The sequence below is a fragment of the Desulforamulus hydrothermalis Lam5 = DSM 18033 genome (genome assembly GCF_000315365.1).
Taxonomy (GTDB): domain Bacteria; phylum Bacillota; class Desulfotomaculia; order Desulfotomaculales; family Desulfotomaculaceae; genus Desulfotomaculum; species Desulfotomaculum hydrothermale.
Genome location: NZ_CAOS01000004.1, coordinates 57,672 through 115,342 on the forward strand (window position 1 = coordinate 57,672; position 57,671 = coordinate 115,342).

Consider the following 57,671-nt stretch of genomic DNA (forward strand, 5'->3'; position numbering starts at 1 on the left):
GCCAGCCTTTCACCCAGGTGGTTGTAGAAAAGATTGAAGCTTAGTTTATTCGGTCACCGATAGGGAGGTGAGACTTTATGGCTCATAAGAAAGGCGTCGGCAGTTCACGTAACGGTCGTGATTCAGAATCCAAACGGCTTGGGGTAAAAGAAGGCGACGGTAAATTTGTTACCGCCGGCAGCATTCTGGTCAGACAGCGGGGCACTAAAATTTACCCCGGTGCCAATGTCGGTCGTGGCGGCGACGACACCCTGTTTGCCAAAGTAGACGGCATTGTTAGATTTGAGCGTAAAGGTCGGGACAAAAAACAAGTCAGCATTGTGGTTCCCGAAGTTATTGCGCAGTAACTTTTAACCAGCCTGCAGAAACAGGCTGGTTTTTTAGTGTTTGTGCCAGGAGGGAAATAAAACCTGCTGTCGAATATTTTGGCAAACAGTCTTGAAAGGAAGTTGACCAATGGAACTCAAAGGTCTTTTAGAAGTTATCCAGGTGCAAAGGCATGATTTTTTAAACCATTTACAGGTGATTTCCGGTCTGCTCCAACTGAACAAAGGGGAACGAGTGAGGGACTATATCAAGCAGGTTTGCGGGGAATACGAGCGCCTGGCCCGGGTTACCCGCCTATCTTCCCCGGAAGTCAAGGCTGTTATTTTAATTGCCCAGAACGAAGCCGCCAAACACCAGGTGGATTTCGCCATAGATATTGACAGCAACTTAGCCTCCCTGGCCGTACCCGGCGAGGTGGCTGCTGCAGCACTTGATCGTTCTTTTAAACAAGCGCTGAAATTCCTGGCGCCGCCGCAAGTAACCGACCGTCGCCTCAAGCTGTCTGTCAGCGAAGGCGAACGCAAAATCACTTTTAAGCTGGGAGTGCCCGGCATGGCGGCGGAAGTAGCCAAGGAAGCCGGCGAGCAAATGGAGCTGGCACAATTTTTAGCACCCTACAACAGCACTGCCAAGCTGGCTGTGACAGATAAAGGGGCGGAAGTATACCTGGTCTTTCCGCGGAGTACTTCAGACAAGGTGAGTAAATAATATTAACAATGGCAAATCAGGCTTAAGAAGTAAAAGACGGTAAATAATACTACTGGGTGATGCAAAACAATGTTCTACGACAGAGCGAAGATATACGTTAAAGGCGGCGATGGCGGCAACGGCTGTATTGCCATGCGCCGTGAAAAATATGTGCCCTTTGGGGGTCCCTGGGGCGGCGATGGCGGCCGCGGCGGAGATGTTATTTTTATTGCGGATGAAGGCTTGAATACCCTGCAGGATTTTCGCTACAAGAAACACTTTAAGGCACAGCGGGGCGGCCACGGGATGGGAAAAAACATGAACGGGGCGGCCGGTGAAGACTTAATTGTCAAAGTGCCGGCGGGTACAGTGGTGCGGGAAGCTGAAACCGGCCGCCTGATTGCCGATCTGGTTGAGGGCGGCCAGCAGGTGGTGGTTGCCCGGGGCGGCAGGGGTGGCCGTGGCAATGTACACTTTGCTTCGGGAACCAACAAAGCTCCCAGAATCGCCGAAAAGGGCGAACCGGGCGAAGAACTCTGGGTGGAATTGGAATTAAAGCTGATTGCCGACGTGGGCCTCATCGGTTTTCCCAATGCCGGCAAATCAACCTTTATTTCTATGGTTTCTGCCGCCAAACCTAAAATTGCCGATTATCCTTTTACCACCCTGGTTCCCAACCTAGGTGTGGTTGATGCGGGAGATGAGCGCAGTTTTGTGTTGGCCGACATACCGGGCCTGATTGAAGGGGCTTCCCAGGGAGTGGGCCTGGGCCACGAATTTTTACGGCATACCGAACGCACCCGCCTGCTGATCCATGTGGTGGATACCGCCGGCACCGAAGGAAGGGATCCGGTGGAAGATATAAAAATTATCAACCGGGAGCTGGCTCTGTACGATCCCCAGCTGGCCCAGCGGCCACAAATCATTGCCGCCAACAAAATGGACATTATGCCCCAGGCGGCGGAGAATTTGGAGCGCATTAAAGAGGCCTTTGGCCGGCAATACGAAATTTTTCCTGTGTCGGCTGCCACCGGCCAGGGATTAACGGCAATTATCCACCGGGTGGCAGAACTTTTAGAGAAGCTGCCTAAAAAAGAAGCGGCCCAACCGGCAGAGGAGCGGCTGACGGTTTTCCAGCCGGCTGAGCGGTTTAAAATAAAGCGTGACATAGATGGCAACTGGCGGGTAACCGGCAAAGAAATTGAACGGCATGTAGCCATGACTTACCTGGAAGAGGAAGAATCGGTGGAACGCCTGCAGAGGATTATGAAACTGATGGGCCTTGAACAGGGGTTGCTGAATGCCGGAGTAAAGGAAGGCGACATAGTACGCATTGGCAACTGGGAATTTGAATGGACACAATAAAGCGGCCGAGAAGGCGGCAATTCTCTTGCCTGAACTGACGGAAGCGGTTTTCTTGAACAGAAAAAACCGCTTTGTCGGCAGGGTGGAAGTGGCGGGCCGGCCTTATGACGCCCATGTGCCAAGTTCCGGCAGAATGAAGGAGCTGCTTTTTCCCGGTAACCGGGTTTATGTGGCGGCCATGCCGCCGGGTAAAAAAACCGGCTACCGTATACACCTGGCTGCTTTTGGGGGAGTTTTGGTTTCGGTGGACTCCCTGCTGCCCAACCGGCTTATCAACCTGGCCCTGGCCGGCGGCATATTGGATCAGTTTGCCGGTTATCAAGAAATAAAGAAAGAAGTGGGCTACGGGGCAAGCCGCTTTGATTTTTATCTGAGCGGTGCTGCCGGCAGGTGCTTGATGGAAGTAAAATCTGTAACCCTGGTGGAAGAAGGGGTTGCCAAGTTTCCGGATGCCCCGTCCGAACGGGGCACCAAACACTTGCTGGAACTGGCCCGGGCGGCGGCTGCCGGTATACGGGCGGCAGTTATATTTGTGGTACAGCGGGAGGATGCTGCCGGCTTTTCTCCCAACCAGGCTGCCGACCCACCCTTTGCCCGGGCTCTGCGCCAGGCTGCCGCTGCCGGCGTGGAAATATCCGCCCTGTCTTGCCAAGTTACCAGAAGTACTGTCAGGCTGCAGCATTACTTGCCTGTCCAGTTATAGAGGAGGAGTGGAGCAAATGAAAGAAGACGTCAAGTACAACGACCATTTAAAGGAACTGCTGGAGCAACTGCCTAAAGGAGCCTTTCTAACCGTCAAAGATGGTGACAAACTAAACACTATGACCATCGGCTGGGGTACTGTGGGCTTCATCTGGCAAAAGCCGGTTTTTGTGGTGATGGTTCGGAAATCCAGGTATACCTACCATTTGTTAGAAAACGCCCAAGAATTTACGGTCAGCATCCCTGTCAAAAAAGATTTGAAAAAAGCTCTGGCTTTTTGCGGTACTAAATCAGGCCGCGAATTTGATAAATTTAAGGAATGCAAGCTCACCCCGGAACCCGGGAAAGTAGTCAACACGCCGGTTATCGGTGAATGTGATTTGCACTATGAGTGCAAGGTTATCTACCGGCAGTCCATGGAACCTGCTTTGGTGGCAGAAAACATTAAGAAACTGGCCTACGCCAAAGGCGACTACCACGTTATGTACTACGGTGAAATTGTAGCTTGTTACGTTAAGGAGTAGATTTAATAGCGGCACTGAAACAATACATATATATATATGTTGGAAGTTAATGCAAATGTAAGCCGGTCCGAGGACCGGTTTTTGTTTTATAAAAAATATGGAATATTCTGCATAATAAAGAGGAAAATTATAGAAAAAGGAGAATTGTAATTTAAATTTATTTCCCATTTACAAGGGGGCTATATATCTTGCTTGAGCGTTTCAAACTGGTCAAGTATGAAGTGGTGCTAAAGGCGGGAGCAGACGGGCTGGTTCTTCCACCTTACAAGGGGAGTACCCTGCGGGGGGGCTTTGGCAGTGCCTTTCAGCGTATTGCCTGTGCCCAGCGTAATAATATCTGCAAGAATTGTTTATTAAAAACATCATGTCCTTATGTTTACATTTTTGAAACCACCCCGGCACCCGGTGGGCAGGCCTTACGCAACTACGAATCTATTCCCAGACCATTTATCCTTGAACCGCCCCTTGATACCAAAACCCACTATGCAGCTGGGGAACAACTTACTTTTAACCTTATTCTTGTGGGTAAAGCCATTGAATACTTACCTTACTTTATAGTCAGTTTTAAAGAATTGGGCCGCTATGGCATGGGAAAAGGTCGCAAAGAATTTGCTTTACAAGAAATAAGAACAGTCAACCCATTAACCGGGCAAACGGAAGCAATTTACGCCGAGCCGGATTATCTGATTAAACCGCACAAGTTTGAAATTACCGGAGCAGATTTTAAGGCAACCGAATTTTCCAGGTCCGGTAAACTTACAATTAATTATAAAACCATGACCAGGCTTAAGTTTGCTGATGAATATGTTGAAAGAATTGAATTTCATATTTTGATCAGAAACCTGCTGCGCCGCATTTCGTCCCTGGCCTATTTTCACCACAATTGGGAAATAGAGGCGGACTTTGCCAGCCTTATCGAAAAGGCAAGCAAAGTAAAAATTATTCAGGATAATACTCGCTGGGTAGATTGGGAACGTTATTCCAGCCGGCAAGACAGCCGAATTAATTTGGGAGGAGTTGTGGGGGAAGTAACCTATCAGGGTGATATAGAAGAATTTTTACCGCTGATCTTGTTAGGTCAATACATCCATGTGGGTAAGGCTGCAGTATTTGGGATGGGTTGGTATGAGGTTCAAGGAGGTGAACTGTGATCGAAACTAAGATACAATACACCGGCCACTTTTTCGTTGATGCGGGAATTGCGGTGATGGAGCATTACCTTCAAAAAGAATGTCAATCTTTTAGCCAAGAAGACCTAGACAAAGCAGCCCAGTGGCTAACTGTTTTGTACCAAAGAAAAGATATAAAAGGTTATCTTACTATTCATTTTCCCAACTCTGGATGGTGTAATGCCACAATTTCTACAGAAAAAAAGGCAGAATACCAAGAAAAAGTTTTAAAATCATATTTATTAAAACCAATCGGAGAAAGGGAGTGTGTTTATTGCCACAGGCCGGCCCAGTTCCTGGCCGACCGGCAGCATATTCCACTTCTGACCGGCATGACTACCATCATTACTTCACCGGGAGGGGTTCCGGGACTGCCGGTATGTGGTTACTGTCTTATGGCTGTGCAATTTTATCCCCTGGCTACTCTAAAATGTCAGGGTAAGCCTCTTTTTTGGTGGACTCCGGAACCGCAACTGTTAAGCGAACTCACAGGCGAATATTTCCGGCAATTAATGCAGTTGCTGGCCGGAGGCAGTGAGAAGTTAGTAAATCTTGATTGGCCAAGAACCATGCTATTAAATACTGCTTCTAGGGTGTTAGATACTTACGGCGATGATAAGCCTTTGGCGGACTGTATCGGGTTACATGTAACCAACTATGGAGCAGGACCCGATTATCATCAGTATCGCATTCCGAAGGAGCTGCTGGAATTTTTGTCTGAAATTAAAGTCATGGAACAAGAAGTCAGGGATGCGCACCAGTATATCATTCAAAAGGCATGGGAAAAGGAGAAAAAAGCCGGCGACAAAATAAATTCTGAAAACAATAGTACCGGAATAACCAGGAATTTTTACTTTGAAGCTTTAGTTAAGGCATTTGAAGATGTAGATTGGCAAAAAAATATAAGAGGCATAGTTGGGGAATTTCACCTAAAAACTAAACCTGAAGAATTTCATTACAATAGCTTTAAATTAACCAGATTCTTTCTTGAAAAGGTGGGGGGCATGGAAAAACAAAGATTAGATATTATTAAAAAAATTGCTGACCAAATCGCAAATCATCTAATTATTGGCAATAATGAAAAGAAATGGCTGAATGATTTATATTTTCGAGAATCTAAACCATCTCACTTTACGGGGTATTTAATTAAGGCGCAAAAAAGTTTAGCGGAAAAAGGGCAATCATTTACCTTTGAAGATGTTTTAATAATGCTTGATATTTACTCCATTGATGATGCGGGAGTAAAAGACTTCTGGTTAGTGCGGGACCTGTTTTTAATTAGACTACTTGAGATAATTGGCAAGCATAAGCGAGATTTACTGGAAGATCTTCAGTTTGCGGATGAAGATGAAATAGAAGGATGTAATTAGGAGGTAATAATAATGAGTTTTCTTTCCGGGTTATTTCTGTTGGATTGTCCGGCATCTGCATTAAACAATGCCGGCAAAATTGAAGGGTCAAGAACTGATAACACAGTTGCAGTAAAGCAAATTAAAACAAGAGAAGGAATATATCCGTATGTTTCTGCACAAGCATTTCGTTATTGGTGGAGGGAAGCCCTTAAGGAAGTCCCTGGTTGGACATCCTCTCCCATTTTTCGAGAAGGTAAGATTGCTTATACCGATGCTAACCCTTTACTTTATGCAGAAGATGATTGTTTTGGTTATATGAGGGCTCCCTCCAAAAAAGCCGATGCTAAAAAGAGCAGAGAAGAAAATAATTTACTGGCAGAGGCAACTCCTGTAGAAAATAATGTGGTTTTAACCCGGCAGTCACCTTTAAAAGTTAGTACGCTTGTTTCTCTCGGACCTTTAAGAGAAGTTACCACAGATTTTGGAGTGATGTCACGACATGAGGGGGATGCAGTACCCTTTGAACACGAATTCTACAGAAGTACACTGCAGGGCTTGTTTTCACTTGATCTCAGGGCAGTGGGCCGCTTTTATCATATTGACAGGACAGGCTTCCGGCATATTGATCAACCCAGAATAAAGCAAGCACAAGAAATGGGTTTGCAGGAGTACGATAATGGCAAAGCATACCAACTTTCTTTAGACCAGAGATATGAAAGAATTAAACAACTATTACAGGGCTTTTCTAAAATTAACGGGGGTGCCAAACTGTCAATACATTACACTGATGTATCACCGAAATTTATTATTATAGCTGTTGCAAAAGGTGGTAATCATCTTTTCTCAACTTCTGTAGGGACAGACAGCAAAGGATTGCCCGAAATTAAAAATGAAGCTATAAAAGAAGCAGCCAGAGTATTCAAAGATGAAATAATTAGCGGTATTTATGTTGGCCTGCCATATGGTTATTTAGATGCCCAGAGAGAAAAATTAATTCAAACATTATCTGAAATTACTAAGTTGGATGATTATGGTTTCCGAAAAACATTTTTAGGGCATCCCAAAGAAGTTATAGACAAGTTTTTGAAAGATTTAGAGGAGAACAAGGAAGTATGGCTAGTCTAGAAAAAGTACTCAAAATAAAGATTAGTGCATTAACATCCTCATTCAGATACCCTTTTGTTATGATTGGACGCTTGCCAACGTATGTAATGCCACCACCGGCAACCATTTATGGTAATCTTTGTGGGGTTTTAGGAGAATGGTTTGACCCGTCCGGTTTAGAGTTTGCTTATACTTTTTCTCATCGGGGAATTGGTGAGGATGTCGAGTTGGCGCATGTTTTAGAAGTATCTACCGGTAAAAAAGACAAGAAACTTGGCAACTTACCTAAAAATGTTGAGGGTAGTCTTAACCCTCAAAAACGTCAGTTTTTGTTAAAACCTAACATGACCTTGTATCTTCGAGGTCCCCATCATTTATTGGAACACTTAAAAGCAGGTTTTTTGAGTCCTAGGTTTGCTTATTTATTGGGGCGCAGCCAGGATTTAGCAACTTGTCATTCTGTAGAATATATAGAATTATTTGAAAGCAACCGGGCTTTTTTCTCGCACACTTTACTTCCCTGGCGTTTAAGACAATACGTTCTGGTCGGAGAGCCGGTACATATGCCTATGGTTATTAATTACCATAAAATGAGGGAACCGGCTTTTGAAAGATATTTGCAGATTACTGATAAAGCATTGCGTATTTTTGGGGAAGGATTAGAGGAAGATATAATTTCCCGTTCAGAGTTTAACAATTTACTAATAGACAAAACAGAAAAAAAGACATTTTTGGGCCGAGAACTATATCGTGGCTTATGGTTTCACCCGATTAAAGGAATAGATCAAAATGTATAAAGCTGAGGTAAAACAAGCACTGGCGGATGTTTGGGCGAAAAGTAAAGATAGCTCCGGAGAAACCGGGCTATCTTTACTTCAACATACCGATAATGTTGTTAAGCAAATGGGACAGTTCTTAGTGCTTTACGAAAAAGAATTAAAGCAGTTATCTGAAATTAACTTACCAAGAATTCTGCTCTATGGAGCTTTAATGCACGACTTTGGCAAAATACATCCGGGGTTTCAAAATATGCTGATAACAGGGAAAAAATATGGCCACCGGCATGAAATTCTAAGCCTTGGTTTTCTGGAATTTTTAGATATCCCAGAGGAAGAAAAATCTTATTTAGCTGCTGCCATTGCTTTTCATCATAAAGGCTGGTTAGATCTAACACAGCGTTCACCCAGCTATTTTATGCCTAAAGTGCCATTTGAAAAAATTAATACCATACAAGAATTGCTTGAGGGGCTACAATTACACCATATACAAGGTTTATATTTACTTTTGCAAAATGCCGAACAGTATTTTCTTGATCTGACGGGTATTAAAATATCACCATACACTGTTAAAAATAATAAACTTACACCGGAAGGAATTTATAAAAACCTATTTATTATTCATCAATTAATAAATTCTTTTATATCCGGCCAAGGATTTAGGCGAAAAATTAACCGATCTGTTTGTCACTATGCTACCATTACCAGAGGGTTTATCTTATCTGCGGACCACTTAGCCAGTGCCAAACCTATGAAATTAATTCCGGGGTTTGTATCAATAAATCAAGTACTTAAAGGATTGAAAAGAAATTATGAATTACTTTATCATCATCAAAAAGAACTGAGTACCTTAAACGGTAGTCAAATATTAATAGCACCTACCGGTTCCGGTAAAACTGAAGCAGCATTACTATGGGCAGGTTCTGTTCGGGAGAAGAAAAAAACTCGGGGTAGACTATTTTTTATACTACCATATAGAGCCAGCATTAATGCCATGGTAATAAGGTTGCAGAGGATTTTTGGAGAAAAATCAACTGCTGCTGTTCATGGGAAAACATTAGTACAATGCTATATGGAGTTGATGGAGAAAGGTTATACCCACAAGGAAGCACAAAAGGTAGCACGCTATCAGGAATCATTGAGCAGGTTAAATACTACGCCAATTAGGGTATGTACACCATACCAATTATTAAAAACCTTTTTTGCCCCGAAAGGTTACGAGGCTTTAATCTGTTCTTCTTTGGGAGCTCAACTGGTCTTTGATGAAATTCATGCCTATGATCCGGAAGTAACCGCTATGTCATTAGTAACAGCAAAATATATGAAAAACGTTATGGATGCTGAATGTTTATTTATGAGTGCCACTATGCCTGCCCACTTAAGAGAGGTGCTGTATAAGGAATTTTCATTAGTAAAGTCTGTAGTGCCGCCACTTGACTATTATAAAACGAGACACCGATTACGCCTAATTGATAACAGTATTATGGAAGAAAAAGCAATTGAACAGATTATAGAAGCTTCTAAACAGGGTTCAGTATTAGTTGTTGCCAACCGGGTATCGAGGGCAATCATTATAGGTAAAAGATTATGTGAAGCGGGTTTGACCGATGTTAAGATAATTCATGGAAGATTTTGTCCAAAAGATAGAAGTAAAAAAGAGGAGGAACTGCAGCCCAGACCCGGTAAAGTGTTGATATCCACTCAAGTGGTTGAAGTATCGCTTGATATTGACTATGATACTGTTTTTACCGAGCTTGCACCTCTTGAATCTTTATTGCAGAGGTTTGGTCGAGTGAATAGAAAAGGTCAAAAAAAAATCCCCAGCATTGTTAACGTATTTACCAATTTTGATAATAACATTAACCCTTTTAGTCCTTATCAAAAAGAGCATTTACATCAGGTCCTAACTGTATTGCGTGAATATATAGCAAATAATCCTTCTGGGGAGATTAAAGAGTCAGAGATTCAAGAACTGTTGGATAAAAGTTACCCACAATATTTAAAAGGTGAACTTTTTTTTCAAATAACTCAAAAGATGGAGGAATTTGACCGTTATTTTATTAAGGAAATGTTACCTTTAGGAGTAATGGAAAACGATAAAATAAAAAAATTAACACAAGCATGGGATGATCTTTTTGATGGTAAGGAAGTACTTCCATATGTATTCCTTGATGAAGCCAGACAAGCCGCTACCCCTTTGGATATTAATAATTTATTGGTTACTATTTCAAATAAACAACTTGCCAAACTAAAAAAAGAAGAAAAGGTCTGGTGGGATGAAAAATTAAAGCAATATATTACAAATTGCGAATACAATTATGAATATGGGCTAATAATTTAGTATGTTGTGAATAGAGTTAATAATAAAAGGCAATCCTATAGCCAAAACTTACCAGCGGTGATATTGTTGGAACATCCCAGTGAAGTATATGTATATAACTACGGATCATTTTTAGGTAAAAAATCAGAACGGTTGGTAGTAAAAGAAAAAGGCCAGGTAGTGCTGGAAGTACCCTTTTACGAATTGCAAAACATCATTATTGAAACATCCGGCGCCAGTATATCTACAGACTGTATCCAAGAGTGTATGCAAAGGGGTATTCCCATCAGCTTGTTGTCATCCACCGGGAAGCCATATGCTACCATAATTTCGCCATATCTTACCGGCACCGTAATAACCCGCCGTGCCCAATATGAATCATATAAAGACAAGCGAGGCATTCAAATAGTAAAACTGTTTGTTGAGGGTAAACTGAAAAACCAGGCCAACACGTTAAAATATTTTGCTAAATACCGTAAGGGTGCGGATGGTCAACTGTTTAGTAATATTCAATACCTGATTGAAAAAATAAATGTAATAGCTAAAGAGCTTAACAGCGTTTCCGGCAAATGTATCGATGATGTCAGGGGGCACATAATGTCTATTGAAGGCCGGGTGGGGAATCTATACTGGCAGGGCATTAAATTGCTAACTGCCAGCAAAATTGATTTTCCAGGCCGGGAGCATGCCGGGGCAACTGACCCGATTAATTCTCTTTTGAATTACGGGTATGCCATTCTGGCTAGTAAAATTGAAAAAAGTTTGATACTGGCAGGTCTTGATCCCTATGCCGGATTTTTGCATGTAGACCGGGCAGGCAAAGAGTCCTTGGTTTATGACTTTATTGAAGAATTTCGCCAGCCGGTAGTGGATCGGGTTGTGGTAGCCATGGTCAATAAAGGTAGCTCGGTTGAAATGGAAGAAGGACAGCTATCGCTTAAAACCAGGCGTGATCTGGCCGAGAGAATAAAGGAACGGTTGGAAACGACTGAGAGGTTTCATGGGAAAAAGTACCGTTTACAAACAATCATTCAAATGCAGGCCCGAAGGATTGCTACTTTCCTTAGAGGTGAGGCTAAATACAAGCCCTATGTAAGCGGGTGGTAAACATAAAAACCTTTGTCATTTATGATATTGAGGAAGATAAAATCCGCAATAAAATATTAGAGGCCTGCCGGGATTATGGTCTTCAACATGTACAATACAGCACTTTTTTTGGGGAGCTAAACCATAACCGGAGGGAAGAACTTAAACTCAGGCTAAAGAAAACTTTAGGGTGCAAAAACGGGAAAATATTGGTTTTTCCTATCTGCGACAAAGATTTAAGACTGCTTGAAAACATATGTAACATGCCGGAGCTGCCAACCAATGATTAAATTACGGGTAACAGATATTAAGCAATATGTGTATTGTCCAAGGATTATATATTTTACCTATGTATGCCCTGTGGACAAGAAAAATACCCGCAAAATGGAATATGGTAAAGAAGCCCATATCGAGTTGGACAGGTTAGAGAAAAGGCGGACATTTAAACGTTACAATTTTAGTAATGCTGAAAGAAAATATCACACCAAGCTGTACTCGGCAAGGTTGGGCCTGGAAGGACGGCTGGATATGCTCATATTAGCAGACGGAGAAATTTTTCCGGTTGAATTCAAATATACCCGGGGAGGCCCTTCGCTTAACCACAAATACCAGCTTATGGCATACGCTATGCTGCTGGAGGATACCTATAACAAACCGGTTCGCTACGGTTTTTTACACCTGCACCCAGAGGGAAATATTTTGCCGGTAGAAATAACCCCTAATGGCCGTTTGTTTATAAAGGATATAATGGAAAAAATACGAACCCTGGTTAGTCAAGAGCGTATGCCTTCACCAACATATGGCAGAGCCAGGTGTGTAGACTGCGAATACCGAAACTTTTGCAACGATGTGAGGTAGCATGTATTTTTTATCAGATGAAGAGAAAAAGCATTTATTAAAAGGTTATTTGCCACGTTCCCGGCAAACTTATATTGTTGATGAATTGCGGGGTTGGAATTGGCATCAACCACCGCTTTTACCTCCCTATGAGTTAAAACTGGGAGCATATGAAATAGCAAATGCCTACTGTCCTTCATACAGAGATTTATATTTAAGAAGGGTTCAAAAAGTTAGAAGCCAGCCCAATTTAGCTATGTTGCGCGGTGCTTTTTTACATGATATCTTAGTTAAGGAGATAATAGCAGCCAAAAAAATTATTTATAAAACCGGTATTGCAAGTTATAAAACAATTTTTAAACAACTAGAAAAACGGGAACCATATAAGGTGCCTGACAATTTTCAGCTTAATGATAAGGAGAAGGCTTGTTTAGAAAGAGAAGCTGAGATTATTGTAAAATTTGAAAGGCAGCGGCTGACTTCAAGAATTCACGATGTCTTAGTTAAGCAGCCCTACATAGGGGAAGATTCTCTGGTTAATATTGCTGTACCGCTGGTGGTTGAACAAAAACTGGATGGTTCTTTCCTTGGGATGAGTGCTCATCTAAGTATTGATGCTTATACTTTTTCTGAGCCGATGATTTTAGATTTAAAGTTTGGTGAAAAGAAAAGTTTTCACCGATTACAGACCACCGCTTATGCGCTTGCTATGGAGGCAATATACGAATTTCCTGTTAATTTGGGCTGTATAGTTTATGCCAAAATCAAAGATGATCGACTATTTATAGAAAAAGATATTCACATCATAGATGAGGAACTTCGCCAGTGGTTTATTGAGGAAAGAGATGAAAAAATGCGCCTGGTTGAGGAAGAAATTGACCCAGGCGTAAAAGATTGTTTAGATACTTGCCCTTATTATCAATTTTGCCATTAACCTATAAAGAAGGAGAATATGAATAGCAGTTATTTTAAAAGAACTTTCGCAAAAGAAGGGGTTTTTTATGCAAGATATATATTTTCGAGAAAAAACTATTATTTTAAATTATTTTGATTGCTGCAAAGCCAGTAAAACCAAGGCCTGATAGCCATTTTCCAAAGTCGGTTACAACCATTGCCCGATAAACAAGGGGACTGAAATAATTCTAGTTCGTTAAAAAGGCAAATACCATTTTGCGTTACAACCATTGCCCGATAAACAAGGGGACTGAAATTTTATTGAAAAGAAAGTAGATAAACAAAAAGAAAAACAAGTTACAACCATTGCCCGATAAACAAGGGGACTGAAATTGATTTAAAATTAACATATTATACACTCCTTTTTTAAGTTACAACCATTGCCCGATAAACAAGGGGACTGAAATACAATATTAATAACAACAATATATTTCAGTTTTTACTGTTACAACCATTGCCCGATAAACAAGGGGACTGAAATATGTATTTTTTTGTTGTTATTATCTAACCATTGCGTTACAACCATTGCCCGATAAACAAGGGGACTGAAATACATAGTGCCAGCGGGAGACGATTTTGCCGACCTTCTTGTTACAACCATTGCCCGATAAACAAGGGGACTGAAATGAAGAATTACAAGATAGAATTAATGATTATTCTTTAAGTTACAACCATTGCCCGATAAACAAGGGGACTGAAATAAGTCTGAACATACAACTTGATCTTGTTCTGCCCACTCGTGTTACAACCATTGCCCGATAAACAAGGGGACTGAAATCCAATAGCTTTTGCGTAGTTGTCTTGCCGCCCAGCTCGGTTACAACCATTGCCCGATAAACAAGGGGACTGAAATCCTTTTATATTAACATTTGCAAACTATTTGCATATTTGTTACAACCATTGCCCGATAAACAAGGGGACTGAAATGAAAAGAAAAGTAAATGTTCAAATAGTTCAAGTGGATTTGTTACAACCATTGCCCGATAAACAAGGGGACTGAAATGAAAAGAAAAGTAAATGTTCAAATAGTTCAAGTGGATTTGTTACAACCATTGCCCGATAAACAAGGGGACTGAAATTAGAAACAGTAAAAGTAACTGTGCCAATAGATAAGTTACAACCATTGCCCGATAAACAAGGGGACTGAAATAAAAAAGTATTTGATAAATTTTATGCAATCACGTGTGGGTTACAACCATTGCCCGATAAACAAGGGGACTGAAATAAATGTGGCAGAACAGAGGAACCAGGTTACACATACCCTGTTACAACCATTGCCCGATAAACAAGGGGACTGAAATAAAACATATTCAACTTCTATATTATGAAATCTATGATGTTACAACCATTGCCCGATAAACAAGGGGACTGAAATATAAAATCCTTTTTGTTTAGTTTTCATATATTTAACATGTTACAACCATTGCCCGATAAACAAGGGGACTGAAATGTGAGATAGACAAGCTGCTTGCAGACGAAACCATCAGTTACAACCATTGCCCGATAAACAAGGGGACTGAAATATCATTGTTTCCCCCTCCACATATAATACCTATATGCGTTACAACCATTGCCCGATAAACAAGGGGACTGAAATAATCTTGGGGTCGTAACCTGATCGGCAACTTCATGCGGTTACAACCATTGCCCGATAAACAAGGGGACTGAAATAAGGAGGTTAATGCTATGCAAGATATCATCTTTAATGTTACAACCATTGCCCGATAAACAAGGGGACTGAAATCTTCACAGCGTCCTTTAGGGCCTTGTGAAGAACGTTAGTTACAACCATTGCCCGATAAACAAGGGGACTGAAATCTGAGGGTAAAGTCGGGTTGCGAATTAGTCTCAATAAGTTACAACCATTGCCCGATAAACAAGGGGACTGAAATAAGTAGATATCAGAAGTTAAGACGCTGCGGACAGAAGTTACAACCATTGCCCGATAAACAAGGGGACTGAAATATACATACAACATCAAGAAGTCAGAAGTGCTTGGAAGCGTTACAACCATTGCCCGATAAACAAGGGGACTGAAATATGAAGGGTTTTAAGCCTTTCACATTTTCTGCGACCGTTACAACCATTGCCCGATAAACAAGGGGACTGAAATTGTAGACATCTGCGGTGAGTAAAGCTCGGTAGTATTCGTTACAACCATTGCCCGATAAACAAGGGGACTGAAATATACCGGCAGTGAAGTGGCTGCAGTCAAGAATATGAGGTTACAACCATTGCCCGATAAACAAGGGGACTGAAATTTTAAAGATTCAGCTCCACTAAGAAAAGCAGCTGTAATGTTACAACCATTGCCCGATAAACAAGGGGACTGAAATACCTAGGTTTCACCCTGCTGCACCGGAGGCTGTTGCGTTACAACCATTGCCCGATAAACAAGGGGACTGAAATTTGAGAGACCCCCTTTTTCGCCTAGTTATCTCCGATAGTTACAACCATTGCCCGATAAACAAGGGGACTGAAATATAATATACCTCTGCCATTTACAGCACCCCCTTCGCTAGGTTACAACCATTGCCCGATAAACAAGGGGACTGAAATAGAAAAGCTAGCACTTCTTGGCGAGCTATCATAGTAAGTTACAACCATTGCCCGATAAACAAGGGGACTGAAATAGTTAGCGACGACGTCGCGAAGAATCAAGCGATACCCGTTACAACCATTGCCCGATAAACAAGGGGACTGAAATTCGACGCAACATCAACAGCCCTTGAGCGTAAGGCGTTACAACCATTGCCCGATAAACAAGGGGACTGAAATAACTGGCAGTAATCCTCAATGAAGCAAGCGTTTACCGTTACAACCATTGCCCGATAAACAAGGGGACTGAAATGTGGAAGTCTGTTCCACTAATTTGCAGAGGGTATAATGTTACAACCATTGCCCGATAAACAAGGGGACTGAAATTATCGTTGAAGCGCTTAATGTAGGCTTCTTTGAATCGGTTACAACCATTGCCCGATAAACAAGGGGACTGAAATATGGCTAACGTATCTATTGACCGACTGGCCGCCGAGATCGTTACAACCATTGCCCGATAAACAAGGGGACTGAAATATATTAGTCGGTCCCCAAGGAATAGGTAAAAGTACCTGTTACAACCATTGCCCGATAAACAAGGGGACTGAAATGAAGTGCGCATGGCCGTTCACAAGATTGCGGATTTGGTTACAACCATTGCCCGATAAACAAGGGGACTGAAATAATTGGTCCTTGGAGCTATATCAACAAGCTAACAAGCGTTACAACCATTGCCCGATAAACAAGGGGACTGAAATAAAGAACTCTTTGCCGCCCAGGGATTCCCCAAGAGTTGTTACAACCATTGCCCGATAAACAAGGGGACTGAAATTTTCAAGAGACTGCTTGGCTGAAAGCATCATCAGGCGTTACAACCATTGCCCGATAAACAAGGGGACTGAAATTTTAAGAAATATTGTCGAAGTCTGACGCCTTCAACAGGGTTACAACCATTGCCCGATAAACAAGGGGACTGAAATCAACAAGGCTGAAAAGAGGTTTAACGATGGTGCTGAAGTTACAACCATTGCCCGATAAACAAGGGGACTGAAATTTCTGCCTGGCGTACTTCTGGACCATCCGGTTAAGCCGTTACAACCATTGCCCGATAAACAAGGGGACTGAAATAAACTGTAGCACGTTGCCTGCTCTGATAATCCGCGGGTTACAACCATTGCCCGATAAACAAGGGGACTGAAATGCCGCCGAGAATGCGGCCGATTTCATCGAGGCGAGTTACAACCATTGCCCGATAAACAAGGGGACTGAAATTAACAATCGTCCTGGCTGGGTTGCCGGACAAAAAATATGTTACAACCATTGCCCGATAAACAAGGGGACTGAAATCGAAAGGGCCGTCCACTTTCCCGTCGTTGGCTTTTACGTTACAACCATTGCCCGATAAACAAGGGGACTGAAATGCTCTAGGCGGTCCATTAGCTTGTCCTCCCCTCAAGCGGTTACAACCATTGCCCGATAAACAAGGGGACTGAAATTTCCGCGATATTCTTCCACTGCTTGCTGCATCCCCAGGGGTTACAACCATTGCCCGATAAACAAGGGGACTGAAATTCCTGTGTCTATGCCTTCCTGTTACAACCTCCTGTGTTACAACCATTGCCCGATAAACAAGGGGACTGAAATATGATGTCACCTCACACATATGTTTGGTTTATGGGGTTACAACCATTGCCCGATAAACAAGGGGACTGAAATACAAACTCTGCCAGAGGCCCTACGGCTGGCCGCTGAGTTACAACCATTGCCCGATAAACAAGGGGACTGAAATTTAGGTCCAACCAAAAGCCCGTGGCTGTGTCAATGTAGTTACAACCATTGCCCGATAAACAAGGGGACTGAAATCTGTATTGACTCTGCCCGGGTCTATGCCCATTATTGGTTACAACCATTGTCCGATAAACAAGGGGACTGAAATGTTTAATTAGTTGAATCTCTTTTGCAACTTCTGAGTTACAACCATTGCCCGATAAACAAGGGGACTGAAATTATATAGCAACCTTTCTCTTGCCCCGGCCTTAGTATTGTTACAACCATTGCCCGATAAACAAGGGGACTGAAATTTCTACCTCAGATTCGGGAATACGAATACGGCCGGATTGTTACAACCATTGCCCGATAAACAAGGGGACTGAAATGCGGTGGCTGTGTTCTGGTGTCATAAAGTTTAACGCCGTTACAACCATTGCCCGATAAACAAGGGGACTGAAAGAACAATTTTCTGTCTGTGGGAATAAATTTACTTGTTAATGATCTTGCTGATAAATTTTCGCCTTTTACAATCTGTGTAATATAATTGTTACTTCGTCAAAAAACGACAGAATATTTAAACAAAATATGGAGGATTTTTTAAATAAAAACTTGAATTTGTCAAGAAAAGTATTCGGGGGCGTAACATGAATAAAGAATACCAAACAATCCTATTAGCAGGGCTATTGCATGATATTGGTAAGTTTTTGCAAAAGGGCGATTTTGCCAAATCCCTTAAAGTATCAGGCAAGCATCCGGCGTTATCGGCTGGTTTTGTTAAAGCATGGTCCTTGGTATTCGAAAAAGTAACAGACGTACAATTATTAATTGAGCTGGTACAACGCCATCATGAATCACATATTTTTCCGTCTGAACTTTTGGTGCAACAGGCTGACCCTAAAATCAGACCACTGGCTTATTTGATTAGTACCGCAGATAATTACTCTTCCGCTGAGCGAGGAGAACAGTCGGGCGAATATAGGGATTATAAAACTGTTCCCTTGGCCTCAGTTTTTGCCCGTTTAAAGTTAAATCACTCTACCCCGGAAGTTTATCACTACAAGCTGCATACACTCAACCCTGTTAATGCTTTCCCTAAATCATTTAAAACGCTGGATCTACAACAAACAAATAAATATTTAAATGCCTTTGGCGAGGAATTTAAAACATTGGCCACCAGTATTAACTTGGCTGAATTTAACTGCCTGTTTACTCATCTGCTGGCCTTATTGCAACGCTATACTTGGTGTATTCCTTCAAACACACAGGAAACATTACCAGATATTTCATTATTTGATCATCTGCGTACTACCAGCGCTATAGCTGCTTGTCTGTACCGCTATCACGAAGAAAAAGATTCATTAAAAAATGAACAGGCAATAACTGATAAAAAAGAAAATAAATTTCGTATTATTGTTGGAGATATTTCAGGCATCCAGAATTATATTTTTGATATTGCCAATATAGGTGTAGGCGGAGTGGCTAAACGGTTAAGGGCAAGGTCATTTTTCCTTAACATGTTAAGCGAGATTATAAGTCACAGATTAATAGAAATTTTTGGTTTGCCAATAACCAATGTAGTTATGTCTTCAGGCGGTAAATTTTATGTTCTTGTTCCTAATATATCGGGTTCAGAACAAAAAATTGTTAAGTGGCAAAACGAACTTGATCAATGGTCAGTTAACGAATTCAATGGTGAAATTGTTATAAACTTAGCCCAAACAACTTTTAACGGTCAGGCTTTTTGTGATTTTGGAGGCATTTTGGCTGAGTTGTCGGAAGAATTAAACCATAGAAAACGCACACCACTCAAAGGTTACCTGGTTAATAACGGTACATGGGCCAGTGAACAATTTGTAATAAATTTGTCGCAGACAGCTACTGAATTGTGTCGAAGCTGTAATAAAAGAACTGTTTCTTATTCAGCAAGAAGCCATGACGATTTATGCTGGCATTGTCAGCGTGACCTGCATATGGGCAGTTTGTTGCCAAGTACCGAATATATTGCTTTCACCCGCAGCAATGTGCCTGCCCAATACAAGAGAAATACTTTTCATATTTACGAAAACTACAGTATTTCACTTTTTTCTCATGTACCGGCAAAGGATTACCCGGCTTATCTTGTTTACAAACTAACTGGTTCGGAGGTTGGGGAGATAGCAAACCACCCGGCTTTACCCAGATTTACGGCAAATTATATACCTCTCGCCCATGAGGATAACTGTAGTAATTGTCTTGGTTGCCAAGACGAACAGCCTTCTCCCGGTCAACCGTTATACTTTGATTGCTTGGCTAACCGGGCGAGGGGCCGTAAATTATTAGGCTATCTGAAGGCTGATGTAGATAACCTAGGGCAATTATTTGTTTTCGGCCTTCGCAATCAACAAGCCGACAGAAACAGCATTTCCAGGATTGCTACCATGAGCCGCATGCTTGATTTATTCTTTTCCGGCCGGGTAGAACAGTTATTGAACAATCAGTTTAATAACTGTTATACGGTTTTCTCCGGTGGCGATGACCTATTAATTGTTGGGCCTTGGGATGAGATCATAAAACTAGCCATAAAGGTGCAAAAAGAGTTTTCAGAATTTACCAATAACAATACAAACATAACCCTTTCTGCCGCAGTAAGCTTATTAAAACCGGGCATACCGGTGTCAAGAAGCGTGGTAGTAGCTGAAAATGCACTGGAACAATCCAAAGAAACCGTACTTAAAGGAGAAACTGAAGGAAGAAACCAGTTAACATTTTTGGGCAGGACATGCAAATGGAGTAAAGCAGAACAACTATTGAATAGTGCTGAACGGTTGGCAGGCTGGGTAAACAATGACACCTTATCTACAGGTTTCGTGAGAAAACTTCTCGGACTCTTTAAAATTTATAAACTTTACTACGATAATGGTGATGCCCGGGGGCTCAAATATTTACCACTGCTTACATATACAGTGGCAAGATACTTCCCCCCGGCCAATGAATTTACCAAAGATAAACTTAATGCAGATAAACTTAATGCGTTGCTGTGGACGCAAAACCTGAAAAACATTGACCACGAAGATTTAGTTTATTTAGATTTACTGGTCAAATATGCCCTATATGCAAAGGAGTGATTGTATGGGTAATTGCCGTATCTGCGGAAAGAAAACCTTGGGAGATTACCAGTACTGTATACAGTGTAATCCCCGAGAAACCCCCAAAAAGCAGCAGGGAGGAACGGTCGATCGTCATTACAGCCAAGTCAATGTTAACGCCAGACTAAAACCTGATTACTTAAAAGAAGGATATTATAACGATCAGGGGTATTTAAGGAAAGAAATATTCACAAAAGAAGCCGAGATGGTGGCAGGCGTGCTGGCAGCCGGCGGTATGACAAGCGCTTCCCTCAGACGATTTTATAACAAATTAAGAGATATATATACCAGATATAAAGATAATAAAAACTTTGATGAAATAAAACCAGATTTATACAAGTTTTACCCCAATGCTAATTACGCTGTCAGGAGAAAAACTGCAACTGTGCCAGAAGCATTTCTTATTTTTATAAATACTAATGTAGCATTGGCCGAGCAAAGCCCGAGGAACTTAATTGGGTTTGTTGAACATTTTCAGAGCGTGGTGGCCTACTTTAAAGATAATGAGGGTAGGAGGAACTAATCATGGAACTTATCAAATATGTAACGATTAAAGGAATCATATTGTGCGAGACCGGCCTACGGATTGGCGGTTCTAACGACGATATTGAAATCGGCGGCAATGATAATCCTATTATCCGTCATCCCCTAACTGGTTTGCCTTATATTCCCGGCTCGTCTTTAAAGGGGAAAATGCGTGCCTTGTTAGAGTTAAGACATTCTTCAAAAACTCAAGAAACCGGAGAACCATGCACCTGTGGCAACTGTCAGGTGTGCAGGATTTTTGGTACTCATAAAGCTAAAGAGAGCAAGTTGGGGCCGACCCGTATTATCGTAAGAGATGCTAACTTAACTGCCGAATGGATTGAAGAATTAAAGGTGGCCAACCGGGACAAAGGAATCTTTTTTTCTGAAGTGAAGTACGAAAATCTGGTTAACCGAAAAACTGGTAAAGCAAACCACCCTAGACCTAATGAACGGGTGCCTGCCGGGACGGAATTTAATTTTGAAATAGTGTTGAAAATTTTTAACCAAGATAGTGAAAAAGACATGCTAAATTTTGTTAAAGAGGGTTTAGGCTTGATTGAAAAGGATTATCTGGGTGCTTGCGGTTCCAGAGGGTATGGCAAGGTTCGTTTTATTAACCTTACCCTGGATAACGAACCACTTGAGTTATAAGAGGGGAAGAACTGTGGAAATTTACCGCATAAAAATACAACCCAAAGGCAGTTTTATCACACCATTTCAGGCAGATGCCATCTTTGGCGGTCTTTGTTGGGTGATCAGGTATTTTAAGGGAAATGAATATCTAAAAACCATGCTTGGCGATTTCTGTGCGGGTCGTCCCTGGTTTGTTCTTTCCAACGCTTTTCCAGGAGATTTATTACCAAAACCCATGGTAAAGATGAAAAGAGCTGCTCCCGCCAGTTTTAAAGAAGAACTGAACCAGGCCCGAGAGGGTAAACGGCTGAAAAAGATTTTGTATCTGACACCTGCAGAATTTAACCAATTGGCTGCCGGTTCATTTTGCTCCATAGAAACTAAAAAGGCGCCAATTATTTTATCGGCTAATTTATATAACCAAATTAACCGCATAACTGGCTCTACACGTGAGGGTGGCCAACTTTATGAGTTGGAAGAAAGTTATTTGCATCCAGATTATAATTATTTTTCCGTCTATATAAAAGTAAAAGAAGTAGGTTTATTAGAATTGCTTTTAAATGTTTTTGAACAGTTAGGTAGTATGGGATTTGGTAAGAGGAAATCAGTCGGCAAGGGTTGTTTCAATGTAATTGGAGTTGAGAAATATAATTTTAAAGCGGTAGAAAATGCCAATGCATTTATTAGCTTATCGAATTTCGTGCCGGCACCCAGCGATCCGGTAGAAGGTAATTACAGCATACTGGTTAAATATGGTAAGTTGGGCGAACACCTGGCGATGTCGGGAAACCCCTTTAAAAGCCCCCTGATCATGATAAAGGCAGGTTCTGTATTTCGAGCGAATGGACCGATCAAGCATTTCTACGGCCGGATGGTCGAGAATATTGCTCCCCAGCATGTACAGGTATTGCAATATGCCTTGGCCTTCAGTATTCCGGCCCGATGGGAGGATTAAAGTTGAAGGTATTGCTGTCATTTGTCGGGGAACAGGATCCCTATTCGGATAAGACAAGTGAAGAAGGTTCAATTGTTACTCTTTGCCGGCATCTCAAACCGGAAACAGTATACCTTTTTCCAACTGCAGCAGGATTTAACGTGAGAAGTGAAACCCAGTCCAGGGCGGTAGACACAGAAAATTGGATTAAAAGTGAGGTCAGCAACCAGATTAATGTATTTATAAGACCGTTACCATTTTCTGACCCTACTGATTATGCTGTTATTTTACCTTTAACCAGGAGAACAATAGAAGGGATTTTGCAAGAGACCAAACAAGTGGAATGTGAATTTCATATAAACTGTTCATCAGGAACACCTCAACTTAAAAGTACCTGGTTGATTCTGGCCAATGCCGGCATGTTAACAAATTGCCACTTATGGCAGGTGGCCAATCCACTGTATAATCAAGATAAGCGGATTAACCGTTTGGAAGTAACTTTTTTGGAAGAAGAAAACCTATTGGCTCGTATCAAACAATATGCCAGAGAGTTTTTGTTTCAAGGGATAGCACAGGAATGTGAAAGGCTTAAGGATATCACTTTATACTCTTACCGTAAAGAAAAGGCACAATTGCTGGCAAAAATATTCAAAGCATATCAAAGCTGGGATTTAATCCGCTATAATGATGCTTACCAACGACTTAATAGCGTATATGTCGAGTCCTGTAAGGCCAGGGATTTATCAGAACTGGTTAATGTTTTAGAACCTCAGGTGAAAGTACTGGCAGAACTAAAACAAAACCATGAGAGGGAAAATCAGTATAACCTGGTTGACCTGTATATGAATGCAAGACGTCGCTTGGTCAGGTCGGATTATACCGATGCTCTTTCCAGATTTTGGAGAATATATGAAGGTGTATTGTTCTACTATTTTAGAAAACATTATCAAATTGAACCAAAGGATTTGCAAAACAGTCAAAATCAGAACTGCGTGCAAGCTATTTGGCAATCAAAATATTTTATTCAAGGCATAAAACAAATATCAATTGCTAATTCTGTTAAAATTCTCAAAGAAGTATTACAGGATAAAACTTTTAACAAATTAAATAAGCAAACTATTATGGTCAAACGGGGACAAACGTTCCAGTCTTTGGGAATCTTTGAGCTGTTAGAAGAACTTCGCGGTAAAAGAAATGAATCAATTGTTGCTCATGGAATGAAACCGATCACTGAGGATGACGCTATAAACTGTATTACGGCTGCTGAAGCCATAATAAAAGGTTTTATTCCTGAAGCCAGTCAACTAATTACAAACTACCCCCTTGATCTTCTGCAAGTGTTAAAAGTAATTGAAGTTCTGGACAAAGCTTTTTCTTTATGACTTTAAACATATTTCTGTGAAGGTATGGTAAAAAGAGAATTCATTGCAGGAGATTATAAAGTTACCTCGATACTGGAGAAATTTAATATATCATCTTAAGCATACAAACGCCCGGGATATGGCTTAGTTGCCTGCCCGGGCGTTCTATGTTTGGCTAATCGGTGACAGATAACTTAAAGCGTAACCATGTCGGCAATTAAACAATGGGTATGTTGGGTTAATGCTTTAATATTTTTGCGAAAACGTTCGTAGCGGAAACAACAATATTCCAAAAAGTCGTCGCCGTTATAATGCCTGATTAAGGCCCATACTGTCCAAAGCAAATCCTGAGCTGCCATAAAGCCTTTTATTTTTGCTTCCTCTTCAGGGGTCAGCGGGCGGTTGAAATATTTTTCAATTAAAAAATCTATGGCTTCAGCAGGCAGTTTGGATTCAATGATGTAAGCTGCCACATCCCAGCAAGGGTCGTTCATGCCTGAATACTCCCAGTCAATAAGATATATCCTTCCTCTTTCATCAATAAGAAAGTTTTCAGGTACAGTATCGTTATGACAGGGGGCCAGTATAGTATTTTTAATATTTTGCCGGAAAAAATCAAACAATTGATTTTTCAGACCATGGTAATCAAAGAAAAAATCGCCGCGCTGCTTTTGAATAATTTGTTCATATTTAGCCAGCTCTGTTGGCCAATCGAAACGGTTTGGGAAATGCTTTGGCAAAGAATGAATTTTTTTCATTATATTAGCAACAGAAGATAAATTTTGCGGCAAACAGGGGTTGGCTTGAGCTATGTTCAGGCTGTTATCAATATAAACACTTATTTTAATACCGCTGACTTCATCAAAAAAAATACAATCAGAGTTTACACCAAACTCTGAGGCGATATTATTATTTATCCTTTCAATAGAACGATCAATGATCTGTTCTGTCATACCGCCCGGCTGCCTGATTACATATTCAGTACCCTTAATATTCATTATATAGTTGTAATTGGTAAGCCCGCCGGCAAAACAAGTTTTGTCAAACACAATGCTATCATCGTGAAAAACTTGGCGTAACTTTTCTTGAACTAAATCTTCAATCCTCATACATAACTCCAACTAAATGATTATGAAAGGTATATTGTTTATTTACTATAGCAGAAAAAGTTCACAAGATCAATGATTTGGACGGTGCTGGTTAAAAGTAAGTTTAATCGGTATATATTTGACACAAAACATTCATAATTTGGCATCTAATTACTGAATTTATCAAACCAGATTAAACCATAATTAAATTTTTGTCCGGATTTTTCAATTAAGTCGATTTAGTTCAATAACCGATTTTCACTAGACACAATAATGCTAATCATACATATTCATTATTCAAAAAATTTTCTCCTTCCTGCGCTATTATTAAATTGAAAATAATCAAACAAATTGTCCGACAATTTTGTTTGCAGGCCCAAAAGGTGGGCAACCCGGGAAGAAATTTGAGCAAGGGGAGTTGTATTAATGAAATACCATGGCGAAGAAGCGTTGGGGCTGATTGAAACAAGAGGCATGGTGCCGGCGATTCAAGCGGTTGATGTAATGTGCAAAACCGCGGATGTGGTGCTTGTTTCTTTTGAAAACATGGGTTCCGGGCTTGTCACGGTTATGGTTAAAGGTGATGTTGCTGCGGTGAGGTCGGCGGTAGAACAAGGGGCAGCCGCAGCTGCTGCCATAGGCGAGCTGACGGCGTATAACGTCATGCCGCGTCCCATTAGCCGGGTAGGTAAAATTGTTTCCAGACATGACATTGATGCGGAGTAAGAAATTAAAATTTGGAGGAGCAGCCGCATGAATAAAAATGAAGCTTTGGGATTTATTGAAACCTACAGTTTGGTTTCGGTGCTGGAAGCTGCGGATGCCATGTGCAAGGCGGCGGATGTAGAATTGGTCGGTTATGAAAACGTGGCTTCCGGTTTAATTTCTGTGGTGGTACGTGGTGACGTAGGAGCAGTCAAAACGGCGGTGGAGGCCGGCGTTAAGGCTGCTGAAAAGGTGGGCAAGGTCTACAGCTCCAACGTTATTGCCCGGCCGCATCAGGATGTAGAAAAGATTGTTGCCAGATACGTGATTGATTGGTAATAAGCCAGGTATGGGAGAGCGGAAAGGAGGGGAGAAGGATGCATCGAATTGACAACGACTTGCTTTCCGTCCAAGAGGCTCGCATTCTTGTAGAAAACGCTCGGGAAGCACAGAAGGTGCTGGCCGCCTTTCCCCAGGAGAGGTTGGATAAAATTGTCCGGCGTATGGCTGAAGAGGTATTAAAATACGCCAAGGAACTGGCTGTCATGTCCTGTGAAGAAACGGGTTTTGGCAGATGGCAAGACAAGTTTGTTAAAAATGTCTTTGTCAGTGATTTTCTCTACAAGAAAATCAGGGATATGAAAGTGGTTGGCATTATCGGCGAAGATAAAGTCAATCAAACCATGGATATCGGGGTGCCCGTCGGTGTAATTGTTGCTTTGCCGCCGTCAACCAATCCTGTGTCCACTACCATATACAAAACATTAATTGCTGTTAAATCCGGCAATGCCATTATTTTTTCACCGCATCCAAAGGCGAAAAGAACCATTGGCAAGGTGCTTGATATATTAATTCGGGCAGCGGAAGACAGCGGCCTGCCCAGCGGCGCTGTTGGCTATTTGCGGACACTGGCCCATGACGGAACCGTGGCTTTAATGAACCACCCGGACACCTCGCTTATTTTAATTACCGGGGTGCCCAAGCTGGTTCAGGCAGCCTATAAATCCGGCAAACCAACCATTTATGGTGGGCCGGGTAACGGTCCGGCCTTTATTGAGCGTTCCGCTGATATAAAAAAGGCGGTAGCGGATATTATTGCCAGCAGAACCTTTGATTACGGAGTTGTTTCGGCTTCCGAACAATCCATCGTGGCCGAAGAATGTATAGCCGATGAAGTAAGGCGGGAGCTGAAGCGAAACGGAGCTTACTTCATGTCCGCCCTGGAATCGGAAAGGCTCAGCAAATACTTTTACCGCCGTGACGGCAGCTTAAATCCCGAAATTGTCGGCAGGCCGGCCTATGAACTGGCACAGCGCATCGGCATTACCGTGCCGGAGGATACCACCGTATTAATATCAGAACAAAAATATGTGTCTCCCACTAACCCTTATTCCCGGGAAAAACTTTGTCCGGTGCTGGCCTTTTACGTAGAAAAAGACTGGCGCAATGCCTGTGAGAAATGTATAGAGTTGCTTATTAATGAGGGCTTGGGTCATACGCTGATTATTCATTCGCAAAACGAGCAAGTGATACGGGAATTTGCCCTTAAAAAGCCGGTCTCGAGGGTGCTGGTAAATACCCCTGCCACGCTGGGCGGCATAGGAGCAACTACCAATTTGTTTCCGGCCTTAACCCTGGGCACGGGGGCTGCGGGCGGCGGGTATACTTCTGACAACATTTCCCCCATGAACCTGGTTAATATCCGGAAAGTCGGCTATGGTGTACGGCAGTTGGCGGATGTAACTAACGTTGGCTGGGTTGGGGAAGTTTTAAATAACGGCAACCATAGCCCTGCCGGCGAAAGCGCGCATGATTTAAAAGAGTTGCTTGAAGAGTTAGTTAAGCGTCTTAGGCAGTGCGGGAACAATTGAGGTGACGACAGAATGAAACGTTTTACCATTATGCCCAAGATTTATTTTAATGAAGGATCCATGCAATTTCTCAAAGAAATCAAAGGGTCCTTTGCCTTTATTGTATCTGACGCAATTATGGAGAAGTTGGGGTATCTGCAAAAAGCCATAGATTACCTGGCTGAAGCAGGTTTAAAGACAGCGGTTTTTACCGATGTACGACCCGACCCGGATGTCAAAGTAATTGCGGCAGGCATGCAGAAGTACCTGGCTGCCCAGGCGGATGTTGTGGTTGCGCTGGGCGGCGGTTCTGTCATTGACGCGGCCAAAGGTATTTTATATTCCCTGTGGCAGTTTAAAAAAGCCGCCGGCGAGGAATTTAAAAAGCCCCTGTTTATTGCTATACCCTCCACCAGTGGCACCGGTTCTGAAGTGACCAACTTTTCGGTGATAACTGCTGACGGGCAAAAAGTAGTCATTGTGGACGAGTGGATGGCGCCGGACATCGCCATACTTGATTCTACCTGCATCCAGCATGTTCCCCAGCCGGTGGTGGCAGATACCGGTATGGATGCGCTGGTGCATGCTATTGAAGCATACGTTTCCACAGAGGCCACTCCTTGTACAGATGCCCTGGCAGAAAAGGCAGTTCAGTTAATTTTTGAAAATCTTAAAACATTGTATAACGATACGGGCAATGTAACTGCCCGGGAACGCATGCAAAATGCCTCGTGTATAGCCGGCATGGCCTTTACCAACGCAGGCTTGGGCATCAACCACAGCCTGGCGCACGCCCTGGGAGGAACTTTTCATATACCTCACGGACGGGCCAATGCTCTCTTGCTAAGTGCGGTGATCGAGTATAATGCTGATTTGAACAATCCCGACAGCCGGCACGTGGCCGAAAGATACGCCAGGTTAGCGAACGTAATAAACCTGCCTGCCCGTACATACCGGGAAGGGGTCGTGAACTTCCTGCAGGCCGTTAAAGACTTGAAGAAGTCACTGGGAATACCGGACGGCATAAGCCAATTAGGTATCGACAAAAACAAATTTGAGGATCAATTAGCCAATATGGCTCTAATTGCTCTCAATGACCGGTGTACCGCAACTAATCCCAAACAACCTTCTCAAGAAGACTTAAGGAAAATTCTATGTAAATCATTTTAAATGTTGCTAAATAAACAAAAAGGAGGACGGACGGTTGGATATTAAAGAATTCGCAAGTAAATTTGCGGATGCCACAAAACACCTATCCCCCGAAGAAACAGCCGCCATTATGAAGCTGTTTCAGGGAATTACCAAAGAACTATCCGCAAACAGTCCGGCAGCTAAGCAAACCGCCAAATCACCGGCGTTCGAAGGTGAAATCACAGGACTGACACCGCGCCTGGAACGATTGCGCGCGAATTACTTAAAGGCTAAGCCCAGTGTCAGCATCCATCGTGCCATTGCCTTTACCCAGGTAACCAAAGAAAACGAAGGACTGCCCAAAATTTTGTTGCGGGCCAAGTGTTTCAGAAGGGCTTGCGAAACAGCGCCCCTGCTGATTCAAAAGGACGAGCTGATTGTGGGGCACCCCTGCGGCAAACCGCGGGCCGGGGCAGTATCGCCGGATATTGCCTGGAGATGGATTCGTGATGAATTGGACACCATGTCCACCAGACCGCAGGACCCATATGAAATTAGCGAAGAGGACAAGCGTATACTGCGGGAAGAGATTTTCCCCTATTGGGAAGGCAAAAGTGTTGATGAGGTTTGCCAGAAACAATATGAGGAAGCCGGTCTGTGGTCTTTTTCTGGCGAAGCCTTCGTCAGCGATCTTTCTTATCACCAGATAAACGGCGGCGGCGATACCTGCCCGGGCTATGACGTAATCCTGGTTAAAAAGGGTATCAATGGTATTAAAAGGGAAGCCATGGAAAAGCTCAGTCAATTATCCATGGAAAACCCGGAAGATATCGACAAGATTTACTTTTATAAAGCAGCCATTGAAACTTGTGAAGGCGTCTTAGCCTATGCTAAGCGGCTTTCTGATTATGCCAGAGAACTGGCGGACAAAGAGCCTGACGCCACCCGCCAAGCCGAGTTGTATAAAATTGCCGATATCTTAACCAACGTACCGGCTAATCCGCCCCGCACCTTCCACGAGGCATTGCAATCTGTCTGGACTTTGCAATCGTTGTTTGTGGTGGAAGAAAACCAAACCGGTATCTCACTTGGCCGTTTAGACCAGTACATTTATCCCATGTTCAAAGCTGACCTGGAAGCCGGTCGCCTGAATAAACTGGAAGCCTTTGAATTGTTGAGCTGCTTCTTTATCAAATGTTCTGAAATTATGTGGCTGAACAGTGCTGCCGGTGCCAAGTATTTTGCCGGCTACCAGCCCTTTGTCAACTGCACGGTTGGCGGGCAAAAAAGAACCGGCGGCGATGCCACCAATGAGCTGACTTACCTGATTATGGATGCCATCCGCTTAACCAAGGTATATCAGCCCTCCCTGGCTTGCCGGATTCACAACAAATCACCGCAGAAGTATCTCAAGAAAATTGTTGATGTCATTAAAGCAGGGCTTGGTTTCCCGGCCTGCCACTTTGATGACACCCACATTAAAATGATGCTGGCCAAAGGCTTCTCCATTGAGGATGCCAGGGACTACTGCTTAATGGGTTGCGTTGAGCCGCAGAAATCAGGCCGGATTTATCAATGGACATCCACCGGTTACACCCAGTGGCCCATCGCCATCGAATTTGTTTTCACCCGCGGCGTCATGAGATGGTGCGGCAAAAAGGAAGGTCTTGATACCGGCGACCTGGACAACTTTAAGACCTATGAAGAATTTGACGCAGCCTGCAAAAAGCAAATTGAACACATTATTCGCTTATCTGCCATCGGCACGGTAATCAGCCAACGGGTGCACAGAGACCTTGCTCCCAAACCGCTGATGTCTATTCTGGTTGAAGGTTGCATGGAAAAAGGTAAAGATGTAACCAGCGGCGGTGCCCTGGTTAACTACGGCCCTGGCATTGTCTTCTCCGGTTTGGGAACTTATGCCGATTCCATGGCCGCAGTTAAAAAGCTGGTATTTGATGACAAGAAATATACCCTGAAACAAATTCGGGATGCCCTGGACGCAAACTTTGAAGGCTACGAAGCCGTTCGCACAGATTGTTTAAATGCGCCCAAATATGGTAATGATGATGACTATGCAGACTTCATTGCCGCCGATATTATTAACTGGACCGAGCGGGTTCTTAACACTTACAAAATGCTGTATTCCCGCTTCTCCTTAGGCACCTTGTCCATTTCCAACAACACACCCTTTGGCGAACTTACCGGTGCCACACCTAACGGGCGGCTTGCCTGGAGCCCCCTGTCAGACGGCATCAGTCCCACCCAGGGTGCGGATAAATATGGCCCCACAGCCATTATTAAATCGGTCAGCAAGCTGAGCAACGAGTCCATGAACATTGGCATGGTGCACAACTTCAAGCTCTTGCGGGGTATTTTGGAAACGCCGGAAGGAGAAAACGGACTGATTACCCTGCTGCGCACTGCATCTATTCTTGGCAACGGCCAAATGCAATTCAGTTATGTTGACAATGAAATCTTGAAAAAAGCCCAGGCCGAGCCGGATAAGTACCGCGACTTAATTATCCGGGTAGCCGGTTACAGCGCTTACTTCGTTGAACTGTGCAAGGAAGTTCAGGATGAAATTATCAGCAGAACGGTTTTGGATAAGTTTTAATTAGCTGTCTATCTGCGGAATATCTGAAGAAACTGACTTCTTCAGGTATTCCGCCCAATAAGGAGGGAGAGAAGTCCACATGTCGGCAAATCAAACAGCAATTGCGATGAAGGAAAAACTAAATGCCCAATTTGCCAGAAAAGGTATCTTTACCGGTCTCTTTAGCGGATGCACCTGGGGCATGAACAATGTGCTGCTGGGGCTTGCCCTGGGCCTCGTTCCGGCTCTGGGGGATGAATACGCCGTATATGCCATTCCGTTAGCCGCCGCTTGCATGAACGACTCTTTGGCAGGACTCTGGCTGCTTCTCTACAACGGAGGGGCGGGGCGCTTCCAGGAAATTATTCGCAGTCTTAAAACTTTTCCCGGTCTTATGGTTTGTGTAGCTGCTTTATTGGGCGGTCCGGTGGCAAACAGCGGCTATCTGTTGGGAATTTCCATGGCCGGTGCAGCCTATGCGTTAACCATTACTGCCTTATATCCCATTGTGGGTGCGATTCTCTCCCGGATTTTTCTTAAACAACAAATTGTTCCCCGTGTTTGGGTAGGTATGCTGCTTTCGGTTGTGGGCGCCATTGTTATATCTTATGTACCGCCGGAAGGCGGCAACAGCGAAAACTTCTACCTGGGCATTCTCTTTGCTTCTTTAGCTGCCCTGGGTTGGGGTTCTGAAGCAGTTTTGGCTGTATACGGCATGTCCATGATTGACCCCAAAATTGCCATTAACATTCGTGAGTTAACTTCCGGTCTGGTTCTGGCACTCTTTGTTCTACCCATCGTGGGCGGCTGGACGGTAATTTCCAAAGTCATAACTGTGCCTTCAGCCTTCGGAGCCTTCGCCATTGCCGCATTGGCAGCCGGGGTGTCTTACCTGGCGTGGTATAAGGCTAATACTACCATCGGGGTGGCCAAAGGTATGGCACTGAACGGCACTTACGTCATGTGGGGTGTGATTTTCTCGGTGCTCTTCTTAGACCAGCCCCTGACACAAAACCTGGCCATTGGCAGCGGCCTGGTGCTGGTTGGCGCTACCCTGGTGGCTATTAACCCGAAAGAATTCTTTACTAAATAAGGGGGGCAAAGTTATGGCCGGCATATTACCACTGCGCTTTAGAATATTGCATCACCTGTCAACCGTAGACAAAGCAAGTGTCGATGAGGTTATGAAGGCACTGGAGCCCGAATACGGTACGGAGAAACAATTTAAAAAAGAAGTTTTTCTTGATCACCTCTTAGATATGAAAGCTAACTTTATTATTGATGACAACGAAGCAGTCATTAACGACAAAGGCGAATTGGTAATTTATTACTCCATTAATGAAGAAGGCAGGACGCTTCTTAAAAAATATCTGCCCAAATGGTGGCAGAAGCATTAATTAATAATCGGTAGCAATTATAAGGGACGGGGACAAGATGAATACAGAAACAATAAGCATCTTAGAAAGAAAAGCGAGAATTTTCAATGTCCAGAAATATTCCATTTACGATGGACCCGGCGTAAGAACGCTAATATTTTTTAAAGGTTGTCCTTTGCGCTGCAAGTGGTGTTCTAACCCGGAGGGACTGGAAAGAAAATTCCAGGTAATGTTCAAAGAAGACTTATGCATTAATTGTGGCAGTTGTATTCCTGTTTGTCCCCTCCAAATTCATTACTTTACGGAAGACGGCAAGCAAGTAAAGCATCAGGTAAACAGGAGCGTTAACTGTGCAGGCTGCCGCAAATGCGAGAGTGTTTGCCCGAGACAGGCCTTGTCCATTGCCGGTTCAGATAAAACCGTCAGTGAAGTTCTGGCGATTATTCAACAAGACGCTCTCTTTTACCTGAGTTCGGGGGGCGGAGTCACGCTGGGGGGAGGCGAGGTAACAGCCCAGCCGGAATTTGCCGCCAACTTACTGACAGAATGCAAACGCCTGGGAATCCACACAGCCATCGAGACCTCCGGTTACGCTAAGCTGGCCTCACTGCTTAAGGTGGCTGAGTTTACTGATTTAATTCTGTTTGACCTTAAGCATATTGACCCGGAACGGCATTTTGAACTTACCGGCGTGCATAATGAACGAATTTTAGACAACCTGGCGGAATTAATCAGCCGGGGCTTTACGGTAAAGGTCAGGATGCCCATATTGAAGGGGCTGAACGACAGTGCAGAGACCATTCACAGAACCATGAATTTTTTACAGACCTTTAAATTTAACAAAAATTTTCTGGGTGTTGACCTGTTGCCTTATCATAAGCTAGGTATCAATAAATACAAACAACTGGGTCTGACATATCCCCTTACCGAAGATGTTAGCATCAGCAATGAAGAAATGCAGCAGATTGTAGAAATTATTAAAGGTTACGGCTTGCCGGTTGATGTTATCGGGCACTAGATAACCGGCTGATTAAGTAATTTGCAAGCAAAGCCAATAAGCAGCGGGTGGTGAGGTATGGTGAGCAAGGCGGACGATTTTGAGAAAAAACGAATCATACAGGAATATGTACCGGGCAAACAGGTTACCCTGGCTCACATTATTGCCTCGCCCGTACAGGATATTTATGAACGTCTGGGCATTGAAGAAAAAGGCGCCATTGGCATTGCCACCCTGACGCCCTGTGAAACAGCGATTATAGCGGCAGATATAGCAACCAAAACGTCGGAAGTAGAGATTGGTTTTTTAGATCGGTTTACCGGATCTCTGGTCATCTCAGGCGATGTCGCCAGTGTTGAGGAAGCTATGCAGGCCATCAATGAAACCTTGGAAAAATTGCTGGGCTTTACGCCTGCCAAGATTACACGAACATGAAAAAGAGAATTATGATTGTCGGTCCCACTCAATCGGGTAAGTCCACACTGGCTAATTTTTTAAATGATACTGACAGACCGCTTAAAAAAACACAGGATGTTATTTACGGGAAGTATACCATTGACACGCCGGGTTCCTATATTGAAACACCTTATATGTACAGGTATCTGATTGCTACGGCGCAAGGCGCTTCCTGTATACTTTTGCTGGTTGATCAAACAAAGCCTTTTGCAGCATACCCGCCGGCTTTTGCCAAAACCTTTACTTGTCCGGTTATCGGCGTAGTTACCCGGGTCGACCTGGCAGGGCAAAATGCCCGCCTGTGTATGCAGCAGTTGCAAAGAATAGGGGTAAAAGAACCTTTCTTCCGGGTTTCTGTAAAAGATGCCGCCAGCCTGCGGGCCTTAAAGGAATACTTGCTGGGAAAATACGAATCATAACTAAGGTTCTTAACATAACAGAACGACAAAGCAGCTTGATGAGTACACAAACGGCGCAGAAGTTAATTAAAAGGAATTATAGAAAGTTGGGCGAGGCATGAAATTTATTACCGAAATGGAATTGCGCGAGCTATACAAAAGAGAGCCCTTTACCACCTTTGCCTTGGAGCCAAACACCAGGATTACTCCGGGCGCCCGCCAGTTTCTGGTGGACAAGCGGGTTACCCTGGTACAAGCTCAGCAGAAGCAGACTGCTGCCAAGAAGAACAAGGCCGGCCGGGAGAAGCCGGTTACGGGCAGTACTAATTGGTGTACTGAAAAGCTGCGCAGAAAAATGGACTATGTTGAGTCTTTACTGCTTCTGGTGGGATTAGAAATTTGGCGCGCCGGTGATGCCGGCTTAGCCGAAGAAGTTATGGCCCTGCTGAAATATTTCCGTAGTGTGCGCAACGCGGAAAAAGAACAAAAAGCGCCTGACACTGTTCAGTTTTGGGGATGGACTGAAGACGAAATTAAAAAACGGGCCGATGATATGGAAAAACATGTTGATATTAATGAGTCGCATTACCGCTTGGCCAACGGCAAAGAGATTATTTTGTTAAACCATGTACGGGCTGCCCTGCGCGAGGTGGAACCGGCCCTTTTGGAAGTCTACTGGGACGATGACAAGCAAATTTGTGTACGGCAAGACCTGATTGATAAGGTTAATTTAATCATCAACATTCTCTGCATGATCATGTGGAAACGCCTGGGAGGGAATCATGGAAAAGACTAATGGGGCCTTTCAATACTGTGATCAACTGGTGCGCGAATTTGAAAAAGTTGTTAAAAAACCGATACTAAGCAAGTCCTCTGTATATTACACCGGCGTTGACCTGGGAACAGCCTATATTGTGCTGGCAGTTCTTGATGAGAATTACCAGCCGGTGGCCGGGGCCTACCGTTATGCCAGTGTTGTGCGGGACGGCATGGTGGTGGACTATATCGGGGCGGTCCGGATAGTCAAAGAATTAAAGCAAGAATTGGAACAGAAACTGGGTACAGAATTAATTTATGCCGCGGCGGCGCTGCCCCCGGGAACCTTTTCCCTTGACTCAGGCACGATCAAACATGTGGTGCAGGGGGCCGGTTTTGAAATTACCAACCTGCTGGATGAACCAACGGCAGCCAATGCCGTACTGAAGATAAAAGACGGCGCCATTGTTGATATTGGCGGCGGCACCACCGGGATTGCCATTGTTAAAGAAGGCAAAGTGGTTTATGTGGCGGATGAGGCTACCGGCGGCACCCATTTTTCGCTGGTGATTGCCGGTGCCTATAAGATGAGCTTTGAAGAAGCGGAACAATATAAGCGGGATTTTAAAAACCACAGGGAGCTGCTTCCGGTTTTAAGCCCGGTTATTGAAAAAGTTTCCTCCATTATCAGCCGCCATGTCAACGAATACCGGGTAAAAGAAATTTATCTGGTGGGGGGAACCTGCTGCCTGTCCGGTATTGAAGATATTATTGCCAAGCAGACCAAACTGCCAACTTATAAACCGCAAAACCCCATGTTTGTAACGCCTTTGGGCATCGCCCTTAACTGCACCCAGGAAATTCTTTAGACGGGAGCGTTTGCCACATGGAGTACCGCATAATTAAGTCCCCTTCCAAAGGGGCGCTGGATATTATCCTGCGGCGGAAGAGCTCAGCTTTAGAGATAAATGTTGAAAACTGTGATGCTGTAGGTTTGGTGCAAGGGCGTTTGATTGATATGGTTTGTGCGGCAGATATTGCCGAAAAAGCAGCCGGAGTGGTTGTGGCCGACATCAGGGGACAGTGCCCGCAGCATTTGATTATGATTGCCGTCTTCGGCGATACGGCAGCGGTGGAAACAGCCATACAGGAAATAAAATACAAGTTAAATGATGAAAAGGTGAAGCCTTATGCTCGCAGCCAAAGTAATTGACAATATCTGGTCAACCAGAAAAGCCGAGTCGCTCAGGGGGTTAAAATTTATGCTGGTGGAAGTCCTGGGCGGTATTGATGCCGGGCGCCTGGTCATTGCTGCCGACACCATCGGAGCCGGCATCGGTGAGCGAGTGCTTGTTTGCACCGGCAGTTCCGCCCGTAAAATGCTGGAGCGGGACGATGTGCCCATTGATGCGGTAATTGTCGGTATTATTGACGAAGATTGCATATTTTAACAAGTCCGGAGGTGGGATAACTTGGATCTGGTGCAACAAATTAAAGAAGCAGGGGTCATTGGGGCCGGTGGCGCCGGCTTTCCTACGCACGCAAAATTTACCGCCAAAGCAGAATATATCCTGCTGAACGGCGCAGAATGCGAACCCCTGTTAAGAGTAGACCAGCAGCTCATGGAGCGGTTTCCTGATGAAATAATTAACGGCTTGGCTGCCGCCGGCCGCTATATTGAGGCCCGTAAGGCGGTAATTGGCATAAAAGGCAAACATAAAGAAGTAATTGCCCTTCTGCGGGCAAGAATTGATGCCCTGGGACTTGCCGGTTATATGGAAGTGATGGAACTGCGGGATATGTATCCGGCCGGTGATGAACAAGTACTGGTGTATGAACTGACCAAAAGGGTCGTTCCGGAAACATCCATTCCGCTCAAGGTGGGCTGTGTAGTAATCAATGCGGAAACCGCCTTAAATATCTACAAGGCTATGGCCGGGCAACCGGTTACCGAAACCTATCTGACCATTGCCGGGGATATTCCTCGCCGCATGACAGTAAAAGTGCCGGTGGGCATGGCTATCCGCGACGTTCTTCAGCAATGCGGCATAACCAATCCGGATGATTACGCCGTGATAGACGGCGGGCCCATGATGGGATCAGTGCTCAGCGGCCTGGATGGGTTTGTCAGTAAAAAAAGTAAGGGCTATATTTTGCTGAAAAAAGATCATTTCTTAATTCGCAAAAAATCAGTCAGTGTTGAGCGGGCCAGAGTTATCAGTAAAACTGCCTGTGAGCAGTGCCGCATGTGTACCGATTTATGCCCCCGGTACCTGCTGGGGCACAACATGCAGCCTCACAAAATCATGCGGGCCTTAAGCTATCAGCTGGCTGATGTGAAAGAGCAGCAAATTGCGCAACTATGTTGTGAATGTAACCTTTGCGAATTGTTCTCCTGTCCGGCTAATCTGCACCCTAGGTCTGTGAACAAATTTTATAAGCAAAAGCTGGCCGAGCAGGGTCTCAGGTATCAGCCGGTTACCATAGAATACAAGCCCCGGGCGGCCAGAGATTACCGCCTGCTGCCCAGCAAAAGATTGGTAGCCAAAATCGGCTTAACCGCCTTTGATAAACCGGCTCCTATGACTGCGGTGGATTGGCGGCCCGAATACATTAGTATCGGTCTCAGGCAGCACATCGGGGCCCCGGCGATACCTGTGGTGGCAGTTGGCGATCAGGTGCAAGCCGGTCAGTTAATTGGCAAGATTCCGGATAACAGTCTCGGGGCGGCGGTGCACGCCAGCCTTAACGGAACCGTTACCGAGATTACGGACAACTCTATTGTGATAAAGGTGGGTTAGTATGAATAACGCAATAGGTATGATTGAGCTAACCAGTATAGCCAGGGGAATTTATGCCGCTGACCTGATGCTAAAAACGGCTTATGTCGAAGTAGTCAGTGCAACGCCTGTCTGTCCTGGAAAATATATTGCCATTGTCCATGGCGATGTGGCAGCTGTGGAAAGCTCTGTCAGTGTAGGTGTGGAAGCAGCGGGAGAATATCTGGTAGACAGCTTTATCCTCCCCAATGTCCACCCCGGCGTTTTCCCTGCTATTACAGCCACTACCATGCCGGAGGGCACCGGTGCCCTGGGAATTATGGAGTCCTTCTCCCTGGCCACCATGATTATTGCGGCCGATGCAGCGCTGAAAGCGGCCGATATCCAGGCCTTGGAACTGCGTTTGGGCAGCGGCATCGGCGGCAAATCTTATTTTACCTTTACCGGTGACGTTGCTGCCGTGGAAGCGGGTATTGAAGCCGGTACCGCTATTGCCCTTGAAAAAGGTTTGTTGGTGGATACCGAGGTAATAGCTTCGCCATCCGACAGATTATGGCCAACCTTGTACTAAGGTACCATGAAATGATTTAATGAGCTGATTTTGCGAAAGGGGGTGGAACTTTGAAAAAACTTGTGTGTGCAGATGAAGTAAAGGCCGTCGCAGAAAAAGGACTAAAGGTTTTCTGTGTAGAGCCCAATACCATCATCACACCGGCAGCCAGGGATCTTGCCAAAGAGCTGGGCGTGGAGTTTACCACAGCTGCGCCGGCAGGAAATCACACCTGTCAGACAAGCGTCCCGCAGCCGAAAGATGACCAACCCACAACAATTGACAGAGAATTGATTTATCACATTGTCAAAGCAGTGTTAGCTAACAGCCATCTGGCCGGAGTCCCCGGGCCGTCTTCCGGACCGCCTTTTATTACAGATGGTGACCCGCAAAGCGGATTTAAAATTGTGCGCGGCAGGACAGTTAAATACGAGCCCTTTGACACCGGTGATCCCAGCACAAACGTAGCTTATCGTGAAGTGATCAGTAAAGAAGATGCCAAAATGAGCGCGGGCTTTTTAACCATTGAGAAGTCCAGGTTTGAGTGGGAGCTGTGCTATGAAGAAATAGACATTGTTCTTGAGGGATGTCTGACTCTCACCATTAACGGTGAAACCTTTGAGGCATGCCAGGGAGATGTTATCTTCATTCCAAAAGGATCCAAGGTGACCTGGAGCACTACTGGGTATGTCAAACTTTTCTATGTAACCTACCCGGCAAACTGGCCTGAGCTGATGGCACAGCAATAGGGGGGTAAAGCATGCAGGCCCTTGGTTTAATTGAGACACGAGGACTCCTGCCGGCTATTGAATGTGCTGATGCGATGTTAAAGACGGCGCAAGTTGAACTTGTGGGGAGAACTTTTGTGGGGGGCGGTCTTGTAACAATCATCGTGACCGGTGACGTGGGGGCTGTCAAGGCTGCTGTAGAAGCAGGGAGTGCGGCGGTGGAAAAAATCGATCACACATCCCTGATTGCTCAACATGTTATACCCAGACCTCATCCGGATATCGAAGGCATGGTGTATGATAACCCCTTGCCAACGCAGCATCTGGCTATAGCATCAACAGAACAGGTTGCGGCCGGTACAGAAGGTACGACATCTGGGTCAGTCATGCTCAAGAATTTGCACAAAGAAGGACTTGATGCTTTGGTTGAGGAGTTCGGCCTGGCAGAGAGCATTAACGCCTTAAAATTGCTCTCTGTAGCTAAACTACGCAAGCTGGCCAGAGAGTATAAAGAACTGGGCATCTCAGGCAGGGCCATCTCCAAAGCAAACAAAGACTTGCTTATTAAAAAGCTGGCGGAATATTACCGTCAGAGTAATAAGTAATCTTTGCCCAAGGCCATATGTGTAAGTGGAATGCCTGTATCATCAGGTAATTGACGGTAGGAAGAGGGAGAGTAAATTGGAAACCTTTGATTATGATCTGCAATCTGTGCAAGAGGCCAGAAATCTTGCCCGCCAAGCCAAACTGGCACAAACTCAGCTGGCAAAATTTAATAGTGAGCAAATAGATAAAATTATTCAAAATATGGTTCGAGTGGCAGAAGAAAATGCGGTAGCTCTGGCACAAATGGCAGTGGAAGAAACCGGTTTTGGCAAAGTGGAAGATAAAACCATGAAAAACAAGTTGGCTTCCACAGAATTGTATAAGTTTATTAAGCCTATGCAAACCGTAGGTGTTATCAAAGACGATCAAGTTAACAAAGTTGTGGAAATTGCCGAGCCGGTGGGATTACTGCTGGGTATCGTTCCTTCCACCAACCCGACATCCACTACCATTTATAAATCCATTATTGCCATTAAAGCCCGTAACGGTATTGTCTTCTCGCCCCACCCCTCGGCTTTAAAATGCACGCTGCAAGCAGCCAAACTGATGCACGATGCAGCCGTAGCTGCCGGCGCTCCGGCCAACATCATCGGTTGTGTTTCAAAACCCACCATGAATGCAACCAATGAGTTGATGAAATGCAATGAAGTAGACATGATTATTGCTACGGGCGGCACAGCCATGGTTAAGGCGGCTTACAGTGCCGGCAAACCGGCTCTGGGGGTAGGACCGGGTAACGTTCCGGCGTATATTGAAAGAACTGCCAATATTGCCAAAGCAGTGAAAAACATTTTAACCAGTAAAACCTTTGACAACGGCACCATTTGTGCTTCTGAGCAGGCCGTCATTGTTGAAGAATGCATTCGTGATCAAGTTGTGGAAGAATTTAAGCGTCAGGGCGCTTACTTCATGACCCCTGAGGAAACAGAAAAAGTTGCGCAAAAATTGTTTGTGCGCGGCCATGCCATGAATGCTAAGCTGGTGGGACGGTCTGCCGATGTGGTGGCAGCCAGCGCCGGCATTACCATTCCGCCGGGAACCAAGGTATTAATCGGTGAGCAAAAGGGTGTTGGCGAAGGCTATCCCCTGTCCTACGAAAAGCTGACCACCGTGCTGGCCTTTTATACCGTAAAAGATTGGCAGGAAGCCTGCGAGGTGTGTATTAAGCTGTTAAATAACGGCGGTGTGGGACACAGCCTGGCCATTCATACTGAAAACCCGGAAATGGCTATGAAATTTGCTGAAAAACCTGTATTCCGCATTCTTGTCAACACTCCTTCTACCCATGGCGGGGTAGGTATCAGTACGGCCCTTGCACCTGCCTTTACACTGGGTTGCGGCACCTGGGGCGGCAGTGCCACCTCGGATAATGTGACCCCCATGCACTTAATTAATATTAAGCGTGTTGCTTATGGTATTAAAGAATGCGCCGAAAGCACCGCTGCCGCTTGTTCAGATTGTGAGACCCGCCCTGGCAGCCCCAGTGCCATCAGCGAAGATCAGATCATGAGCCTGGTGGATGAAGTTCTCACACTGCTGAAGAAACGAGGTGGCTACTAAAAAATGGGTAAGTATGACGCTTTAGCAGAACTCCTGCTAGAAGTGCTCAAAGAAGGGGGGTATTTCAAAAAGGACGACAACTCCATACCTGTGGGAATATCTAACCGTCATATTCATCTTTCCCAGGCAGATTTGGAAACCCTGTTTGGTGCAGGATACCAATTGACAAAAATCAAAGACCTGTCTCAACCCGGGCAGTATGCCTGCAAAGAAACCCTCACCATCTGCGGGCCTAAGGGCGCCATAGAAAATGTGCGTGTGCTGGGTCCGGTGAGAAAAGAAACCCAGGTGGAGATATTGAGGTCAGATTGCTTTAAGCTTGGTATTATTGCGCCGGTACGCATGTCCGGCGATCTGCAGGGTACTCCGGGAGTTACTGTTATTGGTCCCAAGGGAAGCGTCATTCTGCCGCAAGGTGTAATTGTTGCGCAAAGGCATATCCACATGACCCTGGAAGATGCCAAACGCTTAGGCGTAACTGACGGAGAGCAGGTAACCATTCAAGTAGGTGGCTCCCGCGGCGGCACTTTCTCAAACGTTGTCATTCGAGCCAACAACGAATCAGCCCTTGAATTTCACGTTGATACGGAAGAAGCAAATGCCATGCTTCTTGAACCTAACTCTAAAATAACTATATTAAAATAATAAATTAGGAGGAAACAATAATGAGCAGATCTGAAGCATTAGGATTAATTGAAACCAGAGGTTTGGTAGGTGCCATTGAAGCAGCCGATGCCATGGTAAAAGCAGCTAACGTTCATCTGATTGGTTATGAAAAAGTTGGCGGCGCTCTGGTAACTGTTATGGTTAGAGGAGATGTAGGCGCTGTCAAAGCAGCTACCGATGCCGGTGCTGCTGCTGCCCAGCGGGTTGGCGAGCTGATTTCGGTGCACGTTATTCCCCGCCCGCACTCTGATGTAGAAATGATTCTCCCCTCCAGAAAAGAAGCATAATTAATTTGCAACGCAGGGGCTGCCTCAAGTTCAAGAGGCAGCCCTGTATTATGCCGGCAATGTCCGTCTATTTACATTTAAAAAAGGTTATTGTATGATAAATATAAATTAGCATTTTTACGACATTTTTTGCACCACAATGCAATAATAAAAGGAAATTTGGCGAAAAGTATGAATAAAAGTGATAAATTGTTAAAAGACTTAATTGATGCCAATTTATATTCCCGTTACAGCGGACTTTTATCCCTGTCTAACATATCTTTACAGTTAGTTGATACCTGCGGCCGGATCCTTTTAGAGTTTAACCCGTCTCCTGATTTTTGCAAACGCATCTGCCAGGATGATGAAACTAAGGTTTGTGCCGACTGTTTTTCCAGATTTAAGAACGGTAGGGCAGAACGGTTTACCTGCCGGTACGGATTGGTTAACATAATTTTACCGTTAGAAATCAATCAGCAAACTGTCGGATTTGTTATTGGAGCACAGGTTTATTTGCCGGACAGTGAATACCAAAAGTATTTAATTGATATAACCTCGCTGGCAAAAGAAAAAAACCTTAAGCCGGAATACATTGCTAAATCAATTGCCGCCGTCAAAACTGTTGAACCAAACAAAGTTGAAATACATGAGCAGCTTTGCAACCATATTGCCAAAAATATTGCCTATGAATTTTCGCACAGCCTAAATAACACCGAAAAGGCTATTGCCAGGCTTTCTATTGAAAAAGAGATGCTGGAAAGAAAAATAATTGACCTGGAAGCAAAAAACATGTCCTTAGTAATCAATCCGCATTTTCTGTTTAATACGTTAAATACCATTGCGCGTATTGCTTATTTCGAGAAATCGCATACCACCGAAGAACTTATCTACTGTCTTTCTGATTTGTTGCGGTATAACCTGAAACAAGACGATGAATTGCACACCATCGGCAATGAGGTGGACAATATAGAGAAATATCTCTATATTCAAAAAGTTAGATTTAAAAATCGTTTGGAATATGAAATTGATATGCCTGATCATATAAAACCTTATCGAATACCTAACATGACCATCCAGCCCATTGTTGAAAATGCTTTGATCCACGGCATTTCCCCGAAAAGAGATGGCGGGATTATTAAAATATATGCAGAAAAGTATAAGGATGACATTAACATATATGTTATGGATAACGGCAACGGTTTTCCCAAAGAAGTGTTGGATAACTTGCATCAAACCGAAAGCAAGCTTGGTATCGGCCTGCGCAGCACAGACAAGCGTTTAAAGCAATATTTTGGCGAGCAATACGGGTTAAAAATAGTAAAGTCTGACTACAGCGGCAGTACTGTCACCATTTCGATTCCCACTAAACCCAACGTGAGGCGATAGTATGAGGGTAGTTTTAATAGTGGAAGATGAATTACTGGAACTGGAATTTCTTAGATCGGTTGTCTCAGATGAACTTTTGGCGGAAGATAAAGTAATTACCTGCCAGAGCGGGGCTGAGGCAGTTAAACTGGCCAAACAGTATCGCCCGGATATTATTTTCATGGATATTCGCATTCCGGAAATGGATGGCCTGCAAGCCATTGAGGAAATAAGAAAATTCCTGCCGCAGGCCTGCATTGTGATACTTTCTGCCTATTCAGACTTTTCCTATGCCCAAAAAGCCATTCGTCACCAGGTGCAGGAATATTTGCTGAAACCTATTAAACCGGCTGTATTTAAACAAACTTTTCGCAATCTGCTGGCAAATATTGCGAAAAGCAAAGAACCTACCGGCCAAGAAGTTGATCAGCCCAAATCCCAGATATATTTTATTGAAAAATCCATTAAGTATATTCATGATAATTTTAAACAGAAATTAACCCTGCAAATGGTTTCCGCCCACGTGTTTATGAATCCCCAATATTTTAGCCGTATTTTTAAAAAAGAGGTTGGGGTGACCTATACAGATTATGTAAATAAATTAAAGATTGAATATGCCTGTAAACTGTTAAAAACCACTAATTACCCTGTGTATCGTATTTCCAGCGAGTGTGGTTTTACCGATCCTTCTTATTTTAATCGCGTGTTTGTACAACTGATGAATATGACTCCCAAGGCATACAGAAGAAAGCATCTGTGCGAGAGCACGGAAATAAGCCGGCAATAGCCGGAGATATAAATAAATCAGGCTGATTTTGTCCTGTTTGTAAGAAACGGGGAAAGTTTGATATAATAAAACCGGATTAACTAAAAAGATGATTGCCAATGACGGTTTGTTCAACTGTCATTGGCGTTGTTTCTTTTGGCAATTTTATTGCAGGAGCAAGCTCCTGTATGGCGCGAGCAGCGTCAAATTATTTCTTTTAAGGTGGGCAGAATAATGACTGACATTAAAGTTAACGGCTTAAATGAACCGGGGCTGACCTTTCACGAGCTTGAACAGGGCTTTACCATTAAAGAAGCAATTACGGAGGCCGGGCGTTGCTTGAACTGTGCCAAGCCCCTCTGCCGCACAGGATGTCCCATAGACAACGATATTCCTGGTTTTATTTATGCTTTGTCCAGAGGAAACATCGGCGAAGCCAGGGAAATTATTGCCGAGCGGAGCAATTTGCCGGCTGTTTGCGGACGTGTTTGCCCCCACGAAAAACAATGTGAAGGGCATTGTGTTTTAGCGAAAAAACAGCAGGGCATTAAAATTGGCAAATTAGAACGTTTTATCGCTGATTTTGATGCTGCCATGCACCTTTCCAGAGATAAGGTGCCGGCTAAAATTAACGGGAAAGTAGCTGTCATTGGCTCAGGCCCGGCCGGTCTTACGGTGGCCGGCGACCTGGCCAAGCAAGGTTTTAATGTGGTTGTTTTTGAAGCGGAAAGTGAGCCCGGCGGTGTATTGCTGTACGGAATTCCGGAGTATAGGCTGCCTAAAAAGGTGGTGCGGCAGGAAATCGAGCGCATTGCCAGCCTGGGTGTAACATTTATTACCAACTGCCTGGTGGGTGTTAATATTACGGTAGATCAGCTGTTTGACCAGGGCTTTGATGCAGTGTTTATTGGGACGGGTACGGCACTGGCCAAAGGTTTGGATATACCGGGCAAAGATCTGATGGGCGTGATCCAGGCGACATACTTTTTGCGAACCATTGTGCTGTATAACGACGGTAAAATTGATCGCAAAGAGGTGCCGGTTTACAAGGATGATCAGGTCCTGATCATCGGCGGCGGTAATGTGGCCATGGATGCCGCCCGCTCGGCCCTGCGTCTTGGCGCCAGAGTAACCGTTGTTTACCGCCGAACAGAGAGTGATTTAACGGCGCTGCGTTCGGAGTATGAGGGGGCGGTGGCGGAAGGTGCGGCTTTCTGCTGGCAGGCCAGCCCGTTGGCATTTATTGGTAAAGAAGGCATGCTTACCGGTCTTGAAATTGCCACCCCCACCGGTAAGACCATTCTGCCTGCCAACAAAGTGCTGCTTGCCATCGGTTCCCGCCCGGCTGCCCGGATTGTTTCAACAACTAAAGGCATTGAGGTAAACCCGGCGGGTTATGTAATTACCAAGCAAACGCCCTATGGCATGACTACTCTTAAAGGTGTTTTTGCCGGTGGGGACGTTGTTCACCAACCGGCCACCGTGGTTTTGGCAATGAAAGAAGCCAAACGGGTGGCTAAAGGAATTGCCGCATACGTACAGGCCAAAAAATTGCTGGAAGAATGTTAAGTTAATGACTGGCAAGCTAATCCCTGACTCACATACAAACCGGTATGTGAGTTTTTTTATGACCGGCTTTACTGGCATAAGTTTTGTGGCAGCTGCAAATTTACTGCTTGGTTCACCCCGGCAGTGTACTGCGTAGGGCTGGCTCACCGCCGGCTTGCTGCTTCAATATCTTATCTTGCTCCAGCGGGATGTTTTTTATGACTCGGGACTGTTTAAAGACTTTAGTCTTAAAAAGTTTCCCCCCGGCATTTTCTGCGCCGGGGGGAAATCTTTAGCAAACCTGTTGTACAAGTTCGGCCGGTTGAACATACTGATCGTACCAGTGATACATCTGTTCCGCCAACTGGTATTTTAAGGCCGTCTTAAGATCCTGTTCAATGTTTGCCAGCAGGCCATGCAGCTGCTTTGTCAGGATTTCCTTGGCAGCGTCGTAGTAACTGCCGCTGTCTATCCCCAGGCATGAACAAATTTTTTGGGCCAGCACTTGATTTGCCTGATTAGACAGAAACTTGGGGACAAAGACAGGAACCAGGCGGGACACTTTCTTAAATGTGACCTGGCTGACGGTTTTATTTGCTTGCTCTGATAACATCAAGGAAATTTTCTGTTCTTTAACTGTCTGGTTAATTAAGGTAAGTGAGGGGAGCGGGATTAAGGCAAACTTAATGTCGGGCAGCCATTTATTTTGAACGGTAATCAAATCATGGTTGATATGGGTTTCAATATCCTTTATCAGCTGTGCCAATTCCGCTTCGTTTAAAAGGCAGCCGGCAAATTCCTGCGCCATGTTGCTGCTTTTATGTTGTAAAACTTTGTCAATCAGAAGGCGGCTGTTTTTTCTTAACAAACGAAAATATACATCAACCGACCAGTCAATTGTACGATGGCAGGCTTCAATAAGTTTATTTAAAGCCTGTTCATTGAGATAGTCTGCGGAACCAGGTAAAGAGTCACAATGCCACATGTAGTCGGACCCTCCCGCATAAATAATTATGATAATGATTATCATTATTATAAAAGAAACAAATAACAGCGTCAAGGGAATCCGTAACACTAACTGTAAACCAGTGAACAAGCCTTATTATAAATGAAATATATTAAGGGATTATTAAGCTAATATTAAATTGAATCAGATTATTTTTCGGCTTGTTTATTCTTGCCGTATTTAATTAAGCGGGCGGAGTTTATTACCACAGCCAAAGTACTGGCATTGTGCATCAGGGCAGAAGTAAAGGGCGAAATAATTTTTAAAGTGCCCAGAGCAATACCCAGCACGTTAGCCCCAATGGCAAAGGCAAAGTTTTGCCGGATAACCTGCATGGTTTTCTGGCTTAATTGGATAAGCTGGGCTACTTTAACCGGATCATCACCTGCCAGCACCACATCTGCCGATTCCACAGCCACATCCGTTCCTTTGACCCCCATAGCAATACCTATGTCGGCAGCCGCCAGGGCAGGAGAATCATTAATTCCTTCCCCAACCATGGCCACCACTTTACCCTTGCTTTGCTTTTCTCTGACGATTTTTACCTTGTCTTCGGGCAACATATCTGCCCAAATGTCCTGTAAGCCCAGCCCGCTGCCCACAGCCAGGGCGCACTGCTTATTATCCCCGCTGACCAGACCGATCTCTTTAATGCCGGTGGCTTTCAGCAGGTGAATGGCTTGCCGGCTTTGTTGGCGCAGGGTATCTCTGACACCGATCAAGCCAATCACTCTGGTCTGTTTGGCAATAAAGATAATTGATTCACCACGGCCGCTCATTTCTTGAGCAAAATGCCTGGCATGGCCGTAATCTATTTGTGCCTCCTGCATTAAACGGTCATTGCCAATTAAAAGGGTTTCGTTTTCTATAACCACCTTTAAACCTTTGCCCGGAATTACTTCTTTATCTTGGTACCCGGGAATTTCCTCCCGGCTTTCTCGGGCCTTGTTAACCACTGCCTGAGCCAAAGGGTGGTTGGTGTGCATTTCCCCGGCTGCTGCCAGGGCCAGAATTTGTTCGGGGCTATAGTTGTCATCCAAAGAAACGTATGTGCTTACTTCCGGGCGTCCCTCGGTAAGGGTGCCTGTTTTATCAAATAAAACGGTGTCCAGCCGGCCTGCTGCTTCCAAATAACAGCCACCTTTAACCAGAATACCCCGGCTGGCGGCATTGCCCATGGCAGCGCTGATGGCCGTGGGTGTAGCCAGACCGGCAGCACAGGGACAAGCAACTATAAGAATGGTCATGGTGCGGTGAATATCCCTGGTAAGGGTAAACACCAGGGCGGCCAGCAAAAAAGAAACAGGTACTATTTTATAAGCATATGAATCAGCCAGTTTTTGGATGGGAGCACGTTTGCTGCCGGCTTCTTCCACCATGTGAATGATGCGGGACAGTGCTGTGCTGTCGCCTACTTTTTCTGAAAGAATATAAACACTGCCCTGTTCTACCACGGTACCGGCATAAACCTGGTCGCCGGGTTGTTTATACACCGGTACCGATTCACCGGTGATGGGAGCTTGATTGACAGCGGCAGTTCCTTTGGTAACTCTGCCGTCCACGGGAATTTTGCCGCCGGTATGGACGACAACTGTATCACCGGGCTTTAAACTTTCTACCGGTACGGCCACCTGGGTGCCGTCGGCCAGCAACCAGGCCTGTTCGTTTTTATTACTGAGCAATTCACCAATGGCCCGGCGAGAGCGATCTAAAGTTACGGCTTGGAGCAGTTCGCTGAGGTTCACCAGCCAGACAACCACCAGGGCGGTTAAACCCTCACCCATGCCCAGCGCCACCAGGGTTGCAGCACTGATGAGCAGATCGTTGTTCAGCCTTTTTTCTTTCAGCAAACCGTTGATGCCGCTGCGCAGGATAGGGTAGCCGGCCAGCAGGGTGGTGGCGGAGCACAGGTTTAGCAGTTTGCCCCCGTGATTGGCAGGCGTTTTTCGTAAATAATGTTTGACGGTCAATCCCAGCAGCACCAGGCCACCAAAAGCTACCTGGGCAATTTGTAAAGGTATGGGCAGTTCCGCCGGTTCCTGATAGGTTTGTTTTTCTTGCCGGCCAGCGACAGCCGCAGCAACCTGTGAATTTTGGCCGGCCTGTTGATCCAAAAAACTGCCGATCAGGCAATACAGTTTTGATGCGGTTAGTTTGTCGGCACGATAATAAATTACTGCACTGCCGGAAACCGGGGTGATATCAGCCAGGACGGTTGCCGGTAAGCTGCTTAAAAAACTTTGCAGCTTTTGGGCCAGTCCTTTATTTTTCTTTAACAAAGGGATTTGAAAGCGTACCCTGCCGGGCAATATGTGTTTTACAATGATTTGCCCCATTTTCTTCCTCCTTGCGTAAGCTAAATATAGATTGGCAGAATAGCCAAAAACTATGCATGCTGTTTGCCGGGTTTGATGCATTAAATTTGCTCCCGGAGGATAAAAATAGCTTTTATAAAGTCAACAGGAGGTGAAAAAGGAATTTGCCGCAGGGGAGCTCAGCATATCAGTCAGGAGTTATCCGGGTGGTTCACAAGCTGCCCGGCCGGGTGCGCTTACAGGTGCCGGGATTACAGGGAAATCACAGGCTGGCCGGGGTTATAGCAGCCGCTGTCAGTCAAAAAAAGGGGGTTTTTTTGGCCCGGGCCAGTGCATTAACCGGACGGGTATTAATATTTTTCGATGAAAGCAATCTTCAATTAACAGAGCTGAAACAGGTAATTCAAGAATGCTTGGCTTTGAAGCAGCAGCAACCTGTCCTGCCGCGCCGGAATACGCCGGAACCGGAAGATTTGCCCGTTAAAAAGCAGTTTTTTAACGTGGCGCTGGGCGGCGGCGTTTTGGCTTATCTAACCCTCAAACACCTGTTGGTGGGTCGCACCCCCTTAGCTAAGGACCCCCATATTTTTAATCTGGCGGCAGCCGCTACCATTATTTCCGGCTATCCGGTACTGCGCAGCGGTTTGCATGGTTTAACCCGGGGCAAAATTAACTACGATCTGGTGCTGGGAGCCCTGGCCCTTGGCACTACACTGGCCAGAGAAAGCATCACCGGGTTGACTGTGATGTGGTTGACCAACCTGGCTGCCCTGATCCAGTCACTGACGCTGCAGCGCTACCTGAAAGCCCTGCCGGCAACAAAGGATACTGCCCGTTCACTGGATGCAGCAATCAATCCATCTGAATGGGAGGAAGCCGGCCGTACCTATGGACAAAAATTTATTTTACCGGCGCTGGGGGCAGCCGCCTTGACCGGCTTGGCCGGCGGGGCGGGCGGCCGGTCGAAAACCCTGGCCATGTTGCTGGCGGCCAATCCTTCGCCGGCCGGCCTGGCTGCGCCGACCACCCGGGCAGCGGTGATTGCGGCAGCAGGGAAAAAAGGTATTTTGTTCCGGCATCCCGGAGCGGTAGAAAAATTGGCCAGGCTGGATACGGTGATTCTCGACAGTGAGACGGTATTATCCGAAGCTGCCTATGAGGTGGGCGATATCCTCCCCCTGCCGGGTATCAGCAGGGCGGGGTTGCTGGCAATGGCAGCCCAACATTCAGGCAGTCATTATCATTTTGCTTTAAGAAAAGCTGTGTTTAGCGCAGGAATTCACCCGGCAGCTGAGTCTGATGCCGTCATATTAACCGGTGATGAAAAGACCCTTAATGCAGCCGGCGTAGACACCCGACAGGGGGTTTTTAAAGCAAGGCGGCTGCAGCACTTGCAGCAAGTCCCCTTGTTTGTGGCCTGTAACGGACAACTGGCTGGGTTAATCGGCATTAAGCCGGGGCACACCGGAGATTTGCGTTGTCTGGTGCAGAGTTTGCGCAACCTTGGTATCCTACAGGTGGTACTGCTGACCGAGCAGCCGGGCAGTGTAATGGAACAGGCAGCCCTTGACTTGGGAATAGCACAGGTGGGAAGCGGGCTTTCAACCGAAGAAAAACTGCACCTGGTTCAACAACTGCAGCAACAGGGCAGGGTGGTAGCCCTGGTCCGGCAAAAACCTGTCGCAAGCCCCTTAAGGCAGCAGGCAGATATTACGGTTTGTATATCTGACGGCAGCAACCACCATCCGGTGGATGTGGTGTTAAGCAATATATCTTTATTGCCTGAGGCGTGCCGTCTGGCCCGGCTGGGCCGACAGAGAGTAAAGCAAAATATTGCCCTGGTGCAGGCGGCCAATGTTATGGGGTTGGCCCTGGCTTCAACCGGCCGGTTGTCGGCTATGGCTGCCAAGGTGTATGGGGATCTGGTAGCGCTGGCAGTCTGCAGCAATGCGGCACGGTTGTTGTGGCCTCAAGGCCGGTCAGCCAGGCCGCGGCGGCTGTTGAGTAATGCACAACGGGAAATTGCTGCAGCTCTGGAGGAAACTGTCATACCGGCAGATTATTTAGATCAATGCAGCAACTGGCACAGCTTGACAGCAGACGAAGTCCTGCACAGATTAGGATCAAACTTGCAAAACGGTTTGTCCGGCCATGAAGTACAGCAAAGGTTAGCGTTATATGGTCCTAACCAAATGGCAGAAAAAAAACAGCCGGGCTTTTTAGCCAGAATATGGAATCAAATGAAAGATTTTCTGGTGAAAACTTTGCTGGCTTCGGCCCTAACCTGTGCTATTCTGGGAGAATTTTGGGATGCCCTGGCTATTGTCGCAATCCTGGCCTTAAATGCCTTGTTGGGAGCTTTGCAAGAACACAAGGCTGAAGGAGCTTTGCAAGCGCTGGCTAAATTAACTGCCCCCACAGCCAAAGTGCGCAGGGAAGGCAAGGTGACAAGAATTTCGGCTTGCCAACTGGTGCCGGGAGATATTGTACTGCTGGAACAAGGAGACGGGGTACCGGCAGATTTACGGTTGCTGGAAACCAACAGTTTGGAAATTGAAGAAGCTGCCCTCACCGGCGAGTCTTATCCGGTAGCAAAAAGTGCCAAACGGATCAGCGATTGTATCCCCTTGCTGGATTGTGAAAACTTAGCCTTTATGGGTACCAATGTAACCCGGGGGCGCGGTGTGGGTATAGTTATAGCTACCGGCATGAACAGCCAGGTGGGAAAAATTGCCGGCATGCTGAATCAGGAGAAAAGTCCCACCCCGCTGCAAAACCGGATGGCGGAGGTCAGCAGCGTCATATTGAAATACTGCCTGGCTGTCAGTGGTCTGGTGGTGGTAGGGGGTGTGTTGCGGGGCGGTTCGCTGTTTAAAATGTTTCTTACCGGTGTAAGCCTGGCGGTGGCTGCCATTCCCGAGGGACTGCCGGCGGTGGTTACCATCGCCCTGGCCTCCGGCGTCAGGCGAATGGCCAAAGAAAATGCTGTGGTCAAACACCTGCCGGCGGTAGAAACACTGGGCAGTGCTACCCTGATTGCCACTGACAAAACAGGCACTCTGACACAGAACCGCCAGCAGGTACAAGCTGTATTCACAGGCAGCGGCCGGTGGCAGGCAACCGAGGAGGGGCCCCTGACCGCTTTGGATCAACCATGCCCGCGAGAGGAACTGACAGCGTTGCTTACCGCCGCTATCCTGTGTAACAATGCTGATCTCCGGTGGGTCCGGCCCAGGAACGGCCGGGCTAAGCCAAACTGGCAGGTTGAAGGCGACCCCACTGAAGGAGCCTTGCTGCTGGCCGGTTTGCGGGAGGAAATCAACTACCGGGAACTAAGAGAAAAATGGCAACGGGTTAAGGAAATACCCTTTGATGCAGAAAGGTTGCACATGACGGTTATTTGCCAGGCACCGGAACAGGAATATATAGCCTTTGTAAAAGGTGCCCCCGAAGTTGTTGTTAACCTTTGCACACAAATGCAGCAGGGCGGACAAGCGGTGCCGCTGGACGACAATTTGCGGCGGCAGGTGTTGCAGGCCAACGAAAACATGACGGCGGCAGCCATGCGGGTATTGGCCGTTGCTTACCGGCCGCTGCAGCAGCCGGAGCAAGCCCAACAGGAAAAATCTTTAATTCTTCTGGGCTTGGTGGGGATGGTGGATCCGCCCCGGCCGGAAGTGCGGCAGGCAGTGGCCACTTGTCACCGGGCCGGCATTAAGGTGGTTATGATTACCGGCGATCACCCCCATACGGCTCTGGCTGTGGCCCGGCAAGTGGGAATTAGCCGGCATGATCGGGTAATGACCGGTCGGGATATCGATAACCTAACCGACCAGGAACTGGCAGCCGCCATTAATGAAGTCAGGGTTTTTGCCCGGGTGCTGCCAGGCCAAAAGTTGCGCTTGGTGCAGGCGTTTAAGCAGCGGGGAGAAATCCTGGCCATGGTTGGTGACGGCATCAATGATGCCCCGGCCATAAAGGAAGCGGATATAGGAGTGGCGATGGGGGTGAGCGGCACAGATGTTACCAAACAAGCGGCGGATATTATCTTAACCGACGACCATTTTGCCACTCTGGTGTCCGCTGTGGAACAGGGCCGGGGAATTTACGCCAATATCCGTCGCTCAGTACGCTACCTGTTAGCTACTAATGTTGGACTGGTGATGCTGGTTCTGCTGGCGGTGCTGTTGGGTTTGCCGATGCCTTTACTGCCCATCCAGTTGCTTTTCTTAAATGTGCTGGGTGATGGTTTGCCTGCCTTGGCCCTCGGGGTGGCGCCTAATAACTGCAATCTTATGCAGCATCCCCCTAGGCCGGTCAATGAAGGTTTCTTTGCCGACGGGCTGGGTGATCAAATTATCAGCCGGGGTATTGCCACCGGATTAATCGGGCTGGAAACCTACCGGAAAACTTTACGGCAAGGCGACCAGGGAGTGGCCGGCACGGTAACCATGGCTTCTTTTATAGCCAGCAAATTATTATTTGCTCTGGAATGCGGTGAGAAAAAACAAAGCGGGACCAATCCTTACCTCACCGGTTCGGTTGTTCTCTCAGCCCTGCTGCTGGGAGGTGCAATTTACCTGCCGGTGGGCCGGCAAATTTTCAAAACGGCACCGCTGGGCTTAAAAGAAGTGAGTACCGTTTTAGGAAGTGCCGGTCTTACTTATGTGGCAGAAAGATGTTTGGCGGCTTTTATCAAAAGTCAAGAAAATGAAAAAACATCAATAAATTCCGGGCGCAGCCCCAACTAAGGGCTGCTCCCGGAGTATCGACAAACATTACCGGTGGTTTATGATCCCCTTTGGCTCCGGTCTGCGCACCGACAGCACTGCGCTTTACTGTGTTCGCCCCTGGGGTCGCCTCAATCGAATAAAAAATCACATGTTGTTTTATCCTGTAAATCCGCAGGGAAGTTGCCACCGGCGGCAACTTCCCTGCGGATAATAGTTAACTTTCTTTTTTTTCAGCTGAAGATTTATGGTTTGGCTCCTTGTTGGTATGGGCAGTGGCGCTTGGATGATTAACAACATCTTGTGTGTCATGCATGGCTACCATTGAGGTTGCAGCCTTACCGGCCGGCTGATCCATGATTGACTGCTGCACCCTAACCTCATGAACCATTTTTTCCCAACTTTTAGTTAAGCCTTCGCCGGTTTCTTTTAATGCATCACTGATGGCAAGGGCTCCCCGTACTGTTAAAACAGCCAGGCTGCGGGCTGTTTTCTTAATAACAGGTACCCCTGCGGCACCTATAACCGTACCTACCGCCACTAAACCTAAAGGAGATAAGGTTCTTAAAGGACTTGTCAGCAACCAGCGCATTATTATCACCTCTGTTTTATATGTTTCATTTTATTATTTGCAGTATCTATAAACAAATTCTTAAAATTTTTTTGCAAAAAATTAAATTTATTGTAATAAACAGTAAAATAGTGGTTTAAAATACATTTACTTGAATTGCAAGGAGGAGTTTTATGAAACAAGAACAGCAATCTGTGATGAGCCAGTACGACCCGGAAATGATTAACCGCCTGAAAGAAGAAATTATTAACGATTTAAAGGCACGCCGGGAATGGCAGGAGAAATATTACAGTAATTTGGCTGAATACAACGAGGAATATGCCGCTTATCCGGGTGCTTATGGCTATCCGGGGTATGGCAGGCGTGCTGCCAGGGCGGGCTATGGCAGGCGTCATGCCGGGTATGGTGCCGGCAGGTATGGTGCCGGTATGGGTATGGGTCCCGGCAGGTATTACGGCTGGTGTCCTTACCCGCCGCCGCCCCCGTACAAAGGCCGCAAACAACCGGAGTTTGATTACGATTGGTGGACCGACCGGGAAGAATATGACTACCGGCGCAATATGATGATGCTGAGAAGACAGGTACAAAATGAGTTGCAGGCCATAGACAAAATCAACCGTCGCTTGAGCCAGGTGAACGATCCCCAGGTACGCCGGCTGCTGGCAGATTTACTGCAGGAAGCCGACCGGCAGGGCATGGATATAAATGAGCTGATGCAGAGCTTAAATATGCAAAACCCTGGTTGGGGTACCGCCCTGCTTGACCGGGTTACCGGACCCTTTAGAGGTATTGATCGGCGCAGCTTTGGCTGGGGGGCCGGCGCAGCGTTATTAGGATTGCTGCTCTTGCCGACGCTGGGCAAATCCCTGCGTCCGTTGGCCCGTAAAGCTATGGAAGAAGCCATGGACATTACAGAAAGGGCCCAGAGTGTTTTCGCCCAGGCCAAAGAAGAGTTTGAAGATATAGTCGCCGAAGCCAACTTTAATAAAATTAAGGAGTCAATGGTCACCCAGTCGGGTATGCATGATAAAGAACCTCCGGCTAAAAAATAAAACATCTGTAGAAGGCGGTGGTTAATTGACCCGTACTGATGAATTAACGGAACAGCTTACCCGTGTGCTGGCAGAATTGCGTAAAGCGGTGGATGCCAGCGTTGAGATTCGCAGCCAAAGCAAGGCTGAGGCAAAAACAGTAGCTGTGATATGGGAAACCTTTCTTGGCACATTTATTGGCTACATTATGAAAAAAGGAAGAGAAACCGGCCAAAACTTACTGGCAGACATTTCCTTTCGCAATATTTGGCGTAAATGAGGTACACCCCACTTGCGGTGGGGTGTACAGCTTGCCGGTATTGTTTCTTTCCCCAAATTAGGTACGCAACGGATGATTTGCAGCGAACCGCCAATGTTTTAAGAACCAGATTTAAAACACTTGCATTACATAAAACAATGTGCTATTATAAAAAACGTCGCTGCGAGGCGGCCCTAAAAAATACCACTTGCCGCAGGGCGGCAAAAGTGGTAAGATGAAGTTCCGCCGCTGATAAGGCGGTGAGTGAATTACCAAAAACTTCCGCTTGCAACAGAGCGGGAGATATGGTAAGATGAAATTCCGGTCGCGAGGCCGGGCGGTCTTTGAAAACTAAACAGTAGATGATGGATGCACAACAGGTCAAGTCAAAAGTCATCGAGAAGATGAGACTGTGACAGACCACAACCTCGTCAAGCGTAAATGCTTACGGGAAATACGGACAACGACAAGAGCCAAAACTCTTGTAAAATATTCAAGATATTTTATGGAGAGTTTGATCCTGGCTCAGGACGAACGCTGGCGGCGTGCCTAACACATGCAAGTCGAACGGTTTTCGAGGTTCGACATTCGAGGTTCGAAGTTCGAGTAAAAGCAAATCGAACTTCGAATTTCGAACGTCGAACTTCGAGAATAGTGGCGCACGGGTGAGTAACGCGTGGATAACCTGCCTGGTAGACCGGGATAACAGCTGGAAACGGCTGCTAATACCGGATACGCTCTGGCTGTCGCATGACAGTGAGAGGAAAGAAATATCGCTATCAGATGGGTCCGCGTCCCATTAGCTGGTTGGTGGTGTAAGAGACCACCAAGGCGACGATGGGTAGCCGGCCTGAGAGGGCGACCGGCCACACTGGGACTGAGACACGGCCCAGACTCCTACGGGAGGCAGCAGTGGGGAATCTTCCGCAATGGGCGAAAGCCTGACGGAGCAACGCCGCGTGAGGGAAGAAGGCCTTCGGGTTGTAAACCTCTGTCTTCAAGGAAGAATAGATGACGGTACTTGGAGAGGAAGCCCCGGCTAACTACGTGCCAGCAGCCGCGGTAAAACGTAGGGGGCGAGCGTTGTCCGGAATTACTGGGCGTAAAGGGCGCGTAGGTGGTTCATTAAGTCAGAGGTGAAAGTTCGGGGCTCAACCCCGTGATTGCCTCTGATACTGGTGGACTTGAGTGCAGGAGAGGGGAGCGGAATTCCCAGTGTAGCGGTGAAATGCGTAGATATTGGGAGGAACACCAGTGGCGAAGGCGGCTCTCTGGACTGTAACTGACACTGAGGCGCGAAAGCGTGGGGAGCAAACAGGATTAGATACCCTGGTAGTCCACGCCGTAAACGATGAGTGCTAGGTGTTGGTGGTATCGACCCCACCAGTGCCGCAGTTAACACAATAAGCACTCCGCCTGGGGAGTACGGTGGCAACACTGAAACTCAAAGGAATTGACGGGGGCCCGCACAAGCGGTGG

52 protein-coding genes, 1 rRNA gene and 1 CRISPR repeat array (2 of these 54 cut by a window edge) are annotated in these 57,671 nt (G+C 45.4%); of the genes, 49 read left to right on the plus strand and 4 right to left on the minus strand.

Annotation, left to right across the window (positions count from 1 at the left end):
- The 20 genes from rplU to DESHY_RS04345 form a co-directional block, all read left to right on the plus strand.
- Nucleotides 1-44, plus strand: partial view of a 50S ribosomal protein L21 gene (rplU, locus tag DESHY_RS04250; RefSeq protein ID WP_008410686.1) — the 3' end only. The gene continues 268 nt to the left of window position 1, outside the view; the window shows 44 of its 312 coding nt (coding positions 269-312); the start codon falls outside the window, past its left edge; it ends in the stop codon at nucleotides 42-44.
- 33 nt (nucleotides 45-77) lie between these two features.
- Nucleotides 78-347 (plus strand): 50S ribosomal protein L27, encoded by a 270-nt coding sequence (gene rpmA / locus DESHY_RS04255; protein ID WP_008410688.1) that lies wholly within the window; start codon nucleotides 78-80, stop codon nucleotides 345-347.
- A 109-nt stretch (nucleotides 348-456) separates the two neighbouring features.
- Nucleotides 457-1,035 (plus strand): Spo0B domain-containing protein, encoded by a 579-nt coding sequence (locus DESHY_RS04260; protein WP_008410691.1) that lies wholly within the window; start codon nucleotides 457-459, stop codon nucleotides 1,033-1,035.
- 69 nt (nucleotides 1,036-1,104) lie between these two features.
- Nucleotides 1,105-2,379, plus strand: coding sequence for a GTPase ObgE (gene obgE, locus DESHY_RS04265; RefSeq protein WP_008410693.1), 1,275 nt, complete (start codon nucleotides 1,105-1,107; stop codon nucleotides 2,377-2,379).
- Complete coding sequence (gene sfsA, locus DESHY_RS04270; protein WP_008410694.1) at nucleotides 2,363-3,082, plus strand: DNA/RNA nuclease SfsA; 720 nt, start codon at nucleotides 2,363-2,365, stop codon at nucleotides 3,080-3,082. Before obgE ends, sfsA begins: the two co-directional genes overlap by 17 nt.
- A 16-nt stretch (nucleotides 3,083-3,098) precedes the next feature.
- The gene (locus DESHY_RS04275) at nucleotides 3,099-3,605 is read left to right on the plus strand and encodes a flavin reductase family protein (protein WP_048817876.1); all 507 of its coding nucleotides are present in this window, start codon (nucleotides 3,099-3,101) and stop codon (nucleotides 3,603-3,605) included.
- A gap of 188 nt (nucleotides 3,606-3,793) precedes the next feature.
- Complete coding sequence (cas6, locus tag DESHY_RS04280; RefSeq protein ID WP_008410696.1) at nucleotides 3,794-4,756, plus strand: CRISPR system precrRNA processing endoribonuclease RAMP protein Cas6; 963 nt, start codon at nucleotides 3,794-3,796, stop codon at nucleotides 4,754-4,756.
- A complete protein-coding gene (locus DESHY_RS04285) occupies nucleotides 4,753-6,144 on the plus strand; it encodes a hypothetical protein (protein WP_008410697.1) in 1,392 nt (463 codons plus the stop codon). Before cas6 ends, DESHY_RS04285 begins: the two co-directional genes overlap by 4 nt.
- Before the next feature lie 12 nt (nucleotides 6,145-6,156).
- Nucleotides 6,157-7,251 (plus strand): type I-B CRISPR-associated protein Cas7/Cst2/DevR, encoded by a 1,095-nt coding sequence (gene cas7i, locus DESHY_RS04290; protein ID WP_008410698.1) that lies wholly within the window; start codon nucleotides 6,157-6,159, stop codon nucleotides 7,249-7,251.
- Nucleotides 7,239-8,027, plus strand: coding sequence for a CRISPR-associated protein Cas5 (gene cas5 / locus DESHY_RS04295; RefSeq protein WP_008410699.1), 789 nt, complete (start codon nucleotides 7,239-7,241; stop codon nucleotides 8,025-8,027). The genes cas7i and cas5 overlap by 13 nt, the downstream gene beginning before the upstream one ends.
- A complete protein-coding gene (locus DESHY_RS04300; RefSeq protein WP_008410700.1) occupies nucleotides 8,020-10,347 on the plus strand; it encodes a CRISPR-associated helicase/endonuclease Cas3 in 2,328 nt (775 codons plus the stop codon). Before cas5 ends, DESHY_RS04300 begins: the two co-directional genes overlap by 8 nt.
- Before the next feature lie 57 nt (nucleotides 10,348-10,404).
- Nucleotides 10,405-11,433, plus strand: a complete 1,029-nt coding sequence (cas1, locus tag DESHY_RS04305) for a CRISPR-associated endonuclease Cas1 (protein ID WP_235695516.1) — start codon at nucleotides 10,405-10,407, stop codon at nucleotides 11,431-11,433.
- The gene (gene cas2 / locus DESHY_RS04310; RefSeq protein ID WP_008410703.1) at nucleotides 11,427-11,702 is read left to right on the plus strand and encodes a CRISPR-associated endonuclease Cas2; all 276 of its coding nucleotides are present in this window, start codon (nucleotides 11,427-11,429) and stop codon (nucleotides 11,700-11,702) included. The genes cas1 and cas2 overlap by 7 nt, the downstream gene beginning before the upstream one ends.
- Nucleotides 11,695-12,270: a CRISPR-associated protein Cas4 gene (gene cas4 / locus DESHY_RS04315; RefSeq protein ID WP_008410705.1), complete on the plus strand. Its 576-nt coding sequence runs from the start codon at nucleotides 11,695-11,697 to the stop codon at nucleotides 12,268-12,270. Before cas2 ends, cas4 begins: the two co-directional genes overlap by 8 nt.
- 1 nt (nucleotide 12,271) lies before the next feature.
- Nucleotides 12,272-13,183 carry a type I-A CRISPR-associated protein Cas4/Csa1 gene (cas4a, locus tag DESHY_RS04320; protein ID WP_008410707.1) on the plus strand — a complete coding sequence of 304 codons (912 nt, stop codon included), beginning with the start codon at nucleotides 12,272-12,274 and terminating at the stop codon, nucleotides 13,181-13,183.
- A 167-nt stretch (nucleotides 13,184-13,350) separates the two neighbouring features.
- Nucleotides 13,351-17,971: a CRISPR direct-repeat array (repeat unit 37 nt; unit sequence GTTACAACCATTGCCCGATAAACAAGGGGACTGAAAT).
- Nucleotides 17,972-18,155: 184 nt separating this feature from the next.
- The gene (cas10, locus tag DESHY_RS04325) at nucleotides 18,156-20,615 is read left to right on the plus strand and encodes a type III-A CRISPR-associated protein Cas10/Csm1 (RefSeq protein ID WP_008410709.1); all 2,460 of its coding nucleotides are present in this window, start codon (nucleotides 18,156-18,158) and stop codon (nucleotides 20,613-20,615) included.
- A 4-nt stretch (nucleotides 20,616-20,619) separates the two neighbouring features.
- A complete protein-coding gene (gene csm2 / locus DESHY_RS04330; protein WP_008410711.1) occupies nucleotides 20,620-21,159 on the plus strand; it encodes a type III-A CRISPR-associated protein Csm2 in 540 nt (179 codons plus the stop codon).
- Between the two features lie 2 nt (nucleotides 21,160-21,161).
- Nucleotides 21,162-21,815, plus strand: coding sequence for a type III-A CRISPR-associated RAMP protein Csm3 (csm3, locus tag DESHY_RS04335; RefSeq protein ID WP_008410713.1), 654 nt, complete (start codon nucleotides 21,162-21,164; stop codon nucleotides 21,813-21,815).
- 13 nt (nucleotides 21,816-21,828) lie between these two features.
- Nucleotides 21,829-22,752: a type III-A CRISPR-associated RAMP protein Csm4 gene (gene csm4, locus DESHY_RS04340; RefSeq protein ID WP_008410715.1), complete on the plus strand. Its 924-nt coding sequence runs from the start codon at nucleotides 21,829-21,831 to the stop codon at nucleotides 22,750-22,752.
- 2 nt (nucleotides 22,753-22,754) lie between these two features.
- Nucleotides 22,755-24,113, plus strand: a complete 1,359-nt coding sequence (locus DESHY_RS04345; RefSeq protein ID WP_008410716.1) for a hypothetical protein — start codon at nucleotides 22,755-22,757, stop codon at nucleotides 24,111-24,113.
- A gap of 173 nt (nucleotides 24,114-24,286) precedes the next feature.
- On the opposite strand, the gene DESHY_RS04350 is transcribed toward DESHY_RS04345, so the two are convergent.
- On the minus strand, nucleotides 24,287-25,201 hold the full coding sequence (locus DESHY_RS04350; protein WP_008410718.1) for a choline kinase family protein: 915 nt from the start codon (nucleotides 25,199-25,201) through the stop codon (nucleotides 24,287-24,289).
- Nucleotides 25,202-25,606: 405 nt separating this feature from the next.
- Here DESHY_RS04350 and DESHY_RS04355 point away from each other — a divergent pair, with 405 nt between their 5' ends.
- The 24 genes from DESHY_RS04355 to DESHY_RS04470 all read left to right on the plus strand — a co-directional run bounded on the left by DESHY_RS04355 (nucleotide 25,607) and on the right by DESHY_RS04470 (nucleotide 46,301).
- Nucleotides 25,607-25,906: a BMC domain-containing protein gene (locus tag DESHY_RS04355; protein ID WP_008410720.1), complete on the plus strand. Its 300-nt coding sequence runs from the start codon at nucleotides 25,607-25,609 to the stop codon at nucleotides 25,904-25,906.
- Nucleotides 25,907-25,933: 27 nt separating this feature from the next.
- On the plus strand, nucleotides 25,934-26,224 hold the full coding sequence (locus DESHY_RS04360) for a BMC domain-containing protein (protein ID WP_008410721.1): 291 nt from the start codon (nucleotides 25,934-25,936) through the stop codon (nucleotides 26,222-26,224).
- A 38-nt stretch (nucleotides 26,225-26,262) separates the two neighbouring features.
- Nucleotides 26,263-27,756, plus strand: a complete 1,494-nt coding sequence (locus DESHY_RS04365) for an acetaldehyde dehydrogenase (acetylating) (protein WP_008410722.1) — start codon at nucleotides 26,263-26,265, stop codon at nucleotides 27,754-27,756.
- Nucleotides 27,757-27,768: 12 nt separating this feature from the next.
- On the plus strand, nucleotides 27,769-28,905 hold the full coding sequence (locus tag DESHY_RS04370; protein WP_008410724.1) for a 1-propanol dehydrogenase PduQ: 1,137 nt from the start codon (nucleotides 27,769-27,771) through the stop codon (nucleotides 28,903-28,905).
- Between the two features lie 34 nt (nucleotides 28,906-28,939).
- On the plus strand, nucleotides 28,940-31,483 hold the full coding sequence (gene cutC, locus DESHY_RS04375; protein WP_008410725.1) for a choline trimethylamine-lyase: 2,544 nt from the start codon (nucleotides 28,940-28,942) through the stop codon (nucleotides 31,481-31,483).
- A 79-nt stretch (nucleotides 31,484-31,562) separates the two neighbouring features.
- Nucleotides 31,563-32,555 carry a DMT family transporter gene (locus tag DESHY_RS04380; RefSeq protein ID WP_008410726.1) on the plus strand — a complete coding sequence of 331 codons (993 nt, stop codon included), beginning with the start codon at nucleotides 31,563-31,565 and terminating at the stop codon, nucleotides 32,553-32,555.
- A 13-nt stretch (nucleotides 32,556-32,568) separates the two neighbouring features.
- A complete protein-coding gene (locus tag DESHY_RS04385; protein WP_008410727.1) occupies nucleotides 32,569-32,859 on the plus strand; it encodes a hypothetical protein in 291 nt (96 codons plus the stop codon).
- Between the two features lie 37 nt (nucleotides 32,860-32,896).
- Nucleotides 32,897-33,856, plus strand: a complete 960-nt coding sequence (gene cutD / locus DESHY_RS04390) for a choline TMA-lyase-activating enzyme (RefSeq protein ID WP_008410728.1) — start codon at nucleotides 32,897-32,899, stop codon at nucleotides 33,854-33,856.
- A 57-nt stretch (nucleotides 33,857-33,913) separates the two neighbouring features.
- Nucleotides 33,914-34,270, plus strand: coding sequence for an ethanolamine utilization microcompartment protein EutS (gene eutS / locus DESHY_RS04395; protein WP_008410729.1), 357 nt, complete (start codon nucleotides 33,914-33,916; stop codon nucleotides 34,268-34,270).
- Nucleotides 34,267-34,710: a EutP/PduV family microcompartment system protein gene (locus tag DESHY_RS04400; protein WP_008410730.1), complete on the plus strand. Its 444-nt coding sequence runs from the start codon at nucleotides 34,267-34,269 to the stop codon at nucleotides 34,708-34,710. The genes eutS and DESHY_RS04400 overlap by 4 nt, the downstream gene beginning before the upstream one ends.
- Before the next feature lie 97 nt (nucleotides 34,711-34,807).
- Nucleotides 34,808-35,485 (plus strand): hypothetical protein, encoded by a 678-nt coding sequence (locus DESHY_RS04405; protein WP_008410732.1) that lies wholly within the window; start codon nucleotides 34,808-34,810, stop codon nucleotides 35,483-35,485.
- Nucleotides 35,472-36,314: an ethanolamine utilization protein EutJ gene (eutJ, locus tag DESHY_RS04410; protein ID WP_008410734.1), complete on the plus strand. Its 843-nt coding sequence runs from the start codon at nucleotides 35,472-35,474 to the stop codon at nucleotides 36,312-36,314. The genes DESHY_RS04405 and eutJ overlap by 14 nt, the downstream gene beginning before the upstream one ends.
- A 17-nt stretch (nucleotides 36,315-36,331) precedes the next feature.
- Nucleotides 36,332-36,658, plus strand: a complete 327-nt coding sequence (locus DESHY_RS04415) for a BMC domain-containing protein (RefSeq protein ID WP_008410736.1) — start codon at nucleotides 36,332-36,334, stop codon at nucleotides 36,656-36,658.
- A complete protein-coding gene (locus tag DESHY_RS04420) occupies nucleotides 36,636-36,896 on the plus strand; it encodes a EutN/CcmL family microcompartment protein (protein WP_008410740.1) in 261 nt (86 codons plus the stop codon). Before DESHY_RS04415 ends, DESHY_RS04420 begins: the two co-directional genes overlap by 23 nt.
- Nucleotides 36,897-36,917: 21 nt before the next feature.
- Nucleotides 36,918-38,246, plus strand: a complete 1,329-nt coding sequence (locus DESHY_RS04425) for a 4Fe-4S dicluster domain-containing protein (protein ID WP_008410742.1) — start codon at nucleotides 36,918-36,920, stop codon at nucleotides 38,244-38,246.
- Nucleotide 38,247: 1 nt separating this feature from the next.
- Complete coding sequence (locus DESHY_RS04430) at nucleotides 38,248-38,796, plus strand: BMC domain-containing protein (RefSeq protein WP_008410744.1); 549 nt, start codon at nucleotides 38,248-38,250, stop codon at nucleotides 38,794-38,796.
- A gap of 50 nt (nucleotides 38,797-38,846) precedes the next feature.
- Nucleotides 38,847-39,524: a cupin domain-containing protein gene (locus DESHY_RS04435; protein WP_008410745.1), complete on the plus strand. Its 678-nt coding sequence runs from the start codon at nucleotides 38,847-38,849 to the stop codon at nucleotides 39,522-39,524.
- A gap of 11 nt (nucleotides 39,525-39,535) precedes the next feature.
- Nucleotides 39,536-40,108 carry a BMC domain-containing protein gene (locus DESHY_RS04440; RefSeq protein ID WP_008410746.1) on the plus strand — a complete coding sequence of 191 codons (573 nt, stop codon included), beginning with the start codon at nucleotides 39,536-39,538 and terminating at the stop codon, nucleotides 40,106-40,108.
- A gap of 76 nt (nucleotides 40,109-40,184) precedes the next feature.
- A complete protein-coding gene (locus DESHY_RS04445; protein WP_008410747.1) occupies nucleotides 40,185-41,669 on the plus strand; it encodes an acetaldehyde dehydrogenase (acetylating) in 1,485 nt (494 codons plus the stop codon).
- A gap of 3 nt (nucleotides 41,670-41,672) precedes the next feature.
- On the plus strand, nucleotides 41,673-42,314 hold the full coding sequence (locus DESHY_RS04450; RefSeq protein WP_008410748.1) for a phosphate propanoyltransferase: 642 nt from the start codon (nucleotides 41,673-41,675) through the stop codon (nucleotides 42,312-42,314).
- A gap of 20 nt (nucleotides 42,315-42,334) precedes the next feature.
- A complete protein-coding gene (eutM, locus tag DESHY_RS04455; protein ID WP_008410749.1) occupies nucleotides 42,335-42,622 on the plus strand; it encodes an ethanolamine utilization microcompartment protein EutM in 288 nt (95 codons plus the stop codon).
- 171 nt (nucleotides 42,623-42,793) lie between these two features.
- Nucleotides 42,794-43,987 carry a histidine kinase gene (locus DESHY_RS04460; protein WP_008410750.1) on the plus strand — a complete coding sequence of 398 codons (1,194 nt, stop codon included), beginning with the start codon at nucleotides 42,794-42,796 and terminating at the stop codon, nucleotides 43,985-43,987.
- Nucleotide 43,988: 1 nt separating this feature from the next.
- Nucleotides 43,989-44,753 carry a response regulator transcription factor gene (locus DESHY_RS04465; protein WP_008410751.1) on the plus strand — a complete coding sequence of 255 codons (765 nt, stop codon included), beginning with the start codon at nucleotides 43,989-43,991 and terminating at the stop codon, nucleotides 44,751-44,753.
- A gap of 213 nt (nucleotides 44,754-44,966) precedes the next feature.
- A complete protein-coding gene (locus DESHY_RS04470; protein WP_048817886.1) occupies nucleotides 44,967-46,301 on the plus strand; it encodes an NAD(P)-dependent oxidoreductase in 1,335 nt (444 codons plus the stop codon).
- A 271-nt stretch (nucleotides 46,302-46,572) separates the two neighbouring features.
- Here DESHY_RS04470 and DESHY_RS04475 read toward each other — a convergent pair whose 3' ends face one another.
- The gene (locus DESHY_RS04475) at nucleotides 46,573-47,265 is read right to left on the minus strand and encodes a hypothetical protein (RefSeq protein WP_008410753.1); all 693 of its coding nucleotides are present in this window, start codon (nucleotides 47,263-47,265) and stop codon (nucleotides 46,573-46,575) included.
- A gap of 170 nt (nucleotides 47,266-47,435) precedes the next feature.
- Entirely contained in the window at nucleotides 47,436-49,622 is a 2,187-nt protein-coding gene (locus tag DESHY_RS04480; protein WP_008410754.1) for a heavy metal translocating P-type ATPase, read from the minus strand.
- Nucleotides 49,623-49,765: 143 nt separating this feature from the next.
- On the opposite strand from DESHY_RS04480, the gene DESHY_RS04485 reads away from it, so the two are divergent.
- A complete protein-coding gene (locus DESHY_RS04485) occupies nucleotides 49,766-54,352 on the plus strand; it encodes an HAD-IC family P-type ATPase (RefSeq protein WP_008410755.1) in 4,587 nt (1,528 codons plus the stop codon).
- Between the two features lie 40 nt (nucleotides 54,353-54,392).
- Nucleotides 54,393-54,545, plus strand: coding sequence for a hypothetical protein (locus tag DESHY_RS13995; protein WP_160162479.1), 153 nt, complete (start codon nucleotides 54,393-54,395; stop codon nucleotides 54,543-54,545).
- Between the two features lie 3 nt (nucleotides 54,546-54,548).
- On the opposite strand, the gene DESHY_RS04490 is transcribed toward DESHY_RS13995, so the two are convergent.
- Nucleotides 54,549-54,923, minus strand: a complete 375-nt coding sequence (locus DESHY_RS04490; protein WP_008410756.1) for a hypothetical protein — start codon at nucleotides 54,921-54,923, stop codon at nucleotides 54,549-54,551.
- A gap of 152 nt (nucleotides 54,924-55,075) precedes the next feature.
- Between DESHY_RS04490 and DESHY_RS04495 the strand changes: the two genes are divergently transcribed.
- The 3 genes from DESHY_RS04495 to DESHY_RS13515 all read left to right on the plus strand — a co-directional run.
- Entirely contained in the window at nucleotides 55,076-55,954 is an 879-nt protein-coding gene (locus tag DESHY_RS04495) for a hypothetical protein (protein ID WP_008410757.1), read from the plus strand.
- 25 nt (nucleotides 55,955-55,979) lie between these two features.
- On the plus strand, nucleotides 55,980-56,213 hold the full coding sequence (locus tag DESHY_RS04500; RefSeq protein WP_008410758.1) for a hypothetical protein: 234 nt from the start codon (nucleotides 55,980-55,982) through the stop codon (nucleotides 56,211-56,213).
- 481 nt (nucleotides 56,214-56,694) lie between these two features.
- A 16S ribosomal RNA gene (locus tag DESHY_RS13515) occupies nucleotides 56,695-57,671 on the plus strand; its annotated part runs 416 nt beyond the window's last position; the annotation flags it as partial.

What these genes read in the sequence shown, in the direction of transcription:
- rpmA (WP_008410688.1), top strand. Translation starts at nt 78, where the DNA reads ATGGCTCATAAGAAAGGCGTCGGCAGTTCACGTAACGGTCGTGATTCA.
- DESHY_RS04365 (WP_008410722.1), top strand. Translation starts at nt 26,263, where the DNA reads ATGCATCGAATTGACAACGACTTGCTTTCCGTCCAAGAGGCTCGCATT.
- DESHY_RS04475 (WP_008410753.1), bottom strand. Translation starts at nt 47,265, where the DNA reads ATGTGGCATTGTGACTCTTTACCTGGTTCCGCAGACTATCTCAATGAA.
- DESHY_RS04405 (WP_008410732.1), top strand. Translation starts at nt 34,808, where the DNA reads ATGAAATTTATTACCGAAATGGAATTGCGCGAGCTATACAAAAGAGAG.
- cas4a (WP_008410707.1), top strand. Translation starts at nt 12,272, where the DNA reads ATGTATTTTTTATCAGATGAAGAGAAAAAGCATTTATTAAAAGGTTAT.
- DESHY_RS04440 (WP_008410746.1), top strand. Translation starts at nt 39,536, where the DNA reads ATGCAGGCCCTTGGTTTAATTGAGACACGAGGACTCCTGCCGGCTATT.
- DESHY_RS04495 (WP_008410757.1), top strand. Translation starts at nt 55,076, where the DNA reads ATGAAACAAGAACAGCAATCTGTGATGAGCCAGTACGACCCGGAAATG.
- csm2 (WP_008410711.1), top strand. Translation starts at nt 20,620, where the DNA reads ATGGGTAATTGCCGTATCTGCGGAAAGAAAACCTTGGGAGATTACCAG.
- DESHY_RS13995 (WP_160162479.1), top strand. Translation starts at nt 54,393, where the DNA reads ATGATCCCCTTTGGCTCCGGTCTGCGCACCGACAGCACTGCGCTTTAC.
- DESHY_RS04415 (WP_008410736.1), top strand. Translation starts at nt 36,332, where the DNA reads ATGGAGTACCGCATAATTAAGTCCCCTTCCAAAGGGGCGCTGGATATT.
- DESHY_RS04350 (WP_008410718.1), bottom strand. Translation starts at nt 25,201, where the DNA reads ATGAGGATTGAAGATTTAGTTCAAGAAAAGTTACGCCAAGTTTTTCAC.
- obgE (WP_008410693.1), top strand. Translation starts at nt 1,105, where the DNA reads ATGTTCTACGACAGAGCGAAGATATACGTTAAAGGCGGCGATGGCGGC.
- DESHY_RS04260 (WP_008410691.1), top strand. Translation starts at nt 457, where the DNA reads ATGGAACTCAAAGGTCTTTTAGAAGTTATCCAGGTGCAAAGGCATGAT.
- DESHY_RS04380 (WP_008410726.1), top strand. Translation starts at nt 31,563, where the DNA reads ATGTCGGCAAATCAAACAGCAATTGCGATGAAGGAAAAACTAAATGCC.
- DESHY_RS04460 (WP_008410750.1), top strand. Translation starts at nt 42,794, where the DNA reads ATGAATAAAAGTGATAAATTGTTAAAAGACTTAATTGATGCCAATTTA.
- DESHY_RS04430 (WP_008410744.1), top strand. Translation starts at nt 38,248, where the DNA reads ATGAATAACGCAATAGGTATGATTGAGCTAACCAGTATAGCCAGGGGA.
- eutM (WP_008410749.1), top strand. Translation starts at nt 42,335, where the DNA reads ATGAGCAGATCTGAAGCATTAGGATTAATTGAAACCAGAGGTTTGGTA.
- DESHY_RS04385 (WP_008410727.1), top strand. Translation starts at nt 32,569, where the DNA reads ATGGCCGGCATATTACCACTGCGCTTTAGAATATTGCATCACCTGTCA.
- cas10 (WP_008410709.1), top strand. Translation starts at nt 18,156, where the DNA reads ATGAATAAAGAATACCAAACAATCCTATTAGCAGGGCTATTGCATGAT.
- eutS (WP_008410729.1), top strand. Translation starts at nt 33,914, where the DNA reads ATGGTGAGCAAGGCGGACGATTTTGAGAAAAAACGAATCATACAGGAA.
- DESHY_RS04275 (WP_048817876.1), top strand. Translation starts at nt 3,099, where the DNA reads ATGAAAGAAGACGTCAAGTACAACGACCATTTAAAGGAACTGCTGGAG.
- DESHY_RS04450 (WP_008410748.1), top strand. Translation starts at nt 41,673, where the DNA reads ATGGGTAAGTATGACGCTTTAGCAGAACTCCTGCTAGAAGTGCTCAAA.
- DESHY_RS04355 (WP_008410720.1), top strand. Translation starts at nt 25,607, where the DNA reads ATGAAATACCATGGCGAAGAAGCGTTGGGGCTGATTGAAACAAGAGGC.
- cutD (WP_008410728.1), top strand. Translation starts at nt 32,897, where the DNA reads ATGAATACAGAAACAATAAGCATCTTAGAAAGAAAAGCGAGAATTTTC.
- DESHY_RS04480 (WP_008410754.1), bottom strand. Translation starts at nt 49,622, where the DNA reads ATGGGGCAAATCATTGTAAAACACATATTGCCCGGCAGGGTACGCTTT.
- csm3 (WP_008410713.1), top strand. Translation starts at nt 21,162, where the DNA reads ATGGAACTTATCAAATATGTAACGATTAAAGGAATCATATTGTGCGAG.
- DESHY_RS04470 (WP_048817886.1), top strand. Translation starts at nt 44,967, where the DNA reads ATGACTGACATTAAAGTTAACGGCTTAAATGAACCGGGGCTGACCTTT.
- eutJ (WP_008410734.1), top strand. Translation starts at nt 35,472, where the DNA reads ATGGAAAAGACTAATGGGGCCTTTCAATACTGTGATCAACTGGTGCGC.
- DESHY_RS04400 (WP_008410730.1), top strand. Translation starts at nt 34,267, where the DNA reads ATGAAAAAGAGAATTATGATTGTCGGTCCCACTCAATCGGGTAAGTCC.
- DESHY_RS04490 (WP_008410756.1), bottom strand. Translation starts at nt 54,923, where the DNA reads ATGCGCTGGTTGCTGACAAGTCCTTTAAGAACCTTATCTCCTTTAGGT.
- DESHY_RS04370 (WP_008410724.1), top strand. Translation starts at nt 27,769, where the DNA reads ATGAAACGTTTTACCATTATGCCCAAGATTTATTTTAATGAAGGATCC.
- DESHY_RS04420 (WP_008410740.1), top strand. Translation starts at nt 36,636, where the DNA reads ATGCTCGCAGCCAAAGTAATTGACAATATCTGGTCAACCAGAAAAGCC.
- DESHY_RS04300 (WP_008410700.1), top strand. Translation starts at nt 8,020, where the DNA reads ATGTATAAAGCTGAGGTAAAACAAGCACTGGCGGATGTTTGGGCGAAA.
- cas7i (WP_008410698.1), top strand. Translation starts at nt 6,157, where the DNA reads ATGAGTTTTCTTTCCGGGTTATTTCTGTTGGATTGTCCGGCATCTGCA.
- cas5 (WP_008410699.1), top strand. Translation starts at nt 7,239, where the DNA reads ATGGCTAGTCTAGAAAAAGTACTCAAAATAAAGATTAGTGCATTAACA.
- DESHY_RS04360 (WP_008410721.1), top strand. Translation starts at nt 25,934, where the DNA reads ATGAATAAAAATGAAGCTTTGGGATTTATTGAAACCTACAGTTTGGTT.
- DESHY_RS04465 (WP_008410751.1), top strand. Translation starts at nt 43,989, where the DNA reads ATGAGGGTAGTTTTAATAGTGGAAGATGAATTACTGGAACTGGAATTT.
- cas4 (WP_008410705.1), top strand. Translation starts at nt 11,695, where the DNA reads ATGATTAAATTACGGGTAACAGATATTAAGCAATATGTGTATTGTCCA.